Annotated in this window: 47 protein-coding genes and 1 other RNA gene (1 of these 48 cut by a window edge); 31 read left to right on the forward strand and 17 right to left on the reverse strand. The window is 62.6% G+C overall.

Annotated elements, in window-relative coordinates:
* Nucleotides 1-122: 122 nt before the first annotated feature.
* Nucleotides 123-467: a hypothetical protein gene (locus tag GHT07_RS18495; RefSeq protein ID WP_153586586.1), complete on the reverse strand. Its 345-nt coding sequence runs from the start codon at nt 465-467 to the stop codon at nt 123-125.
* On the opposite strand from GHT07_RS18495, the gene GHT07_RS18500 reads away from it, so the two are divergent.
* The 4 genes from GHT07_RS18500 (at nt 466) to GHT07_RS18510 (ending at nt 3885) form a co-directional block, all read left to right on the forward strand.
* Entirely contained in the window at nt 466-762 is a 297-nt protein-coding gene (locus GHT07_RS18500; RefSeq protein ID WP_153586587.1) for a hypothetical protein, read from the forward strand. The genes GHT07_RS18495 and GHT07_RS18500 overlap by 2 nt on opposite strands.
* 67 nt (nt 763-829) lie before the next feature.
* The gene (locus tag GHT07_RS21340) at nt 830-1147 is read left to right on the forward strand and encodes a hypothetical protein (protein WP_194792987.1); all 318 of its coding nucleotides are present in this window, start codon (nt 830-832) and stop codon (nt 1145-1147) included.
* Entirely contained in the window at nt 1144-2088 is a 945-nt protein-coding gene (locus GHT07_RS18505; protein ID WP_194792988.1) for a PD-(D/E)XK nuclease-like domain-containing protein, read from the forward strand. The genes GHT07_RS21340 and GHT07_RS18505 overlap by 4 nt, the downstream gene beginning before the upstream one ends.
* Nucleotides 2089-2676: 588 nt before the next feature.
* Nucleotides 2677-3885 (forward strand): site-specific integrase, encoded by a 1209-nt coding sequence (locus GHT07_RS18510; protein ID WP_153586589.1) that lies wholly within the window; start codon nt 2677-2679, stop codon nt 3883-3885.
* 130 nt (nt 3886-4015) lie between these two features.
* On the opposite strand, the gene GHT07_RS18515 is transcribed toward GHT07_RS18510, so the two are convergent.
* Together GHT07_RS18515 and GHT07_RS18520 are read right to left on the reverse strand one after the other, a co-directional pair.
* Nucleotides 4016-4843 carry an RNase H family protein gene (locus tag GHT07_RS18515; RefSeq protein WP_153586590.1) on the reverse strand — a complete coding sequence of 276 codons (828 nt, stop codon included), beginning with the start codon at nt 4841-4843 and terminating at the stop codon, nt 4016-4018.
* Between the two features lie 63 nt (nt 4844-4906).
* Nucleotides 4907-5584 (reverse strand): ImmA/IrrE family metallo-endopeptidase, encoded by a 678-nt coding sequence (locus GHT07_RS18520; RefSeq protein ID WP_194792989.1) that lies wholly within the window; start codon nt 5582-5584, stop codon nt 4907-4909.
* 297 nt (nt 5585-5881) lie between these two features.
* Between GHT07_RS18520 and GHT07_RS18525 the strand changes: the two genes are divergently transcribed.
* Entirely contained in the window at nt 5882-6064 is a 183-nt protein-coding gene (locus tag GHT07_RS18525) for a hypothetical protein (protein WP_153586592.1), read from the forward strand.
* Between the two features lie 142 nt (nt 6065-6206).
* Here the strand turns inward: GHT07_RS18525 and ssrA are convergent.
* From ssrA to ompA, 4 genes are all read right to left on the reverse strand, one after another.
* Nucleotides 6207-6619: a transfer-messenger RNA gene (ssrA, locus tag GHT07_RS18530) on the reverse strand.
* Nucleotides 6620-6648: 29 nt separating this feature from the next.
* Nucleotides 6649-7308: an HAD family hydrolase gene (locus GHT07_RS18535; RefSeq protein WP_153586593.1), complete on the reverse strand. Its 660-nt coding sequence runs from the start codon at nt 7306-7308 to the stop codon at nt 6649-6651.
* On the reverse strand, nt 7308-8018 hold the full coding sequence (gene ubiG / locus GHT07_RS18540; RefSeq protein ID WP_153586594.1) for a bifunctional 2-polyprenyl-6-hydroxyphenol methylase/3-demethylubiquinol 3-O-methyltransferase UbiG: 711 nt from the start codon (nt 8016-8018) through the stop codon (nt 7308-7310). Before ubiG ends, GHT07_RS18535 begins: the two co-directional genes overlap by 1 nt.
* 83 nt (nt 8019-8101) lie before the next feature.
* A complete protein-coding gene (gene ompA / locus GHT07_RS18545; protein WP_153586595.1) occupies nt 8102-8776 on the reverse strand; it encodes an outer membrane protein OmpA in 675 nt (224 codons plus the stop codon).
* A gap of 234 nt (nt 8777-9010) precedes the next feature.
* Here ompA and gyrA point away from each other — a divergent pair, with 234 nt between their 5' ends.
* The 11 genes from gyrA (at nt 9011) to GHT07_RS21765 (ending at nt 22085) form a co-directional block, all read left to right on the forward strand.
* The gene (gene gyrA, locus GHT07_RS18550; protein ID WP_153586596.1) at nt 9011-11638 is read left to right on the forward strand and encodes a DNA gyrase subunit A; all 2628 of its coding nucleotides are present in this window, start codon (nt 9011-9013) and stop codon (nt 11636-11638) included.
* Complete coding sequence (gene pheA / locus GHT07_RS18555) at nt 11635-12717, forward strand: prephenate dehydratase (RefSeq protein WP_153586597.1); 1083 nt, start codon at nt 11635-11637, stop codon at nt 12715-12717. The genes gyrA and pheA overlap by 4 nt, the downstream gene beginning before the upstream one ends.
* A gap of 7 nt (nt 12718-12724) precedes the next feature.
* Entirely contained in the window at nt 12725-13600 is an 876-nt protein-coding gene (locus GHT07_RS18560; protein ID WP_153586598.1) for a prephenate dehydrogenase, read from the forward strand.
* A gap of 23 nt (nt 13601-13623) precedes the next feature.
* Nucleotides 13624-15621: a bifunctional 3-phosphoshikimate 1-carboxyvinyltransferase/cytidylate kinase gene (locus tag GHT07_RS18565; RefSeq protein WP_153586599.1), complete on the forward strand. Its 1998-nt coding sequence runs from the start codon at nt 13624-13626 to the stop codon at nt 15619-15621.
* Nucleotides 15622-15726: 105 nt separating this feature from the next.
* Entirely contained in the window at nt 15727-17418 is a 1692-nt protein-coding gene (rpsA, locus tag GHT07_RS18570; RefSeq protein ID WP_153586600.1) for a 30S ribosomal protein S1, read from the forward strand.
* Between the two features lie 109 nt (nt 17419-17527).
* Nucleotides 17528-17827, forward strand: a complete 300-nt coding sequence (locus GHT07_RS18575) for an integration host factor subunit beta (protein WP_153586601.1) — start codon at nt 17528-17530, stop codon at nt 17825-17827.
* 123 nt (nt 17828-17950) lie between these two features.
* Nucleotides 17951-18241 carry a LapA family protein gene (locus GHT07_RS18580; protein ID WP_153586602.1) on the forward strand — a complete coding sequence of 97 codons (291 nt, stop codon included), beginning with the start codon at nt 17951-17953 and terminating at the stop codon, nt 18239-18241.
* The gene (gene lapB, locus GHT07_RS18585) at nt 18231-19364 is read left to right on the forward strand and encodes a lipopolysaccharide assembly protein LapB (RefSeq protein WP_153586603.1); all 1134 of its coding nucleotides are present in this window, start codon (nt 18231-18233) and stop codon (nt 19362-19364) included. The genes GHT07_RS18580 and lapB overlap by 11 nt, the downstream gene beginning before the upstream one ends.
* A complete protein-coding gene (gene rfaE1, locus GHT07_RS18590; RefSeq protein ID WP_153586604.1) occupies nt 19361-20293 on the forward strand; it encodes a D-glycero-beta-D-manno-heptose-7-phosphate kinase in 933 nt (310 codons plus the stop codon). The genes lapB and rfaE1 overlap by 4 nt, the downstream gene beginning before the upstream one ends.
* Complete coding sequence (rfaD, locus tag GHT07_RS18595; RefSeq protein ID WP_153586605.1) at nt 20290-21294, forward strand: ADP-glyceromanno-heptose 6-epimerase; 1005 nt, start codon at nt 20290-20292, stop codon at nt 21292-21294. Before rfaE1 ends, rfaD begins: the two co-directional genes overlap by 4 nt.
* A gap of 95 nt (nt 21295-21389) precedes the next feature.
* Entirely contained in the window at nt 21390-22085 is a 696-nt protein-coding gene (locus GHT07_RS21765; protein ID WP_153586606.1) for a ComEA family DNA-binding protein, read from the forward strand.
* Nucleotides 22086-22164: 79 nt separating this feature from the next.
* Here GHT07_RS21765 and GHT07_RS18605 read toward each other — a convergent pair whose 3' ends face one another.
* Complete coding sequence (locus GHT07_RS18605) at nt 22165-25827, reverse strand: hydantoinase B/oxoprolinase family protein (RefSeq protein WP_153586607.1); 3663 nt, start codon at nt 25825-25827, stop codon at nt 22165-22167.
* A gap of 35 nt (nt 25828-25862) precedes the next feature.
* Nucleotides 25863-26630, reverse strand: coding sequence for an aspartate/glutamate racemase family protein (locus GHT07_RS18610; protein ID WP_228488437.1), 768 nt, complete (start codon nt 26628-26630; stop codon nt 25863-25865).
* Nucleotides 26631-26655: 25 nt separating this feature from the next.
* Here GHT07_RS18610 and GHT07_RS18615 point away from each other — a divergent pair, with 25 nt between their 5' ends.
* From GHT07_RS18615 to GHT07_RS18625, 3 genes are read left to right on the forward strand one after another with little or no spacing between them, the layout of a single operon-like run.
* Nucleotides 26656-27633 carry a TRAP transporter substrate-binding protein gene (locus GHT07_RS18615; RefSeq protein ID WP_153586608.1) on the forward strand — a complete coding sequence of 326 codons (978 nt, stop codon included), beginning with the start codon at nt 26656-26658 and terminating at the stop codon, nt 27631-27633.
* A gap of 59 nt (nt 27634-27692) precedes the next feature.
* Nucleotides 27693-28202: a TRAP transporter small permease gene (locus GHT07_RS18620; RefSeq protein ID WP_153586609.1), complete on the forward strand. Its 510-nt coding sequence runs from the start codon at nt 27693-27695 to the stop codon at nt 28200-28202.
* Entirely contained in the window at nt 28195-29490 is a 1296-nt protein-coding gene (locus GHT07_RS18625; RefSeq protein ID WP_153586610.1) for a TRAP transporter large permease, read from the forward strand. Before GHT07_RS18620 ends, GHT07_RS18625 begins: the two co-directional genes overlap by 8 nt.
* 777 nt (nt 29491-30267) lie before the next feature.
* On the opposite strand, the gene GHT07_RS18630 is transcribed toward GHT07_RS18625, so the two are convergent.
* The 3 genes from GHT07_RS18630 to GHT07_RS18640 are packed head-to-tail and all read right to left on the reverse strand — an operon-like array spanning nt 30268 to nt 36071.
* Complete coding sequence (locus GHT07_RS18630) at nt 30268-31641, reverse strand: efflux transporter outer membrane subunit (RefSeq protein ID WP_228488438.1); 1374 nt, start codon at nt 31639-31641, stop codon at nt 30268-30270.
* An 8-nt stretch (nt 31642-31649) separates the two neighbouring features.
* Nucleotides 31650-34817 carry an efflux RND transporter permease subunit gene (locus GHT07_RS18635; protein WP_153586612.1) on the reverse strand — a complete coding sequence of 1056 codons (3168 nt, stop codon included), beginning with the start codon at nt 34815-34817 and terminating at the stop codon, nt 31650-31652.
* A 9-nt stretch (nt 34818-34826) separates the two neighbouring features.
* Nucleotides 34827-36071, reverse strand: a complete 1245-nt coding sequence (locus GHT07_RS18640) for an efflux RND transporter periplasmic adaptor subunit (protein WP_228488439.1) — start codon at nt 36069-36071, stop codon at nt 34827-34829.
* Between the two features lie 181 nt (nt 36072-36252).
* Between GHT07_RS18640 and modA the strand changes: the two genes are divergently transcribed.
* Genes modA through modC form a run of 3 tightly spaced genes read left to right on the forward strand, consistent with a single transcriptional unit; the run spans nt 36253 to nt 38847 of the window.
* Nucleotides 36253-37029: a molybdate ABC transporter substrate-binding protein gene (gene modA, locus GHT07_RS18645; protein WP_153586638.1), complete on the forward strand. Its 777-nt coding sequence runs from the start codon at nt 36253-36255 to the stop codon at nt 37027-37029.
* A 13-nt stretch (nt 37030-37042) separates the two neighbouring features.
* Nucleotides 37043-37759 carry a molybdate ABC transporter permease subunit gene (gene modB, locus GHT07_RS18650; RefSeq protein ID WP_323741009.1) on the forward strand — a complete coding sequence of 239 codons (717 nt, stop codon included), beginning with the start codon at nt 37043-37045 and terminating at the stop codon, nt 37757-37759.
* Nucleotides 37756-38847 (forward strand): molybdenum ABC transporter ATP-binding protein, encoded by a 1092-nt coding sequence (gene modC / locus GHT07_RS18655; protein WP_153586614.1) that lies wholly within the window; start codon nt 37756-37758, stop codon nt 38845-38847. Before modB ends, modC begins: the two co-directional genes overlap by 4 nt.
* Nucleotides 38848-38865: 18 nt before the next feature.
* Here the strand turns inward: modC and GHT07_RS18660 are convergent, their stop codons facing one another.
* Nucleotides 38866-40131 carry an SUMF1/EgtB/PvdO family nonheme iron enzyme gene (locus GHT07_RS18660; RefSeq protein WP_153586615.1) on the reverse strand — a complete coding sequence of 422 codons (1266 nt, stop codon included), beginning with the start codon at nt 40129-40131 and terminating at the stop codon, nt 38866-38868.
* A 150-nt stretch (nt 40132-40281) separates the two neighbouring features.
* Between GHT07_RS18660 and GHT07_RS18665 the strand changes: the two genes are divergently transcribed.
* From GHT07_RS18665 to GHT07_RS18695, 7 genes are all read left to right on the forward strand, one after another.
* The gene (locus GHT07_RS18665) at nt 40282-40821 is read left to right on the forward strand and encodes a TRAP transporter small permease subunit (RefSeq protein ID WP_323741010.1); all 540 of its coding nucleotides are present in this window, start codon (nt 40282-40284) and stop codon (nt 40819-40821) included.
* 52 nt (nt 40822-40873) lie between these two features.
* A complete protein-coding gene (locus tag GHT07_RS18670; protein WP_153586616.1) occupies nt 40874-42454 on the forward strand; it encodes a TRAP transporter large permease in 1581 nt (526 codons plus the stop codon).
* A gap of 19 nt (nt 42455-42473) precedes the next feature.
* Nucleotides 42474-42968, forward strand: coding sequence for a hypothetical protein (locus GHT07_RS18675; protein ID WP_228488441.1), 495 nt, complete (start codon nt 42474-42476; stop codon nt 42966-42968).
* A 344-nt stretch (nt 42969-43312) separates the two neighbouring features.
* Nucleotides 43313-44206, forward strand: a complete 894-nt coding sequence (locus tag GHT07_RS18680) for a hypothetical protein (protein ID WP_153586618.1) — start codon at nt 43313-43315, stop codon at nt 44204-44206.
* Nucleotides 44207-44950: 744 nt separating this feature from the next.
* Complete coding sequence (locus tag GHT07_RS18685; protein ID WP_153586619.1) at nt 44951-45691, forward strand: carbonic anhydrase family protein; 741 nt, start codon at nt 44951-44953, stop codon at nt 45689-45691.
* Between the two features lie 30 nt (nt 45692-45721).
* Nucleotides 45722-46945 (forward strand): cytochrome-c peroxidase, encoded by a 1224-nt coding sequence (locus GHT07_RS18690; protein ID WP_153586620.1) that lies wholly within the window; start codon nt 45722-45724, stop codon nt 46943-46945.
* Nucleotides 46942-47415 carry a hypothetical protein gene (locus GHT07_RS18695; RefSeq protein WP_153586621.1) on the forward strand — a complete coding sequence of 158 codons (474 nt, stop codon included), beginning with the start codon at nt 46942-46944 and terminating at the stop codon, nt 47413-47415. The genes GHT07_RS18690 and GHT07_RS18695 overlap by 4 nt, the downstream gene beginning before the upstream one ends.
* 36 nt (nt 47416-47451) lie before the next feature.
* Here GHT07_RS18695 and GHT07_RS18700 read toward each other — a convergent pair whose 3' ends face one another.
* A complete protein-coding gene (locus GHT07_RS18700) occupies nt 47452-49386 on the reverse strand; it encodes a serine hydrolase domain-containing protein (RefSeq protein ID WP_153586622.1) in 1935 nt (644 codons plus the stop codon).
* Between the two features lie 116 nt (nt 49387-49502).
* Nucleotides 49503-50582: a TRAP transporter substrate-binding protein gene (locus GHT07_RS18705; RefSeq protein WP_153586623.1), complete on the reverse strand. Its 1080-nt coding sequence runs from the start codon at nt 50580-50582 to the stop codon at nt 49503-49505.
* A gap of 493 nt (nt 50583-51075) precedes the next feature.
* On the opposite strand from GHT07_RS18705, the gene GHT07_RS18710 reads away from it, so the two are divergent.
* The gene (locus tag GHT07_RS18710; protein WP_153586624.1) at nt 51076-52866 is read left to right on the forward strand and encodes a hypothetical protein; all 1791 of its coding nucleotides are present in this window, start codon (nt 51076-51078) and stop codon (nt 52864-52866) included.
* A gap of 221 nt (nt 52867-53087) precedes the next feature.
* The gene (locus GHT07_RS18715) at nt 53088-54176 is read left to right on the forward strand and encodes a TRAP transporter substrate-binding protein (protein ID WP_153586625.1); all 1089 of its coding nucleotides are present in this window, start codon (nt 53088-53090) and stop codon (nt 54174-54176) included.
* A 185-nt stretch (nt 54177-54361) separates the two neighbouring features.
* On the opposite strand, the gene GHT07_RS18720 is transcribed toward GHT07_RS18715, so the two are convergent.
* Nucleotides 54362-55441, reverse strand: coding sequence for a TRAP transporter substrate-binding protein (locus GHT07_RS18720; RefSeq protein ID WP_153586626.1), 1080 nt, complete (start codon nt 55439-55441; stop codon nt 54362-54364).
* A gap of 127 nt (nt 55442-55568) precedes the next feature.
* Nucleotides 55569-57319: the 3' portion of a 1-deoxy-D-xylulose-5-phosphate synthase gene (gene dxs / locus GHT07_RS18725; RefSeq protein ID WP_153586627.1), read on the reverse strand. It continues 160 nt past the right edge of the window; the window shows 1751 of its 1911 coding nt (coding positions 161-1911); its start codon lies beyond the right edge, outside the window; it ends in the stop codon at nt 55569-55571.

Raw genomic sequence — 57319 nt, forward strand, 5'->3', positions numbered from 1 at the left:
TTGGTCCTTGGCGTCGAAGACCATGCGTACTGCACGATCCTGCACCTCGGGTGAAAACTTTGACTTCCTCATAATGGCTCAATCTTCTCAAATGAAAGAGCCTCCTCAAATACCGGGGCGGTTCAAACCGCATCGATTGCGCGATCCGCAAGAATCTTCCAACCTTCACCGTACAAGGGCAAGAAATTCCGCTCGCCGAACACCGGTCCGCCGTCACACAAGTGCTCGACGAGGCGCTTGACCAGATGCACGCCACCGTCGGATCGCTGGATGATGTGGACCACATCCTCTTCACCGGCGGCGGCGCATCGGTCTTCCGTGACCACTTCCAGAAGAAGCATCCGCAACTCAAGCGAATCATCCGCATGGATCAGGATCCGATCTATTCCAACGTGCGTGGATTCCAGATCGTCGCGGAGAAGGATCTGGAGAGGGCACGGTGAATCCTTGCCCGTGTAGAAGCCCATGAAGCGCCTTCAGCATCGCATCTCACTGGACCCCGCCATGGGTCCGCTCTACGACTGGCTCTGCACACTTGATTCTGCGACACGCGCGCGCGAAGTCGTCTATCTCGTCAGGCTCGGCGCCGAAGTTCACCTCGGTGCAAGGTCACTGCACCTTGCGGGCGGCGAAGAGCGCATAGGTGAGCCGGCGTCGGCGGGCAACAGGAACGACGAACGTCCTGCGCAAGAGGATGGCCCGGTGGACATGGACCCATGGAATCTACCCGTCATGGTTACGCCGCCGCGACGACTGTCATAACAGTTGATCCAGTCCGCTCTTGACATTGGGGAGTTGCATGCAACTCTGGCTTCATGAAAGGAGCCATATGAACACCACAACTCACGATGCCCGCTTGTCCTCCGTACTGCTTGCCGAAGCCGAAGCAACTTCGACTCATCGGCATTGGCTGCTGGACTCGATCTACGGACGAGGACTGTTGGAACTGCGTCTCTCTCAACTTGTTCCGTCGATACAGCTGTCGATCTGGGGATGCGGAGACGAGTTCACCGAGGTGCTCGAATACTTGGTCGACGATCTTGGCCTGCGTCAATGGAAGAAACCGGCGCGACTGAGGCAGCGACTCGACTATTTGAACAACGTCTTCCGCCTCATATTGCGCGTGCGCCGCGGCGCAGCCGCATGAGCAACCAGATGGATTGGATCTCATTGGACAACGCGCTCGGAGAAATTCACGCGCTCGCTGCATCGGCGATCGAAGCCTTCTCCAGTGCGCCTGGGAAGGATGCCGACAGCGTTCTCTTCCGAGATCTGCCAGCGAATGTGTATCACGCAGACCGAGATGCGTTGAGCTGCTCATTGCTGAAGCCGCTCCTGACTTCGCCAGCGCATTTCCAGGCGGCGCTTGTCGCACAACGGAAATCTTCAGCAGCACAGGACTTCGGCTCTCTGGTCCACCTATTGGTCCTCGAACCGCAGCACCTGTCTCGTGAGGTGGCCGTATATCCCGGCATCGCAAATTCGCGGGACAGAGACTTCAAGGTGTTTGCCTCTGCGAACTCTCACAAGATCGTCGTTGACGAGCCCACGTTCAGCACCGCGCGCCGGATCGCTCACAAAGTCGCCACAACACGATTCCGAGGACGACTGCTCGCCCAGTTCATAGAGGAGTCGATGACTGAGTGCAGTGTCTATTTCACTGAACCAGTGACTGGACTGCGGCTCCGCGTGCGCTTCGACGCATACCACCCGGAGATCAGCTTCGACCTGAAGACCACCCGCCATGCGGCGCCAACGGAATTTGCCCGCGACGCAGTCGTCCTGTCTTACGACATGCAGGCGTACATGTATTCGCTGGCGCGCTCCAAGTTTGAGGGAACCAGCACGCCCGCTCCGTTCGTGTTCATTTCGGCGGAAACATCGGCGCCCTATTCGGTTTGCACACATCTCGCAGGAGCGACGCTCATTGAGAACGGCGAAGCCAAGCTACGTGAGTGCCTCACAACGTTCAAGGCCTGCACTCTGGTGCGGCACTGGCCTGATCTCAGTTGCCACACGACTCTGGATATCCAACCCTGGCAGCAGTATCAGCCGGGAGACCATTGGCGTTCTGCGTTGGCGGAGTAGCAGTGCCGTGCCTCAATCAATTCCTGTGTTCGGCGACCCGTACGCCGTGCAAGTGCTCACGATGCGGACTGGTTCGCATCGTTTGCGGCCTGCTTCCCCGAGCCGTACTATTTGGCTGCGACTCAAATGAGCTCGCGACGGCGCAATGCTGTCAATGAACCGAAGCACCGAAGGCGGCGTGAACCGCCCAGTGCAAGCCACAACGGGCAGCCTCAACTGCCGGCCCACCAAAGCCCCGACCTCCGGGTACGGCTGTCTCCTTCAATTCATACAAATCCCATGTCCAGCACGAACATGATTTCGCACGTCGACCTTCGCCCAGAACAGGGCACGCCGCCGCATGGCGTTGACGAGGCCGCCACGCTATGTGCACACGAATTGCCAGCAACTTCGGGCAGGGACGGTCAAAGTGACTGACAGCAGCACCACCATCTATCGCTGGATTCGGCTTCCAAAGCATTGCGCGGACACCGGTGATACGCCGGACGCGGTACACGCGCGACGACGCAAGGGCGTATGGCAGGACGGTGTGCAGTGCCGCGTCGGTCCGGATGGCAACCTTTACGTAAACCCCGAGGAGTGGAACAAATGGGTGGAAGGAAGCAGCACGACATCGTATGCCCACGCGGCGTCACGGTCCGCGACTTCAAACACGAGCGCCGCATTCAGATAGCCTTCAGCTACCAAGGTGTCGAGTGCCGTGAGTTGCTGCCGCCAAAACCGGTGACGCAGACAAGCGTGAGCCAGGCCGGCGGTCTGCGCGCAGAGATTGTCCGCCGCGTCGCTGAAAAGACGTTCGTCTACACCGAGTATTTTCCCGACAGCCCGCGTGCCGCGCAGTTCGCGCCCACCGGCTTGCGCGTCCTGCTGGATGATCGGCTGAGGCTCACTGAAGAGGCGTACGAACGACAGGTCGCCAACGGCAAGATGTCGCCGTCGACGTTGGCCGGCTACGTGAAGGCGATTCACAGCGAGCGCATGACTGACTTCGTCCGCGGCCGCGCAATCGCGAGCGTGAAACCCAGCGAAGTACGCGCGTTCGCATCCGGTATCGAAGGCACGGCCAAGCACGTGCGCAACCTGATGACGCCACTGCGCGCGACGTTCGCAGACGCGCTGAACGATGACCTGATTCCGTTCGATCCGTTCACGCGCATCGACATGACGTCGCTCCTGAAGAAGACAACAAAGAACAGCGACTATGAAGTCGACCCGTTCACGCAGGAGGAGCGCGAGATCCTGCTGCAAAACGCGCGGCCGGACGAGGCGCCACTGGTGCGCTTCTGGCTGCACGCCGGCCTACGCCCCGGCGAGCTGATCGCGCTCAAGTGGCCGAAGATCGACTGGACGCAGCGCCGCGCGCGCATCGACGTGAACCAGGTGGTGGGCGTGGAGAAGATGCCGAAGACTGCCGCGGGCATCCGCGACGTTGACTTGGATGAAGGGGCGATCGCCGCGTTGATTGCACAGAAGCCCGCAAGCCTCGAGGCCGGCGCGCACGTGTTCCTGAATCCGCGCACAGGCAATGCCTGGACGACGGACGCGCAGCTGCGAAAGACACTCTGGGTGCCTCTGCTTGAGCGCTCCGGCGTCCGTTACCGCAACCCCTATCAGTGCCGCCACACATTCGCCAGCGCCTTGCTGACTGCGGGCGAGAACCCGTGGTATGTGGCGGAGCAACTCGGGCACGTCGACGTGCAGATGGTCTTCCGGACGTACGGGAAGTTCATTACTGCGGACTACCAGAAGCCGAAGGCTGAGCCGACACTACGCGCTGTCGCCGGTCGGTCAACATAGATGATCGCCCGAGCACGCATTTGAGACGATAAAAGCGCAGGAAGGCCAAGTAGATAGCCCGATTGCTTTCACTGTAGTCCAAGCGAAGCCCCCGCTTCAGCGCACGAGGGCGCTGGCCCCCATCGGGGACTCAATATTTGTAGTCATCAGGGTTGAGTTCTTCGAGCACTTCATCAATGGCGGGGTGATTTTGATCAGAGTTGACACGCACTAAAAGGCATTTGTTGCGACTGAGCAAGTGCTTGTACCAAACGAAGTCCAAGTCTTTATAGGACAAGTCCTCTCTGTCTATCACCTCGAATCGATATTCATACTCTTTAACGTACTTGTCGTACTTGGTAGAAATGATCCGAATTTTTACTGTGCGGCCATCGAACGTGACGCAGCCTCGCTGAGTTTTGCGGTCCGACCACTTACGAGTTGTCTGGCTAACTGACAATGGCTTTTGGAACGGCATCGCTGCCGACTTCTTTGCGAGCTTGTCGGCTGCGCGGTTATAGATATTTGACTTGTGCCCTTTCACCCACCGTACGTCAACGCGAATCGGGCAAGTAGTAACTTCCTTCTTGAGGCGTCTCCAAAGGTCAATGTTTTTTACGGGCGTCCCATTCGCGCCTCGCCAAGCCCTCTTCGGCCAAACGTACATCGCACTGACGAAGTTGTCGGTGACGTACTGGGAATCCGAGAACAGCAAAATCCTCTTGAACCTGCCCAAGTCGGGGAAGACGTTCATGGCCTCCTGCAAGCCGACAGTGCAGGCCTGAATTTCCATCTCGTCGATAGTCGCGCTCTGGTAACCGGTCGGCGCGTACTCGCTCGTCTGGGAGTTTCCCGCCTCATCCACCCACATGAGCACTACGCCCACACCAGCCGCTCGTTTTTTTCCGGGGAACGATGAACCGTCCGTGTAGATGTTCAATGCCTCCTCGTCATGAATTCCGCCTTGAGTGATCACCATTCCTCCGTTATAGATTGCAGGTGCTCGGTTGACTAAGGACTCAAGAGTGCAAATCTGACGCGTCTACAGCTGGACCAGGCCGGTCTGCTCGAGCCGAATGGCCATGGTCATGTCCGACACTTTGAAAAGATCGTGGAGCGATCCAAAGTGTCGGCCGCGAAATCGCCTTGCTGTCGCAATCAAACGCGCCAGAGCTCTCGAATGAGGCGGCGAGTTTGTCAATTGCGCGTATTCCTGCCCCAGAAGCTCCCACGCAACCTCGTCTGTAAGCATCAGGGACGTGACATTGAATGCGCTTCGGAAGGCCTTGGTGAGCAAGGCGGATGGCACTAGCAGGCACCCTGCGTAGTGATTCGCTTCCCGTTCCTTCCAATCCGCCGGAACACGAGTCTCGAGCCCTTGCATCGGGAGTTCGCGGTGGTGGTGCATGCCAGGATGATCGAGTTGAAGGTGCGCGACTTCATGCGCGAGGGTAAAGCGCTTCGCTCGTTCACTTTGATGATCCGATATCCCGACAAGATTGAGATCACGGTTCACAAATCCGCCGAAACGATATCCCGGCCGCGTGTCGCCGGAGATAAACCCTTCCTGAACCTCGTAACCTAAATATGCTGCAACGAGCCAAGGATCACAGAGGTCCAGGCGCTGCATCTTCTCACCCGGCCACAAGGAAAACTGCTTGTCCCACATCTCGCGCTGCACCTCTAGTGCACACTCCTCGATGCAAAACGTAGTATTCATTGCGAAAATATAGCGCATTTTGACGCTGTACGCTATAGGTGGGGTCCGAGGGGCGAAGAAACACTACCGGTAGCGCTTTTTCGCGGATGGCCACAGCACGATACCGGAGGTTTCGCGTCACACCTCCGCGTATGTCTACGCACATCACAGCGAAGACCTCGGGATCTAAGCCCTGGCTGCTTACAGCCAGTTCAAGCTCGTGTGGGAGGTCTCGATGGCTCCGCTCGTTCGCGTGCGCACAATGTTCAAGAAGACGTGGAGACGCAATACCGTACATGGTTGTGTGAATGTCCGGAGGTGGCCAACACCGAACCAAGCCGCCCGAGCGATTTCGGACCAGAGAAGCCGCATATCCATCGCGAGCTGGTGGAGTTGCAGACGCTTGATACAGCAACGAAGATCAATAAGCCGCCATACCGCAGCACGCCGGAGGACATCAAGGCGCTACATGGACTGACGTTGACGACCTTGTCGATCTAGCGCCTGGTCGCGCCGCGCGTCTGAGTTTTGCGTGCGAATTTCCGTGCGAAACGCGTGCGAAACGACCGCCAATGAACGGCGGTTTGGGACAGTTTTTAGTCAATCGCCAGTGTTGTCATTCACTGGCGTTGACCGTCATTAATGGTGGAGCTGGCGGGAATTGAACCCGCGTCCGCAAGCCTTCTTCGCACAGTTCTACATGTTTAGCGGTCTGATTTGAGTCTCGCCTCCTGGGTCGCGCAGTCGCACGCTACCCAGGACGCCAGCGTCCTATTTTCTCGTCCCGATCCAAGGCGCCCGGATCAAGACCAGCCGATGTGAATGACTCCGCAGCCTTCAACTTGCGTTGTTAGCCCCAACCCATCGACGAATTGGTGCGGAGCGGTTGCTTAGTGTTTAGTTAAGCAGCCATTGCGAACGAAGATTCGTTCGCAGCGGCCATACCGGAGTAGCTGTTTGTGGCAGTTACTTTAGTTTCCAGCGGTTTTACGAGGAACTGAAACCTCGACATGCCCTGCCGCGCGTCCGAACCCACGTCGAAACCGGTGCAGCCCCAGGAACTCCGTATCTTACGCCTGCAAACGCTATTTCAAGAGCGGGAGCAACTCAAGAGGTGTGCCGATGTGTGCGTGGGCGCCCCACTTGCTCGCGTCGCCCTCACTGCCGAGGTAGCCGTAGGTGGCCGCAACCGTCCCCATACCAGCGGCATGCCCGGCGACAACATCACGCTCATCGTCGCCGACGTAGATGCACCGGGCGGGCTCGATGCCGAGCTGGCGTGCGGCTTCGAACAGCGGCGCTGGGTGGGGCTTGGCGTGGGGGGTGGTGTCGCCACCAATCACCGCTTTTGCTGTGACAAACAGGTCCATGCCCTTGGTCAACGGCCCGGCAAACCGCATGGATTTGTTCGTGACCACGCCCCACGCAAGGCCCCGGCCCATCAATTGGTCGATCAGTTCAGGGATGTCCTGGAAGATCGACGTGCGCTGCGTCATGCAGCTCTCGTAGTTGCTGAAGAATTCTTCACGCATGTCGAGGTAATCCGGGTGATCTGGCGTCATGCCGAATGCGATTCCCAGCATGCCGCGCGCGCCGGCGCCAGCCATCGGGCGATAGCGCTCCAGCGGCAATGAGGGTAGGCCACGATCGACCCGCATCTTGTCGGCGGCAGCGCCGAGATCGGGGGCGCTATCAATCAGCGTGCCGTCCAGGTCGAACAGCACGGCACGCACGTCACTGAACATCAGTGCCGCCTCGCGGCGATCATGTAGTTCACGCTCGTATCGGCCGAGATCCAATAGCGCCGGGTGATTGGGTTGTATTGCATGCCGCGCGTATCGACGAGGTCGAGGCCACTGCTGCGGCAATGCGTTGCCAGCTCGCTCGGTCGCAGGAACTTCAGGTACTCGTGCGTGCCCTTGGGCAAGAGATTGAGCAAGTACTCCGCACCCACGATCGCGAACAGGAACGATTTCGGGTTGCGATTGATCGTCGAGAAAAACACCCAGCCGCCGGGCTTGACCAGCGCACTGCATGCGCGCACCACCGACGAAGGGTCTGGCACGTGCTCAAGCATCTCCATGCACGTGACGACGTCGAAACTCGACGGCGCTTCAAGCGCAAGCGCCTCAATACTCACCTCGCGGTAGTGCACGTTCGGCGTCTCTGCCTCAAGCGCATGGAGCTGGGCCACTTTCAGCGCCTTGGTGGCGAGGTCGATCCCGAGCACGTCGGCGCCTTTGCGCGCCATGGCGTCCGACAGGATGCCGCCGCCGCAACCCACATCGAGCACACGCTTGTCTTTGAACGGCACGTGCGACTGGATCCAGTCGAGGCGCAACGGATTGATCTGGTGCAGCGGGCGGAATTCGCTCTCGGTGTCCCACCAGCGATGGGCCAGGTCCGAAAATTTGGCAAGCTCCGCCGGATCGGCGTTGACGGTTGTTTCACTCATGGACACATTGTCGCGGTTCAGGAAAAGCCCGACATGAAAAAGGCCCCGCAAGCGGGGCCTTTTTCGTTGCCTCGGGAGAGGTCTTATTTGGCGCGCGTGCCGACCACTTCGATTTCCACGCGACGATTCTTCGCACGGCCTTCGCTGGTCTTGTTGTCGGCGACAGGCTGCTTCTCGCCCTTGCCTTCGGTGTAGACGCGGTTCTTTTCGATGCCCTTGGTCACCAGGTAAGCCTTGACGGCTTCAGCGCGACGCACGGACAGGCTCTGGTTGTAGGCATCGGTGCCGACGGAGTCAGTGTGACCCACAGCGATGATGACTTCCAGGTTGATGCCCTTGACCTTGCCGACGAGGTCGTCAAGCTTGGCCTTGCCTTCCGGCTTCAGGACCGACTTGTCGAAGTCGAAGAAGGCGTCAGCAGCGTACGTCACCTTAGTAGCGGCGACGGGCGGGGCCGGCGGAGGTGCAGGGGGCTTCGGTGCGACGACCGGAGGTGCCGGGGGCTTCGGCGCGACGGCCGGCGGTGCGGGCGGCACCAGGGCGCCATCGCAACCCTTGGCGGCGGTAGCCGGGGTCCAGAATGCATCGCGCCAGCAATATTCGTTGGTGCCGTTCTTCCAGACCAGCTCGCCAGAGCCGTTTTGCCAGTTGTCAATCCGGTTGCCGCCATCGGCTGCGGTCACGCGTGTCTGCGCGCCTGCAGCGCTTGCCAGGGCAGCAGCGGCGAACATCAGCGCAACTTGGTTCAGTTTCTTCATGGTTCTCCTCTTGGGGGGAAAAAGCCGCAGCCGCGCTGCGTTAAATACTACGATTAAGGTGACCATCACCAAAAGCGTCAAACTTATTGTGCCACACGTCCTTACACACGCAACCTATGCATGGGTTGACGCCGTAGGACAAAACCGCATTACCCCTCGATTGTTGCGATTCAGCTACATGACTCGCGTGCCCGTAAAATTGCCGGTTTAGCGCCAGCTCCGCCCTCTTCACGCATGACCCAATTCGCCAAAGAAACCCTGCCCATCAGTCTTGAAGAGGAAATGCGCCGGAGCTACCTCGATTACGCCATGAGCGTCATCGTCGGTCGCGCCCTCCCCGATGCGCGAGACGGCCTCAAGCCGGTTCACCGCCGCGTGCTCTTTGCGATGCACGAGTTGAACAACGACTGGAACCGGCCCTACAAAAAATCTGCGCGCATCGTGGGCGATGTCATCGGTAAGTACCACCCGCACGGCGACCAGTCGGTGTACGACACAATCGTGCGGCTGGCGCAGGATTTTTCGATGCGCCACATGCTGGTGGACGGCCAGGGCAACTTCGGCTCGGTCGACGGCGACAACGCTGCGGCCATGCGATACACCGAGATCCGCCTTGCCAAGATCGCGCACGAAATGCTCGCGGACATCGACAAGGAAACGGTCAACTTCGGGCCCAACTACGACGGCAGCGAGCAAGAGCCGCTGGTGCTTCCGAGCAAGCTGCCCAACTTGCTGGTCAATGGCTCGGGCGGTATTGCCGTGGGCATGGCGACCAACATCCCGCCACACAACCTGAACGAAGTTGTCGATGCCTGCCTGCATTTGCTGCGCAACCCGGAAGCGACGATTGACGAGCTGATGGAGATCATCCCCGGCCCCGACTTCCCCACGGCCGGCATCATCTACGGCATCAATGGCGTCAAGGAAGGCTATCGCACGGGCCGCGGCCGCGTCGTGATGCGCGCCAAATGCCACTTCGAAGACATCGACCGTGGCCAGCGCCAGTCGATCATCGTTGACGAGCTGCCCTACCAGGTCAACAAGAAGACGCTGCAGGAGCGCATGGCCGAACTGGTCAACGAAAAGAAGATCGAAGGCATCAGCCACATCCAGGACGAGAGCGACAAGTCCGGCATGCGCCTGGTGATCGAGCTCAAGCGCGGCGAAGTGCCCGAGGTGGTCCTGAACAACCTGTACAAGCAGACGCAACTGCAGGACACCTTCGGCATCAACATGGTGGCGCTCATTGATGGCCAGCCACGCCTTTGCAACCTGAAGGACCTGATCAAGGTCTTCCTGGAACACCGGCGCGAAGTGGTCACGCGGCGCACGGTGTTCACCCTTCGCAAATCGCGCGAACGTGGGCACGTGCTCGAAGGCCTTGCCGTTGCATTGGCCAACATCGACGAATTCATCGCGATCATCCGCAACGCGCCGACACCGCCCGTGGCCAAGACCGAGTTGATGAACCGCTCGTGGGACAGCCAGCTGGTGCGCGAAATGCTGACCCGCACCCGAGAAGACGGCGGCGTGGTCAATGCAGACGACTATCGCCCCGACGGGCTCGACCGCGGCTACGGAATGCAGTCCACCGGTCTGTATCGCCTCTCGGACACGCAGGCTCAGGAAATCCTGCAGATGCGCTTGCAGCGCCTCACGGGGCTGGAGCAGGACAAGATCGTCGCCGAGTACAAGGAAGTGATGGCAGAGATCGAAGATCTGCTCGATATCCTGGCCAAGCCCGCGCGAGTCTCGACGATCATCACCGAGGAGCTCACGCTTATCAAACAGGAGTTCGGCCAGGGCAAGCTGGGCGCTCGCCGCAGTCTGATCGAACACAACGCACAAGACCTCGCCACCGAAGACCTGATCACGCCGACCGACATGGTCGTGACGCTCTCGCACTCGGGCTATATCAAGAGCCAGCCGCTGTCCGAATACCGCGCGCAAAAGCGCGGTGGCCGCGGCAAGCAGGCCACGGCGACGAAGGAAGACGACTGGATCGACCAGCTGTTCATCGCCAACACGCATGACTGGATCCTGTGCTTTTCCAACCGTGGGCGCATGTATTGGCTCAAGGTGTGGGAAGTACCGGCAGGTTCGCGCGGCTCGCGTGGCCGCCCGATCGTCAACATGTTCCCGCTGCAGGACGGCGAGAAGATCAACGTCGTGCTGGCTGTGACGGGCGCCAATCGCACGTTCCCGGCCGACCACTTCATCTTCATGGCGACCTCCAAGGGCACCGTGAAGAAGACGGCGCTCGATGAATTCAACAACCCGCGCAAGGGCGGCATCATCGCCGTCAACCTCGACGAGGGCGACTACCTGATCGGTGCCGCGCTGACCGATGGCCAGCACGACGTGATGCTCTTCAGCGACGGCGGCAAGGCCGTGCGTTTCGACGAGAACGACGTGCGCGCGCTGGGCCGCAATACGCGCGGCGTGCGAGGCATGGACTTACCCGAAGGCCAGAGCGTCATCGCCATGCTCGTCGCTGAAGACGAGCAACAAAGCGTGCTGACTGCCACCGAAAACGGCTACGGCAAGCGCACGAGCATTACCGAATACACGCGCCATGGACGGGGTACCAAAGGCATGATCGCCATCCAGCAAAGCGAGCGCAACGGCAAGGTCGTCGCTGCAACGCTGGTGCATGCCGACGACGAGATCATGCTCATCACCGACAAGGGCGTGCTCGTTCGCACCCGCGTCAGCGAGATCCGCGAACTCGGTCGCGCCACGCAGGGCGTCACGCTGATCGGTCTGGACGAAGGCTCCAAGCTCAGTGGACTGCAGCGCATCGTCGAGAACGACGCACAGGCAGCCGAAGGCGAAGACGCACCCGCCGGCGCCGACGAATGAGCAAAGACCTCGCGCAGCTTCGGAGCGAGATCGACGCGGTCGACCGGGAGCTCCTGGCGACGCTGAACAAGCGAGCCGCCCTGGCCAATGAGGTCGGTGAACTCAAGCGTGCAGAAGGCTCCAATGTGTTCCGGCCTGACCGCGAGGCCGCCGTCATCAACGGCTTGCAGTCTGTCAACCCAGGGCCTCTGAAGGCCAGCAATGTCGCGACGATCTGGCGTGAGGTCATGTCCGCCTGCCGCGCCCTTGAAGCGCCGCAACGCGTCGCATATCTCGGACCCGCAGGCACCTTCAGCGAACAGGCAGCACTGAACTTCTTCGGCTCGAGCATCGAGCATGTGCCGTGCATGACATTCGATGAAGTCTTTCACGCGGCGACATCAGGCACTGCTGACTTCGGCGTCGTTCCGGTAGAAAACAACAGCGAGGGCGTCGTCACGCGCTCGCTCGACCTGATGCTGCATTCGCCGCTTCACATCGTCGGCGAGATCAGCCTGCTGGTGCGGCATCACCTGCTGCGCCTGTCGAATTCGCTGGATTCGATTGAAGCAGTCCTTGCGCATCCCCAGGCGCTTGCGCAGTGCCAGGGTTGGCTCACCAAGCACTTGCCCAAGGCCGAGCGCCGGGCCGTGTCGAGCAACGCAGAAGGCGCGCGGCTGGCGGCAACGAACCCAGCGTGGGCGGGCATTGCCAGCGAGCGGGCCGGTAGCGAATTCGGCCTGCATATTGCGGCCCACGCCATCCAGGACGACGCCTTCAACCGGACGCGTTTTGCCATCATCTGCCTGCCGCAAACGCTGCAGGCGCCGCAAGCCTCGGGCAACGACTGTGTGAGCCTTGTCGTGTCGGTGCCCAACAGGCCAGGGGCGGTGCACGACATCCTGGTGCCCCTGAAGCAGCACGGCGTTTCCATGACGCGCTTCGAGTCACGGCCAGCACGCTCGGGCCAGTGGGAATACTATTTCTACATTGATGTGCAGGGCCACCCTTCGCAGCCGCACGTTGCGGCCGCACTCAAGGACCTGCAGTCGCTGTGCGCGTTCTACAAGGTGCTCGGCACCTATCCGGTCGGGGAGTGACAAAAGAATGTTCGAACAACTCGGTCTGATCGGGTGCGGCTTGATGGGCGGCTCGTTCGCGCTGGCGATGAAGCGGGCCGGCCTCGTCAAACGCGTCGTGGGTTACAGCAAGTCGCCCTCGACGACCGAGCGCGCACGCCAGATGGGCGTGATCGACGTCGAGGCCCCTTCCGCCCTGCTCGCTGTCTCGGGTGCAGATATCGTGCTGCTGGCCGTGCCCGTCTCGGCCACTGAAGCAACGCTCAAGGCCATCAAGCATCTGGTCACGCCAGACATGCTGATCATGGATGTTGGCTCCACCAAGCGCGACGTGATCGACGCCGCGCGACGCGTGCTGCGCGATCACGTCACATCATTCGTTCCGTGCCACCCGATCGCCGGCAGCGAAGCCTCAGGCGTCGAGCACGCAGATGCCGACCTGTACTACGGCAGGCAGGTCATCCTCACCCCCATCGACAAGACATCCACCAACCACGTGCAAAGCGCTGCATCGCTGTGGGAGGGCCTGGGGTGCAAAGTTCTGCGCATGACGCCGGAAGCGCACGACTCGGCCTTCGCGGCCGTGAGCCACCTGCCTCACCTGATCGCGTTTGCCCTGATCAACAGCATTTCCGGCCAGCAGAACGGCAAGGATTTCCTGCAGCTCGCCGGCCCGGGTTTCCGTGACTTCACGCGCATTGCGGCAAGCGACCCGAAGGTGTGGCGCGACATCCTGGTGGCCAATCGGCATGAGCTGCTCGACCAGACCAAGCTGTTCCGCCAGTCGCTCCACGCCATGGAACAGCTGATCGAGCACGGCGACACCGATGCGCTCGAGCAGGCGATAGCGCACGCCAGCGACACGCGAGCCAACTGGCGCATGGGCTCGAAGAAGCCTGCCTGACGCAAACGTCCGGCGCGCTTTTCATGTTCTCTACCCAGTTCCTCGACCTGCCGCCGCTGGACAGCGCGTCGGGCACCGTGCGGCTGCCGGGCTCCAAGAGCATCTCCAACCGCGTGCTGTTGCTGGCGGCCCTGTGCGCCGGAACCACCACCGTTTGCGACCTGCTCGACTCTGATGACACGCGCGTGATGCTCGACGCACTGCGAGCGCTCGGCTGCGGCGTCAGGCACCACGACGCTGCGGTCGAAATCACGGGCCTTGGCGGTCACCCACCTGCCTCGCACGCGCGTCTGTTCCTCGGCAATGCCGGCACGGCGATGCGGCCCCTCACGGCAGCCCTCGCACTGATGGGGGGCGAGTTCGAACTGAGTGGCGTTGCACGCATGCACGAGCGGCCCATCGGTGATCTGGTTGATGCGCTGCGCCAGCTCGGCTGCGACATCCAGTACACCGGCGTGCAGGGATATCCGCCACTGCGCGTGGGGCGCCCTGCGCTCAAGCTCGACGCGCCCATTCGCGTTCGCGGCGACGTCTCCAGCCAGTTCCTCACTGCGCTGCTGCTTGCACTGCCGCTGGTGGCCCGCCAGGACATCGTCATCGAAGTGGTGGGCGAACTGATCTCCAAGCCCTATGTGGAAATCACGCTGAACCTGCTCGCGCGATTCGGCATCAACGTCGAACGTGAGGGCTGGTCGAAGTTCACGATACGCGCCGGCGCGGCCTATCGCTCGCCTGGTGAAATCCATGTCGAAGCGGATGCGTCATCGGCAAGCTATTTCATCGCACTCGGCGCGATAGCGTCACCGCCTGGGCAGGGCATGCGGCTGCGCATCGAAGGCGTAGGCGAAGACTCCATCCAGGGCGACATCCGCTTTATCGAGGCGGCGCGGCAGATGGGCGCGACCATCACGGGGTTTGCTAACGCCATCGAAGTCAGGCGTGGCGCGTGGCCGCTGAAAGCGCTGGACCTCGACTGCAACCACATCCCCGATGCGGCCATGACGCTGGCTGTCATGGCGCTCTATGCCGACGGCACGACCACCCTGCGCAACATAGCGAGCTGGCGCGTGAAAGAAACCGACCGGCTCGCCGCCATGTGGAAAGAGCTGCGCAAGCTCGGCGCGAGCGTCGAGATCGGCGCCGATTTCATCCGCGTCACGCCGCCCGTGCAATGGAATGCGGCCAGCATCCACACCTACGACGACCATCGCATTGCGATGTGTTTTTCGCTCGCCGCCTTCAATCCCGCGCGCGTCGCGGTGCGCATCGAAGACCCCAAGTGCGTCGCGAAAACGTTCCCCGACTATTTCGAGACGCTGTTTACCGTCGTGCAGGCTCGCGCACAGGACATCCCGGTGATTTGCCTTGACGGGCCGACGGCATCCGGCAAGGGCACGCTCGCTGCCGAGCTCGCGCATCGGCTCGGCTACCACTACCTGGATTCAGGCGCCTTGTATCGCGTCACCGCATTCGCGGCACTTCGCGCGGGGCTCGAACTCGACGCCAGCAACGAGTCGGCCATCGCCGCGATGGCGCAGACCTTGCCCGTGCGCTTCATCGGCGGGCGCGTGCTGCTCGACGAATTCGACGTGACTGACGCCATCCGCAGTGAAGAAGGCGGGATGAATGCCTCGAAAGTGTCGGTATTGCCCGCCGTGCGCACCGCACTGGTGGCGCTACAGCACAGCTTTGCGCGCCTGCCAGGCCTGGTGGCCGACGGCCGCGACATGGGCACGGTGATCTTCCCCGATGCACCCCTGAAGGTGTACCTCACGGCCAGCGCCGCGCAGCGCGCGCAAAGGCGGCATAAGCAATTGATTTCAAAGGGAATTCCGGCTACAATCGACATCCTTCGCGCTGACCTGGAAGCGCGCGACGCACGAGACATGAATCGCGCGACCGCGCCCTTGAAGCCAGCGCAGGATGCCCTCCTTCTCGATAACTCGGGCCAGTCGGTTGAAGAATCGGTGGCACAAGTCTTCGAGTGGTGGGTAGCACGGCAAGCAATCGGCAAAAGCTGATCGCGTTGCCAAAACCGGTCCACATTGCTCCCCTCGCGCGTCAGCGCTCCGGCAGTGTGGTGAGCAACTTAACCCGTGGCCTCATGCGCCACACAAAGCTAATCAATGTCTGAATCTTTTGCCGCCCTGTTCGAGGAATCCCTGCAACGCTCAGAAATGCGCGCGGGCGAAGTCATCACCGCTGAAGTCGTTCGCATCGAACACAACTTCGTCGTCGTGAATGCCGGCCTCAAGTCCGAAGCCTACGTGCCCGTCGAGGAATTCAAGAACGACAAGGGTGAAGTCGAAGTCCAGGTCGGTGACTTCGTCTCGGTCGCCATCGACGCGATCGAAAACGGCTACGGCGACACCATCCTGTCGCGCGACAAGGCCAAGCGCCTGGCCTCGTGGATGAGCCTGGAAAAGGCCCTCGAGTCCGGCGAATTCGTCACCGGCACCACCTCCGGCAAGGTCAAGGGCGGCCTCACCGTCCTGGTCAACGGCATCCGCGCATTCCTGCCCGGCTCGCTGATCGACACGCGCCCCATCAAGGACCTGTCGCCTTACGAAAACAAGACGCTCGAGTTCAAGGTCATCAAGCTCGACCGCAAGCGCAACAACGTCGTGCTGTCACGCCGTGCCGTGGTCGAAGCCTCGATGGGCGAAGAGCGCGCCAAGCTGATGGAAACGCTGAAGGAAGGCTCCGTGGTTCGCGGTGTCGTCAAGAACATCACCGAATACGGTGCGTTCGTTGACCTGGGCGGTATCGACGGCCTGCTGCACATCACCGACATGGCATGGCGCCGTGTCCGCCACCCGAGCGAAGTCGTTCAGGCCGGCCAGGAAATCACCGCCAAGATCCTCAAGTTCGACACTGAAAAGAACCGCGTTTCGCTCGGCCTCAAGCAAATGGGCGATGACCCGTGGATGGGCGTTTCGCGCCGCTACCCCACCGGCACGCGCATGTTCGGCAAGGTCACGAACATCGCCGACTACGGCGCGTTCGTCGAACTCGAACCCGGCATCGAAGGCCTGGTGCACGTCTCTGAAATGGACTGGACCAACAAGAACGTCGCTCCTTCCAAGATCGTTTCGCTCGGCGACGAAGTCGAAGTCATGGTCCTGGAAATCGACGAAGACAAGCGCCGCATCAGCCTGGGCATGAAGCAGTGCAAGGCCAACCCGTGGCAGGAGTTCGCGCAAAACACCAAGCGCGGCGACCGCGTCAAGGGCCCGATCAAGTCGATCACCGACTTCGGCGTGTTCGTGGGCCTGGCTGCCGGCATCGACGGCCTGGTGCACCTGTCCGACCTGTCCTGGAACGAAGCTGGCGAAGCCGCTGTTCGCAACTACAAGAAGGGCCAGGAAGTCGAAGCGCTCGTGCTGGCCGTTGACGTCGACCGCGAACGCATCAGCCTGGGCATCAAGCAGCTCGACGCTGACCCGTTCACCACGTTCGTGTCGATCAACGACAAGGGCTCGGTCGTCACGGGCAAGGTCAAGACTGTGGACCCCAAGGGTGCAGAAATCGACCTGGGCCAGGAAATCCTCGGCTACCTGCGTGCTTCGGAAATCTCGCGCGACCGCGTCGAAGATGCCCGCAACGTGCTCAAGGAAGGCGACGAAGTCACCACCGTCATCGTCAACATCGACCGCAAGACACGCAACATCCAGCTCTCGATCAAGGCCAAGGACATGGCTGACGAGCAAGGCCAGATGGCCAACCTGAGCCAGCAGTCCTCGCGTGAAAACGCCGGCACGACCAGCCTGGGCGCCTTGCTGCGCGCCAAGCTGGACAACCCGCAGGACAAGCAGTAAGCAGTAGCCTGTCATTGCGGGCTCGTCCCGCAATCCAGTGCGGCGGTGAAATTGCCGCCACACTGGATGCTAGGGCCTCCCTGGCATGACGGCCCCTGACGCACCGTCCATGACAAGAAGCGATCTCGTCGAAGAACTGGCTGCACGATTCAGCCAGCTCACGCACCGCGACGCCGAGTTCGCCGTCAAGACCATTCTTGACGCGATGAGCGAAGCGCTGGTGCGCGGGCACCGCATCGAGATCCGTGGTTTCGGCAGCTTTTCGATCAACCGCCGCCCGCCGCGGATGGGGCGCAATCCCCGCTCCGGAGAAAGCGTCCACATCCCCGAGAAGCGCGTTCCGCACTTCAAGCCGGGCAAGGCGCTGCGCGAAGCGGTCGACAAACGCACGGCCGAGCTTCGCGGTTGAGCGTTGAGCTTCGCCGCTGGCTTCGCGGTTGAGCGTTGGGCGTTGAGCGTTGAGCGCCTTCGGTTTTCACCCCGAACGCCGAACGCTCAACGCCCCACCTAGAATACGAGCACGAGGAGCTCGATGAAATACCTGGTATGGCTGCTCAAGGCAGCCATTTTTTTTACCCTCTTTGCTTTCGCGCTGAACAACCAGCAGGAGGCAGTGGTCAACTTCTTCTTCGGCACCGCCTGGCGCGCGCCGCTGGTGCTCGTTGTGCTGGCCGCTTTCGCCGCAGGTCTCGCAGTAGGCGCCTTGGGCATGGTGCCGCGCTGGTGGAAGCACCGCGCCGAAGCACGCCGGGCGCATGCGGCAGCCGCCGCCCAATCCGCGGAAGTCCGCACCCCACCTTCCTCATCACCTCATGGACTTTGACCTCAGCTGGGTGCTCTGGGGGCTGCCCATCGCATTTGTTCTTGGCTGGCTCGCTTCGCGGCTCGACCTGCGCCAGTTGCGCATCGAAAACCGGCAAGCGCCCAAGGCTTACTTTCGCGGCCTGAACTTCCTGCTCAACGAGCAGCAGGACCAGGCCATCGACGCCTTCATCGAAGCCGTCCAGAAAGACCCCGACACCTCGGAGCTGCACTTCGCACTGGGCAATCTCTTTCGCCGCCGCGGCGAATACGAACGTGCGGTGCGCGTGCACGAACACCTGCTCTCCCGCGCCGACCTGAGCAAGGCTGAACGCCAGCGCGCACAGCACGCACTGGCACTGGACTTCCTCAAGGCCGGCCTGCTCGACCGCGCCGAAGACGCGCTGCGCAAACTCGAAGGCACGCCCTACGAAGGCCAGGCCCTGCTCGCCTTGCTTGCCATCTACGAGCGCACGCGCGACTGGCCCCATGCATCAGAGACAGCCAGCAAGCTCGACGCTTCCGGCCAGGGCAACTTCAGCGGGCGGCAGGCGCACTACCTGTGCGAGCAGGCAGCGAATGCACAACCCGCCGAGGCCGAAGCACTGCTGCGCCGCGCGATGCAGATGGCGCCAGAAGCCGCACGCCCCGGCATCGAGCTCGCCGCACTGCAACGCCGCGCCGGGGACGCGCGCGCGGCCTTCAACACCTTGATCGAGCACGCCGAGGCTGCCCCCGCCGCCATCCCCCTCCTGGCCAAGCCACTCACCGACGCCGCGCAGGCATCCGGCGAGCAGGAGAAGGCGCGCGAAGTGCTGCACCAGAGCTACGAGCTGTCGCCATCGCTCGACGTCCTCGAAGGCATCGTTGCACTCGAGCCAGACCCTGAGCAGGCACGCGCCTGGTACGTCAAGCACCTGGAGCGCGAACCGTCACTGGTCGCCGCTGCCAAGTGGCTGTCCGGCGAGAAGCTGGAGCACGAGCAGTTTCACAAGCAAGTCCAGGGCGCACTCGATCACGCGACCAAGCCGCTCACGCGCTACCGCTGCGCCGCCTGCGGCTTCGAGGCCAAGCAGCATTTCTGGCAATGCCCCGGCTGCCAGGCCTGGGACAGCTACCCCGCACGACGAGTCGAAGAGCTATGACCCATCCAACCAAAGAACAGATCGCCAAGGCACGCGTGCTCGTCGTGGGCGACGCGATGCTCGACCGCTACTGGCACGGCGCTGTCGATCGCATCTCGCCCGAAGCACCCGTGCCGGTCGTGAAGGTCAACCGCGAAGAAGAGCGCATCGGTGCAGCGGCGAACGTTGCGTACAACGTCGTCACGCTCGGTGCGCAAGCCAGCTTCCTGGGTGTCGTCGGCGACGACGAAGCGGGCAAGCGGCTGGAAGCGCTGCTCAAGCAAACCGGCATCTCCACTCACCTCAAGCGCGATGCGGGCCTGAAGACCACCGTCAAGCTGCGCGTCATCGGCCGCCAGCAACAACTGCTGCGCATGGACTTCGAAAGCGAGCCTGACCACGAAGCACTCGGCATGCAGACGGAAACCTTCACGCAGATCGCGCCGCAGCACGATGCAGTCCTGTTCTCTGACTACGGCAAAGGCGGCCTCGCGCACATCGGCGAAATGATTTCCGAGGCGCGCGCCAAGAAGCAGGCCGTGCTGATCGACCCCAAGGGCTCCGACTATTCGCGCTACAGCGGCGCCACGGTCATCACGCCGAATCGCGCGGAATTGCAGCAGGTGGTCGGCCACTGGCGCGACGACGCAGAACTGACGATGCGCGCGCAACGCCTGCGTGACGATCTCCATCTCGACTCACTGCTGGTCACGCTCGGCGAGGACGGCATGACCCTCTTCGACGCAAACGGCCAGCTGCACGTGGGCGCGCAGGCGCGAGAAGTGTTCGACGTCACAGGCGCGGGCGACACCGTCATCGCCACACTCGCAACGCTCGTCGCAGCGGGCGTTTCGTTGCGCGACGCGATGCCGCTTGCCAACAAGGCCGGCGGCATCGTCGTGGGCAAGTTCGGCACGGCCACCGTGTCGTACGAGGAGTTATTCGCATGACACGAATCGTGGTCACTGGCGCGGCCGGGTTCATCGGCGCCAACATCATCAAGGGCCTGAACGCGCGCGGCATCGACGACATCATCGCGGTAGATGACCTCACGCAAGGCGACAAGTTTCGCAACCTCGCTGACCTGAAGATCGCCGACTACATCGATCGCGACGATTTCTACGATGCGTTCGCCGACAACTTCTTCGGCAAGGTCGAGGCCGTGTTCCACGAGGGCGCGTGCAGCGACACGATGGAGACCGACGGCAAGTACATGATGGACAACAACTACACCTTGTCGTGTGGCTTGTTCCAGGCCTGCCAGGAGCGCGGCACAAGGCTCCTGTACGCATCATCTGCAGCAACGTACGGCGGCAGCGACACTTTCCGCGAATCGCCCGAGTTCGAGCGGCCGCTCAACGTGTACGGCTATTCCAAGCTCCTGTTCGACCAGCGCATGCGGCGTCAGTGTGGCAACGACTTCAAGGAAATGAAGAGGCAGGTGGCGGGCTTTCGCTACTTCAACGTGTACGGCCCGCGCGAGCAGCACAAGGGCCGCATGGCCAGCGTGGCGTTCCACCAGTTCAACCAGTTCCGCGCAGAAGGCAAGGTCAAGCTGTTCGGCGAATACGGTGGCTATGGCCCGGGCGAGCAGATGCGCGACTTTGTGTATGTCGATGATGTCGTGGCCGTGAACCTGTGGTTCCTCGACCATCCCGACAAGTCGGGCATCTTCAACCTCGGCTCGGGGCGCGCGCAGCCGTTCAACGATGTTGCCGTGGGCGTGATCAACGCCCTGCACGGCCAACCAGCTGGCCAGCCTTTCAACGCGGCGAGCGCAGCCCAGGCCGGCCTCATCGAATACGTGCACTTCCCTGACGCCCTTCGCGGCAAGTACCAGTGCTACACGCAGGCTGACCTGTCGGCACTGCGGGCAGCCGGTTGCCACCACGTGTTCGACGACGTGCAGACGGGCGTGGCGAAGTACATGGCCGCGCTGTCTGCGGCCTGATTGCGCCGGGCGTCAACCGGCAGATCATCCGGCCCGTTAGGGATGCGGCCCAGCCACCGGCTGGCCTTTCAAAAGAACCTCTGGAGTTTGCTCACATGCTGAAGAAAATCCTGGCCATCGTGGCCATGCTGTACGCCGCCGCGACGTTCGCCGCCGTGGATGTCAACAAAGCCACCGCCGCCGATCTCGACGGCATCAAGGGCATCGGCCCGTCCATCTCCGCCAAGATCGTCGATGAGCGCAAGAAGGGCTCGTTCAAGGACTGGCAAGACTTCATCGACCGCGTCAAGGGCGTGGGCGAAGGCAATGCAGCCAAGTTCTCGGCTGAAGGCCTGACGGTCAACGGCTCCGCCTTCAAGGGCGCCGCTGCTGCCCCGGCTGCACCGGCCAAGAAGGACGAGAAGCCCGCAGCTGCTGCCAAGGAAGAGAAGAAGGACGCCAAGGCAGCCGCTGCTGACGAGAAGAAGGCCGCGAAGGAAACCGCCAAGGAAGAAAAGGCCGCCGCCAAGAAGGAAGCCAAGGAAGAGAAGAAGGCTGCTGAAGCCAAGAAGGACGCCAAGGTCGAGAAGGCTGAAGCCAAGAAGGACGAAAAGACCGCCAAGGCTGATGCGAAGGAAGCAAAGGCTGAAGCCAAGGCCGACGCGAAGGCTGCCTCTGCTGCAAAGCCGGATGCGAAGGCTGACGCGAAGGCCGCCCCCGCTGCCAAGTCAGATACCAAGCCCGCCGCAGCCGCCAAGGCAGACGCCAAGCCGGCAGCCGCAGCTTCTGCTGCCGCCAGCGCCAAGAAGTAAAACTTCTCTCGCGCGAACGCCCTGCAACTTGTGGGGCGCGCAAAAAAAGAGCCCGCTATCTCAGCGGGCTCTTTTCATTTCAGGCCGGCTTGCCGTAACCCCCGCCACCCGGCGTATGAATCTCGAAAATATCGCCCGGCGCCATCTCCGCCTGCCCGATGTGATCGAGCTGTTCCACAGAGCCACCCTGCCGCACAACACGGTTGATCCCTACCTGGCCCGGCAGGCCACCAGCCATCCCGAACGAGCCATGCTTGCGCCCGTTCGACAGGATGCTCGCCGTCATCGCCTCCAGGAAGCGCACGCGCCGCACGCCGCCATCGCCGCCCTTCCACTGGCCTGCGCCGCCTGAGCCCTTGCGAATCTCATAGCTCTCCAGCCGCACCGGAAAGCGGAACTCCAGCACTTCAGGGTCCGTCAGCCGCGAGTTCGTCATGTGCGTCTGCACGACGCTCGTGCCGTTGAAACCCTCGCCGGCACCGCTGCCACCCGAGATGGTCTCGTAGTACTGATGCCGCTTGTTGCCGAAGGTGAAGTTGTTCATCGTGCACTGGCTCGCAGCCATCACCCCCAGCGCGCCGTACAGCGTGTTCGTGATGCAAGTCGACGTCTCCACATTGCCCGCCACCACTGAAGCAGGCGGATTCGGGTTGAGCATCGACGCTTCTGGAATGATCACCTTCAGCGGCTTCAAGCATCCCGCGTTGAGCGGAATGTCATCGTCCACCAGCGTGCGGAAGACATACAGCACCGCCGCCATGCACACCGCCGTCGGCGCGTTGAAGTTGTTCACTTGCTGCGGTGACGTGCCCGTGAAATCAATCTCCGCGCTGCGGTTCTTCGCATCCACGCGAATCGCCACTTTGATCTGCGCGCCGTTGTCCAGCGGCAACGTGAACGCACCGTCTTTCAGTCGCGTGATCACGCGCCGCACCGACTCTTCGGCGTTGTCCTGCACGTGGCGCATGTAGGCCTGCACAACGTCCAGGCTGAACTGGTCCACCATCTTGCGCAGTTCCTGCACGCCCTTCTCGTTAGCCGCGATCTGCGCCTTCAAGTCCGCCATGTTCTGCTCAGGGTTGCGGCTCGGGTACTTGCTGCTTCTCAGCAAATCGAGCATCTCCTGCTCACGCAACACACCGCGATCGACCAGCTTCACATTGTTGATCTGCACGCCCTCTTCCTCGATCAACGTCGAGAACGGCGGCATCGAGCCAGGTGTCGTTCCGCCAATGTCGGCGTGATGCCCGCGAGACCCCACATAGAAGAGAGGTTGAGGGTCGGGCGTTGAGCGTTCAGCGGAACCTCCCTCACGCCCAACGCCGGACGCCGGACGCCCAACGTGCAAATACACAGGCGTGATCACCGTCACGTCGGGCAAGTGCGTGCCGCCGTGATATGGGTCGTTCAGCACATACACATCGCCCGGCGACATGCGGCCCGCGTTCTCGCGCACCACCGTCTTGATGCTCTCGCCCATCGAACCCAGGTGCACCGGCATGTGCGGTGCATTCGCGATGAGGTTGCCTTCCGCGTCGAACAGCGCACACGAAAAATCGAGCCGCTCCTTGATGTTCACCGAGTACGCGGTGTTCTGCAGTTGCAGACCCATCTGCTCGGCGATATTCATGAAAAGGTTGTTGAACACTTCGAGCAGCACGGGGTCGACCGTGGTGCCCGCCGCGTACTTCACCACCCGCGCCACACGACGATCCAGCACGATGTGATCAAGCGCCGTCAGCTGCGCCTCCCAACCCGGCTCTACCACCGTCGTCGCATTCTTCTCCGCGATGATCGCCGGCCCCGCGATGATGTCGCCCGCACGCATGTCCTCGCGCACGACCAGTGCGGCGTCGTGCCACTGCCCGCCCGAGTACATGCGCACCGTCTCACGGCGCGGCACAGCGCGCGCAGGATGCACTTCGTGGCGCGGCTCTCCGGGCGCATCGCCCGACACAACCGCTTCCACCGAAACCGCCTCGACCATCATCGCCTTGCCCGGCATCAGGAAGGCAAATCGCTGGCGATAAGCAGCCTCGAATCCCGCAACGATATGCGCCAGATCGCCAAACGACACGACCAGCGCCGAATCACTGCCTTCATAGCGCACATGCACGCGGTGGTGAATGTGCACCCGCCCGGCATTCACCTGCTGGCGCTCCAACTCGCCCTGCGCCGCCTTGCCCAGCACATCGAGCCGCTGCGCAATCAGCGGCAACGACGCCTGCACCAGCGGCAGCTCGATAGCCTCTTCACGAATTGCGTTCTGGTCCGCCAGGCCCATGCCATACGCCGACAGCACACCCGCCAGCGGATGCACGAACACACGCGTCATGCCGAGCGCGTCGGCCACCAGGCAAGCGTGCTGGCCGCCCGCGCCCCCGAAACACTGCAGCGTGTAGCGCGTCACGTCATAGCCGCGCGCCACTGAAATCTTCTTGATCGCATTCGCCATCTGCTGCACGGCGATGTTGATAAAGCCTTCAGCCACCACTTCGGCGCTGCGGCCTGTCTTGCCCGCGAGTTCATTGAACTTCGCCTGAACCGTCTCGTAGCTCAGCGCTTCATCGGCCTTCGGCCCGAACACTTTCGGAAAGTAGCGCGGCTGGATCTTGCCGACCATGACGTTCGCATCGGTCACTGCGAGCGGCCCGCCACGGCGGTAACTCGCCGGCCCAGGATTGGCGCCCGCACTCTGCGGCCCCACGCGAAAACGCGACCCATCGAACTCAAGAATCGACCCACCACCCGCCGCCACCGTGTGTATGCTCATCATCGGCGCGCGCATGCGCACACCGGCCACTTGCGTTTCGAACTCACGCTCGAACTCACCCGCGAAGTGCGACACGTCAGTGGACGTGCCACCCATGTCAAAGCCAATCACCTTGTCGTGCCCGCCCAGCTGCGCTGTGCGCGCCATGCCCACAATGCCCCCCGCTGGCCCCGACAAAATCGCGTCCTTGCCCTGGAACGCATGCGCATCAGTCAAGCCACCCGACGACTGCATGAAGAACAGCTTCACGCCCGGCATTTCGGAAGCAACCTGCTCCACATAGCGGCGCAAGATAGGCGAGAGATAAGCGTCCACCACTGTCGTGTCGCCACGGCTGACGAACTTCATCATCGGGCTGGTTTCGTGCGACGTGCTGATCTGCGTGAAGCCCGCTTCCTGCGCAATGCGCTTCGCCGCCTTCTCATGCTCCTGGAAGCGATAGCCGTGCATGAACACGATGGCCACAGTGCGCAGCCCCTTTGCGTACGCGGCCAGCAAGTCCTGCCGCAGCTGCGCTTCATCCAGCGCCGCAACTACTTCACCTTGCGCACCAACGCGCTCGTGCGCCTCGACCACATCCGAATAAAGCAACTCCGGCAACATGATGTTGCGATCGAAGATGCGCGGACGGTTCTGGTAGGCGATGCGCAGCGCGTCGCGAAAGCCCTTGGTCGTCACCAGCAGCGTCGGCTCGCCCTTGCGTTCGAGCAGCGCGTTTGTCGCGACGGTCGTGCCCATCTTCACGCATTCGACCTGCGCCGGCGTGACAGGCTCACCGGGCTTGAGCCCCAGCAAGTGGCGAATGCCTGCCACCGCTGCGTCGCGATACTGCTCGGGGTTTTCCGACAGCAGCTTGTGCGTGACGATGCTGCCATCGGGCCGCTTGGCAACCACGTCCGTGAATGTGCCGCCCCGGTCGATCCAGAATTGCCAGCGTGCGCCGGGCGTTGAAGATGCGTTGTCCTGCATGTCTTGCCTGTTTGTTGCCGGCCAATCGTACTTCTTCAGGCCGCCAGCGAATCAGCGGTGAGCGCCTGCTTGAGCGCAGGCGAGTCGGCCAGGCTCAGCACCCGCCAGCCCGTTGCCGCGCGAATCGCCTGTGCATACGGCGGCAGGTTCGTGCATTCGAGCACCAGCGTCGCAAGCGCAGGCGCCCTCGCCTGCAGTCGCGTCGCAGCCTGCACCACTTCCTGCGCGACGCGGTCGAAGTCCATGGTCTCGCTGTTGCCCATGATGGCGCGCGAGAACGCACCGTCCGCAGGCATGCCCTCAATGAAAACATCGCGCAGCCTGGCTGCCGGCACACCGGCGCGAAGCAAGTGCTCATCGCCCAGCCTGTCCGCGCTGATGGTCAACACGCCAACGGCCTGCTCGTGCGCCAGCAGCGCGGGCAGCTGCAGCAGGCTCGAACTCACCAGCGGCACGGACGAAGCACTCGCCAGTTGGTCCTGCAGCAGCACCAGGAAGCCGCAGCTGGTGGTGATCGCCGCGACACCGCGCATCTCCAGCCGCCGGATCCCTGCCTCGAACAGCGGCAGCAGCTCGCTCGCTCGCAAAGCCGCCGCAGTCGTCACCGCATCCTGCGGGCCGACGCCCTCCACCACCAGCAACTGCGTCGGCACGCCCCAGCTCGCAGGGTTGCCCAAGTCGCCCAGCGGACGCGGAAAGCGCGTCTGCAGCATCAGGATGCCGAGGCTGCGCATGCCGCCGGGGGGAAATCCCGGTGTCGCTGGCGCAATACTTGCATTTATGCTGTGACCGTTGTCGTCCATCCATTCGCATTCTCACGGAGAGACCATGAAATTCAAACTTGCCTTGTTCGCCACCGCGCTCACGACTGCGCTCACCTTGGGCACCAGCGCCTTCGCTCAAACCAAGTGGGACCTGCCCGCCGCCTACCCGGCATCGAACTTCCACACCGAAAACCTGGTGCAGTTCGCTGCTGATGTCGACAAGGCCACCGCCGGCAAGCTCAAGATCACCGTGCATGCCAACGCAGCGCTCTTCAAGGCGCCTGAGATCAAGCGCGCCGTGCAGCAAGGCCAGGCCCAGGCCGGTGAAATCCTGCTGGTCAACTTCGAGAATGAAAACCCGCTCTTCGGTCTGGACGGTGTGCCCTTCCTGGCCACGGGTTATGCCGATTCGATGAAGCTGTATCGCGCGTCCAAGCCAGCCCTTGAGAAGATGTTTGCCGCGCAAAACATCCGCCTGCTCTACACCGTGGCATGGCCGCCGCAGGGCATTTACGCCAACCGCACGATCAATTCGGCAGCTGACATGAAGGGCCTGAAGTGGCGCGCGTACAGCCCCGCCACAGCCAAGATCGCCGAGCTCGTAGGTGCGCAGCCTGTGACGGTGCAGGCGGCTGAACTGTCGCAGGCCCTCGCCACAGGCGTTGTCGATTCGTACATGTCGTCGGGCTCCACCGGCTACGACTCCAAGACGTATGAGCACATCAAGAACTGGTACAACACGCAGGCCTGGCTTCCGAAGAACGCGGTGATTGTCAATGCCGCCGCGTTCAACGCACTCGACAAGCCCACGCAAGACGCCGTACTGAAGGCTGCAGCTGATGCCGAGTCGCGCGGCTGGAAGCTGAGCGAAGAAAAGAACGGCTGGTATGTCGACCAGCTCAAGGCCAAGGGCATGAACATCATCCAGCCGAGCGCGCAGCTCAGCGCAGACCTCAAGAAGGTCGGCGACACGATGCTGAACGAGTGGCTCGCCAAGGCTGGTGCCGACGGCAAGGCCGTTGTTGACGCGTACCGCAAGTAACTGTTCACGATGAAAGGCAATCCCGCTGCGACGCAATGGCGCAGCGGGATTTTTTTACGATGAGACGATTCCTCGACATGCTTTATGACGGCGCGGCCTGGCTGGCTGCGCTGGCCATGATCGGCGTGCTGCTGATGGTGCTGCTGTCCATCATCAGCCGCCAGGTCGGCTTTCACGCGCCGGGCACTGATGCCTATGCGGGCTACAGCATGGCAGCAGCGGGCTTTCTCGCGCTCGCCCACACGCTCAAGCGCAACGAGCACATCCGCGTCACGCTGCTGCTCGGCCGGCTCAAAGGCAAGGCGTTGCATGGCCTTGAAATGTGGGCGCTGACGGCTGCGATTTTTCTCTCGGGCCTGTTCGCGTTTTACTCCGTGCGCCTGGCCTGGCAGTCGCGTGTGATCAACGACATTTCAACTGGCAACGACGCCACGCCCTTGTGGATTCCGCAGATCGCCATGGCTGCCGGCACAGTGATCCTGCTGATCGCATTCATCGACGAGTGGTGGCTTGAACTATCGGGCCGCCGCACCACGACTGCCAACGAAGAGGCGCTCCACAATGAATGACGTTGCTGTCACCACGCTGCTGATCGTTGCGTTGTTTGCGCTGCTCGGCAGCAGCGTCTGGATTGGCCTCACGCTCTCGGGCGTTGCATGGATCGGCATGCAGCTGTTCTCGTCGCGACCTGCGGGAGACGCGATGGCGATCACGGTGTGGGGGTCTGCGTCGAGCTGGACGCTCACTGCCCTTCCGCTTTTCGTGTGGATGGGCGAGATTCTCTTTCGAACCAAGCTGAGCGAGAGCATGTTCAAGGGGCTGGCGCCGTGGGTGGACAAGCTGCCGGGCCGCTTGCTGCACACCAACGTGATCGGCTGCACGATCTTCGCGGCGGTGTCGGGTTCGTCCGCTGCCACCTGCGCCACGATCGGCAAGATGACCCTGCCCGAGCTGGGCAAGCGCGGCTACCCGGAGACGATCACGATCGGCTCCCTGGCGGGCGCGGGCACCTTGGGCCTGCTCATTCCGCCGTCGATCATCATGATCGTGTATGGCGTGTCGGCGGATGTGTCGATTGCGCGGCTGTTCGTCGCAGGCATCTTTCCGGGCATCCTGCTTGCCTCGCTCTTTTCCGCCTACATCGCGATCTGGTCGCTGATGCACAAGGACCAGATTCCGCTGCCCGATAGCACGATGACTTTCGCGCAGCGCGTGTACGAGTCGCGGCACCTGATTCCGGTGGTGCTGCTTATTGCATGCGTGCTCGGGTCGATCTACACGGGCATTGCGACGGCCACCGAGGCTGCGGCACTGGGCGTTGTCGGCTCGCTCGTGCTCTCGCTGGTGCAGGGCTCGCTCAACTGGGCGACGTTCCGCGATTCGCTGCTTGGCGCGACGCGCCTGTATTGCATGATCGCGCTGATTCTCTCGGGCGCTGCCTTCCTCACGCTGGCGATGGGCTATATCGGCCTGCCGCGGCACCTGGCGGAGTTCGTGACCGGGCTGGGCTTAAGCCCGTTCATGCTGATCATTGCACTGGCGATTTTTTACGTGATCCTCGGCTGCTTTCTTGATGGCATCTCGATGGTGGTGCTCACGATGGGTGTGATCCTGCCCACGGTGCAAGCCGCGCAGATCGACCTGATCTGGTTCGGCATCTTCATCGTGATCGTGGTCGAGATGGCGCAGATCACGCCGCCCGTCGGCTTCAATCTGTTTGTGCTTCAGGGCATGACGGGCAAGGAGATCACGTGGATTGCGCGCGTCACCATGCCGTTCTTCTTCCTGATGTGCGGCATGGTGCTGCTGCTGTGGTTCTTCCCGCAGATTGCGGTGTGGTTGCCGGGGAAGATGTAGGGCTGCGTCGGTTGCGCGGTTATGTTCAGAGCGCTCTTCTGTTCAGGGCGCTCTATTGTTCAGGGCAGCTCGCGTCAGGCGGACTCTGGCGCGGCCTCCTGCTGTGACGGTTTGCGCTGTCGCGCAAACTTCGCTTTGAAATTTGTCTTCAGGCCGGCGCAAAAGAACTCCCTGCGAGTTTGCAAGCAAACTCTCCGGTCAAACAGCTTTTGCGAGTCAGTTCACGTGTCGCGCAAGCGCGATCCGGCCTGAAGACAAATTTCAAAGCCGCTCACAAAAGTCGGCCGCGCCAGAGTCCGCCTGCCGCGAGCCGACGGCAGCGCTTGATCAACGAGGCACCGACCGCACCGTGTTTTGCGAGCTACTGCGCGCAGCAATTGGCCGCAGATATCGCATCGCTCGACCGCACTGCCCCTCATCCCAGGCAATGCGAAGCGAGCCGAGACCTGGTCACACCCACCCAGTTGGTTAACTCGCGGCAGGTGGACTCTGGTGGGGCCGATATCTTTTGTGGCTTCAAGAATTGGCTCGAAGGCGGATCGCGCTCGACCGCAGGTCGACTCAAGAGCTTTTGCGACACGTCAACTGACTTGCAAAAGCTGTTTGAGCGGAGAGTTTGCTTGCAAACTCGCAGCGAGTTCTTTTGCACCGCCTTCGAGCCAATTCTTGAAGCGACGTTTGCGCGACCAGCGCAAACCACAAAAGCATGAGGCCCCGCCAGAGTCCACCTGACGCGAGCGCCCCGAAAAACCAGACGACCCCAACCAAGCCGCAACACTAAGAGACCAACCACCCCCCACCCAGCGCCCGATACAGCAACACCTGGTTCTGCAACTGCAGCAGCCGCGCCTGAATCAACGCCTGCTGCGCCGCGAACAATGAACGCTGCGCATCGAGCAAATCCAGATAGCTCGACACACCGTTGTCATAGCGCAGCTTCGACAGCTTGTAGCGAGCCGACTCCGCCTCCACCACCGCCTCTTGCGCACGCAATTGATCGACCAGCGTCGCGCGGCCCGCCAGCGCGTCAGCCACCTCGCGGAAGGCCGACTGGATCGCCTTCTCGTACTGCGCAACGGCAATATCACGCGAGACATTCGCCGCCCGCAGGTTGGCCGAATTGCGGCCCGCATCAAAGATCGGCAACGTGAGCCCCGGCGCGGCAGTGAACGCCCAGCTGCCGCTGTTGAACAGGCCCGACAGCTGCGTGCTCGCCGTGCCGAACGCTGCAGTGAGCGAGATGCGCGGGAAGAACGCAGCGCGCGCAGCGCCAATGTTGGCATTGGCCGCCATCAACTGCTGCTCGGCCTGCCGCACATCGGGCCGGCGCACGAGCACATCAGATGGCACACCCGCGGGCAAGTCTGCAAGCCTGATGCTAGCCGTGCCCTTGGCCACCGGCGGGTTGGCCGGCAACGGCTGGCCGACGAGGAGCGTGAGCGCGTTGATATCAATCGCGCGCTGGCGCTGCTGCTGCGCATAGGCGACGCGAGCGCTTTCGAACAACGATTGCGCCTGCCGGAAGTCCAGCTCCGACGCGGCGCCGTTGTCAAAGCGCAGACGCGTCAGGCGCAGCGATTCTTCGCGCGTCGCCAGTGTCTGGCGCGTCAGCTCCATCAGCTCTTCATCGGCAACCAGGCTCAGCCACGTGTTGGCCACCGTGGAGATGAGCGTCATCTGCGCAGCCTTGCGGCCTTCTTCCGTGGCGAGGTATTGCGCGAGCGCTGCCTCGCTCAGCGACGCGATGCGGCCAAAGAAATCGACCTCCCACGCCGTGATGCCCAGGCCGACTGAATAGGTGGTCGATGAGCCGCCGCCACTCTTGGGCGCGCGCGATGCATTCACGGCAGCGCCGATCGTCGGGAAGCGGTCCGCAGTGCGAATGTCGTATTGCGCACGCGTCTGCTCGACGTTCAGGATCGCCACGCGCAGGTCGCGGTTGTTGGCCAGCGCAGCACCGATCAACTCGCGCAGGCGCGCATCGGCGAAGAACGACTGCCATTGCAAGTCGGCCGCAGCCGTGCCGGCCGCCGACGATCCGTACGGAAAGTTCGCTGCGACCGGTGCGGCGGGCCGCTCGTAAGCCGGGATCATCGAGCAGCCGGCAAGCGCGGCCAGCATCACCGCTGTGGCGGGCCAACGAAGAGTCATGCGGTTGCTCATACCTGGTCTCCCGCACGCGCGCCGGGCGGCAAGTCGGCGTCTTCATGTGCGTACATGCGCCGCTGCCGCTCGCTGTCCTTGAAGTAGCTGCGCACCACCACGAAGAACACGGGCACGAACAGCACGGCGAGCGTGGTCGCGGTGATCATGCCGCCCATCACGCCGGTGCCAATCGCGCGCTGGCTGGCCGAGCCCGCGCCCGTGGCAATCACCAGCGGCAGCACGCCCAGGATGAACGCAAGCGACGTCATGATGATCGGGCGGAACCGCAGGTGGCACGCCTGCAGCACGGCTTCAATGATCGGCTTGCCCTGCGCCTGCAGGTCCTTCGCGTATTCAATGATCAGCACCGCGTTCTTGGCAGACAAGCCAATGATCGTGATCAGGCCCACCTTGAAGTACACGTCGTTCGGAAAGCCCCGCAGCGTTGCGCCGAGCAGCGCACCGACGATGCCCAGCGGCACCACCAGAATCACCGCCATAGGAATCGACCAGCTTTCATACAGCGCTGCCAGGCACAGGAACACCGCCAGCAGCGAGAAGCCGAGCAGCACGAACGCCTGCGAGCCCGATAGCTTTTCTTCGCGCGAGACGCCCGTCCATTCGAAGCCGAAGCCCGCGGGCAGTTGCGCTGCGAGCCGCTCCATCTCGTCCATCGCATCGCCCGTGCTCTTGCCTGCAACCGCGTCGCCCGAGATGCGCATGGCGGGGTAGCCGTTGTAGCGCACCGTCTGCATCGCGCCCTTGATCCAGCGCGTTGTCGCAAAGGCCGATAGCGGAACGGCCACACCCTTGTTGTTCAACACCGAGACCTTGAGCAAATCACCCGGCTGCATGCGGTTGGGTGCATCGGCCTGCACCACCACACGCTGCAAACGGCCGCGATTGGGAAAGTCATTCACATACGACGAACCCAGCGATGTGCTGAGCGCTGCGTTGATCGAATCGAACGTCACGCCCAGCGCATTCGCCTTGTCGCGGTCGATGTCGAGCTGCAGCTGCGGTGCGTCTTCAAGACCATCCGGGCGCACGCCCGTGATGATCTTGCTCTGCCCGGCCAGCCCCAGCAGCTGGTTGCGCGCCGCGACCAGTGCTTCATGGCCGGCGCCCGAGCGGTCTTGCAGGCGGAAGTTGAAGCCGGTGGCGTTGCCCAACTCCGGAATGGCAGGCGGGCTCACCGCAAAAATGAACGCATCACGAATGCCCGACAGCGCACCGAAAGCACGGCCCGCAATTGCACCGGCAGCGTGCTCGGCGCCGCTGCGGTCGCTCCAGTCTTTCAGCGTCACAAAGCCCAGGCCCGCGTTCTGCCCCTGGCCTGAGAACGAGAAGCCCAGCACGCTGACCATGCTCTGCACTTCGGGCTGCTTGAGGATGTAGTTCTCGACCTGCGACATCACAGCCGTGGTACGGTCAACCGTTGCACCCGGCGGCAATTGCACATTGACGATGAGGTAGCCCTGGTCTTCACTCGGCAGGAACGACGCCGGCAGGTGCAGGAACAGGATCACCACGCAGCCGATCACCGCGGCATATACCGCCAGCGCACGGCCCGCGCGCCGCAGGATGCGCGACACCAGGCTCTCGTAGCCGCTCGCCGTCTTCTTGAAGCCCCGGTTGAACCGGCCGAAGAAGCCGCGCCGCTCCAGGTTATGCCCGGCATCGACCCGCTGCAGCAGCGTCGCGCACAGCGCCGGCGTGAGCGACAGCGCCATGAACGCCGAGAAGATGATCGACGTGAGCATCACCGCGGAGAACTGCTTGTAGATGTTGCCCACCGCACCACCAAAGAACGCCAGCGGCACGAACACGGAGACGAGCACCACCGTCACGCCGACGATCGCACCCTGGATCTGCCCCATCGCCTTGCGCGTCGCTTCACGCGGCTCCAGGCCTTCTTCGCTCATGATCCGCTCGACGTTCTCGACCACGACGATCGCGTCATCGACCACGATGCCGATCACCAGCACCATGCCGAACATCGTGAGCACGTTGATCGAAAAGCCCAGCGCCAGCAGCACCGCAAAAGTGCCCAGCAGCGACACAGGCACGACGATCGCGGGGATCGCCGTGTAGCGCAGGTTTTGCAGGAACAGGTACATCACCAGGAACACCAGCACCATCGCCTCGACGAGTGTCTCCACCACCTGCGAGATCGAGATCGAGACGAAGCGCGAGCTGTCGTACGGAATCGCCCACTTCATGCCGGGCGGGAAGTACTTCGACAGCTCTTCCATCCGTGCGCGAATCGCCTTCGCGGTCGCCAGCGCATTGCCGCTGGGCGACAGCTGCACGCCGATGCCGGTAGAAGGCTTGCCGTTCAGCCGTGCCGACACGGCGTAGCTCTGTCCGCCCAGCTCGATGCGCGCCACATCACGCAGCCGCACCGACGAGCCATCCGTGTTCGCACGCAGCACAATGTTGCCGAACTGCTCGACGGAGGTGAGCTGGCCGTTGACAACGACCGTGGCAGAGATGCCCTGGCCCTTGACGTTGGGCAGGTCGCCAATGGTGCCGGACGACACCTGTGCGTTCTGCGCGCGGATCGCGCTCGTCACGTCGGCAGCGGCGAGGTTGAATGAGACAAGCTTGGCCGGGTCGATCCAGATGCGCATCGAGCGCTCGGTGCCGAACAGCTGCGCCTGGCCCACGCCGGGGATGCGCTGGATTTCCGGCAGCACGGAGCGCGATGCGTAGTCGCCCAGCGCAACCGGGTCCCATGCCGGGTCGTCGCTCGACAAAATCGTGAAGAGCAGGAAGTTGGCGCGCGCCTTGTCCACACGCACGCCCTGCTGCGTCACAGCGGCAGGCAGGCGCGGCGATGCGCGGCTGAGGCGGTTTTGCACATCGACCTGTGCAAGGTCAGGATTGGTGCCGGTTTCGAACGACAGCGTGATCTGCCCGCCGCCGTTGGCCTGCGCGACTGACTCCATGTAGATCAGGCCGGGCGAGCCATTCATTTCCTGCTCGATGATCGACAGCACACTGTCTTCGAGCGTCTGCGCCGAAGCGCCGGGGTACGTTGCCGAGACAACGATGGACGGCGGCGCAACGGAGGGGTATTGCGCAACCGGCAGCTTGGTGATGGCCACGCCGCCGAGCACGAGCACGAACAGCGCGATCACCCACGCAAAGACCGGCCGGTCGATGAAGAACTTCGACATGCGCGGCCCTTACGACTTTGCCGGTGCGGCGGAGGATGCAGGCGCGGCACCCGAAGCGGTGGCAGAAGGTGCGCCCGGTGCACCCGATGCGCCCGCCTTGGGCGCCGTGCCCGGGGGTGACCACGGCACCGCCTTCACGGGCGCGTTGGGCCGCAGCTTCTGGAAGCCATCGACCATCACCTGCTCACCCGGCTTGAGGCCGTCGGTCACAACCCACTGACCGTTCTGCTCGTTGCTGATCTTGACGGGGCGCGGCGCCACCTTGCCCTCTTTGTCCACCACCATCACGCTGTCGCCTTGCGGCGAACGCGTCACGGCCTGTTGCGGCAGCAGCACCGCATTGCCCGCGACGGCTTGCTCGATGAGCACGCGCACATACAGGCCCGGTAGCAGCACGCCGTTGGCATTCGGGATTTCTGCGCGCAATGTGATCTGGCCGCTGGTCGGGTCCACCGACAAGTCGGAGAAGAGCAGCTTGCCCGGTTGCGGGTATTGCGTGCCGTCTTCGAGCATCACTTTCACCTGCGCGCCTTCAAGGCCTGCAGAGCGCTTCAACTTGCCCTGCGCAAGCGCGTTGCGCATCTTCATGACTTCAGCGGCGGACTGCGTGAAGTTGACGTACATGGGGTTGATCTGCTGGATCACGGCGAGTGGCGTTGCCTCGCCCTGCCCAACCAGCGCGCCTTCGGTCACCAGCGCGCGGCCGATGCGGCCGGAGATCGGCGCCGTCACCGTCGCGTAGCCCAGGTTGATGCTTGCCGTTTGCACAGCGGCGCGGCTCACGGCAACCTCAGCCTCGGCGGCCTTCTCTGCCGCCACGGCGTTCGCGTAGTCCTGCTTGCTGATCGCATTGGCTTCGACAAGCGGCTTGTACCGCTCGGCCAGCGCCTTTGCGTTGGCGAGGTTGGCCTGTGCACGCGCGAGCGTGGCCTGTGCGCTGGCTTGCGCCGCTGCATAGGTGGCACCGTCAATCGTGAAAAGCGGCTGGCCCTGTCGCACGTCAGAGCCTTCGCGGAACACACGCTTGAGCACGATGCCTGCTGCCCGCGCCCGCACTTGCGCCACACGAGACGCTTCAAGGCGGCCCGGCAATTCGGTGACCAGGCCCACCTCACCGGTAGCAACTGTGATGACACCCACTTCAGGTGGCGGCATACCGCCTGGGCCACCAGGCCCACCGGGGCCAGAGCCCTGGCCGCAGGCGGCAATGAGTGCAAGGGGAAGCGAGAGGGTGAGGAGAAGATAGGTACGCATCGGCAAAGGAGTATGCCGCGTGATCATGTCTTTCGCTGTCAGCAGGGCAAACCGCGCGCCTGCACGCTGACACGACGATCACGGATGAGCTGTGCGTGCGCACCAGCACGGGGCCAGCCGGTGGCAACCCGACGTTGGCATACTCGCGCTATTGCACCCTTTTTGAATGGCGAGTCCTGTCATGCCGCTGTCGATTCCGCTCCTGTTGCGCCAGTTCGCCCGCGCCCTCTCCGGTGCCCTGCTGGTCTTGGCCGCCCTCGCCGCCCACGCGGGTGAAGTGCAAGTCGCCGTCGCATCCAACTTCACCGCGCCCATGCAAAAAATCGCGGCGATGTTCGAGCAGGACACGGGGCACAAAGCCCAGGTGGCATACGGCTCCACAGGGCGCTTCTATGCACAGGTCAAAAACGGCGCGCCCTTTGATGTGCTGCTCGCTGCCGACAACGAAACACCGCAGCGCCTGATGGAAGACTCGCTGGCCGTCAAAGGCATGGCCTTCACCTACGCCAAAGGCAAGCTCGTGCTGTGGAGCGCGAAGCCGGGTGTTGTGGATGAGAGTGGCAGCGTGCTGCGCAATGGCCGTTTCGACAAACTCGCCATTGCAGACCCGAAGCTCGCACCGTATGGCCTGGCCGCAATGGAAGTGCTGTCCACACTGAAGATCGCGCAGGTGGTCGAGCCCAAGCTGGTGCGCGGCGAAAACATTTCGCAGGCCTATCAATTCGTGGCCACTGGCAACGCGCAGATTGGGCTCGTTGCGCTCTCGCAAGTGAGCCTGGACGGCAAGATCACGCAAGGCTCCGCCTGGGTGATGCCGGGCGGCTACTACACGGCCATCCTGCAAGACGCCGTGCTGCTCAACAAAGGCCTGGGCAACCCGGCCGCGCTGGCGTTGATGGACTACCTGCGCACCGACAAAGTCCGCGCGCTGATCCGCACCTACGGCTACGACAACTGAGCCGGCAGCCACCGTGTTCAGCCCGGACGACCTCGCGGCCATCGCGCTCACGCTACGGCTCGCGTGCGTCACCACCGTCGTCTTGCTGCTGCTGTCCACGCCGCTCGCGTGGTGGCTCGCCACAACCCACTCGCGCTGGCGTGCCGTGGTCGAGGGCGCCGTGGCGCTGCCACTGGTGCTGCCGCCCACGGTGCTTGGCTTTTACCTGCTCGTCGCGCTCGGCCCGAACGGCCCGGTGGGCCAGCTGACGCAGTCGATGGGCCTGGGGCTGCTTTCATTCACCTTCACGGGGCTGGTGATCGGCTCGGTGCTGTATTCGCTGCCGTTTGCCGTGCAGCCCATCCAGCAGGCGTTTGAGGCGATTGGCCCGCGGCCGATGGAAGTCGCGGCCACGTTACGCGCAACGCCGCTTGACGCATTCCTCACCGTTGCGCTGCCGCTGGCACGGCCGGGCTTCTACACAGCGGCCATCGTCACGTTCGCCCACACGCTCGGCGAGTTCGGCGTGGTGCTGATGATCGGCGGCAACATCCCTGGCCAGACGCGCGTCGTCTCCATGCAGATCTACGGCTACACCGAAGCGATGGAGTTCGCGCGTGCGCATGTGCTCTCCGGCGCGATGGTGCTGTTTTCAATGGCGGTGCTGGTGGCGCTGTCGGTGCTCAATCGCAGACGCCCACGCACATCGCTCGGTGGCTCGGTGGGCGCATCGCTTCGCGCAACGCCATGACCAGCGCCGGCAACGTCATCCGCGTCACGCTGCGGCGGCCTGAATTCACGCTCGATGCATCGCTGGCGCTGGCGCCGCGCGGCATCACCGCGCTGTTCGGCGCGTCGGGCTCGGGCAAGACGACGCTGCTGCGTTGCGTGGCGGGGCTGGAGCGGCCCCACGATGCGCTGGTGCGCATCCACGATGAAGTCTGGCAAGACGACGCAGCCCAGGTCTTCAAGCCCGCGTGGCAGCGACCCATCGGCTACGTCTTCCAGGAGGCGAGCCTGTTCGAGCATCTGGACGTGCGCGGCAACCTGGGCTACGCCAGCAAGCGCGTGCCCGCTGGTGGCAGCACACGCGTCGGCATCGACGAAGCCGTCGAGCTACTAGGCATTGGCGCGCTGCTCAACCGGCGCGCGAGCGAGCTGTCCGGCGGCGAGCGGCAGCGTGTGGCGATTGCACGCGCGCTCGCGTCGCAGCCCACGCTGCTGTTGCTCGACGAGCCGCTCGCCGCGCTGGACCACGCGCGCCGCCAGGAGATCCTGCCGTGGCTCGAACGGCTGCGCGACGAGCTGGCCATGCCGATGCTCTACGTGACGCATTCCGCCGACGAAGTCGCCCGCCTCGCTGACACGCTGGTGGTGCTCGACCACGGCAAGGTGGTGGCCGCCGGCCCCACCGCTACCACGCTCACGAACACCAGCGTGCCCATCACGCTCGGCGACGACGCAGCGGCCCTGCTGGCCGGCACGGTGCAAGAGCGCGACGCGCAATGGCACCTGGTGCGTGTCGGCTTCGATGGCGGCGAGCTGTGGCTGCCCGATGCGGGCGTCGAGCCGGGCCGGCGTGCGCGCGTGCGGGTACTGGCGCGCGACGTGAGCATCGCGATGCATGCCGCGCAGTCCAGCAGCATCCAGAACGCCATCGCCTGCACGGTGGACAGCATCGCGCCTGCCGCGCATGCGTCGCAGGTCATGGTGCGGCTTCGCTGCGGCGACTCCACGGTGCTGCTGGCGCGCATCACGGCACGCGCCGCAGACGCACTCGCGCTCGCGCCCGGCATGGCCGTGTGCGCGCAGGTCAAGTCCGCCGGGCTCGTTCTTTGACGCCGGGCGAGGCAACTCCTACAGCGAACAGGTGCGAAAGCCGACGAAGCCTTCGTCCCGCTCGGGCAGCGCGAAGCCGCGCGCCTTGGGGTACTTCAGCCGTGCGCGTGTGGCAAACGAGGCGCCCCGCTGCACCCGCGCGCGGCCAAACAGCAGCTGCGACTCGAAAGGCGTGTTCTCGCTCCAGGCGTCCGGCGTGTAGCCTGCCCAGGGTCGTAGCGTGCTCGCCGTCCATTCGCGCACATCACCCCAGCGAAAACCGCGCCGCTCGGTGGCATGCACCGCCAGTTCCCACTCGACTTCGGTGGGCAGGCGCCGGCCTGCCCATCGCGCGAAAGCATCGGCCTCCCACCATGACACGTGCATGGCGCTGAGCGAGGGCGGCATGCGCGCCACCTTGCCGAACTTCATCTGCATCACAGCGCCGCTGGCCGAGCCGATCTGCTCGACGTAGCGCGGGCCGCGGCGTCCCTCGGCACCCGCTTCATGCTGCAACCATTGCCAGCCCTCGGGCTGCCAGTGCACGGGGTCGTCATAGCCGCCGTCATCGACGAATTCGCTGTACTGCCCCCAGGTGACGGGCTGCGCGTCGATCTCGAATTCCGGCACATCGACGCTGTGCGCCCACTTTTCCACGTCAAACACAAAGCCGCCCGGGCGCGCGCCGAGCGACCACCGCTGCGCGGGCACCAGCATCGGCTCGCGCGGCTGCAGGCCGCCAGGCAAAGTGATCTGCAGCGGCAGGCCCACCGCCTGCGCAATGGTCATCAGGTGCTCGCAGCGCATGTCCTCGTGGAACAGCGCCGCGCGGAAGAAATGCAGCGCCTCGTCTTCGTCGGGCGTGCGCTCCAGCAACTCCAGCGTGGTTTCCAGCGTGTCGAGCAGGTAGGCGCGAACGGTGTCATAGCCGGGCAGCTCGAGCGACCAGCGCGCCGCGTGCGGCACGAGCGCCGGGTCGAACAGCTGGTCGGCCGTGGGGTCGATGGAGGCGAGCCGCACGCAGCCGGGCGGGCAGGAGGTGCCCTGGTAGCGGTTGGGGTTGCGGCCTATCCAGTACTCGCCCAGCCAGGCGATGTTGCCCGCGATCCACAGCGGCAGCTCCAGCGCGGGCAGCCGCGGCACCACGAGCTTCTGGCCAGCCTCTGCCTGCTCGAAGCGGGCAAGCAAGCCCAGCGTGTGGTTGCGGGCATCGATAAATGCCAGCGACAGCACCTCCCGGCCGGCACGGCGAATGTCGGCAGCGCCTGTCGAAGCAGGTGCACTCTCAGGGGTCAGAGACGCCATGTCGCAATTATGGGCACAGGCTTGCTCGGGTAAACCCTTGGCTAACTAGTCAGCGAAACCACAGCGGTACTCATCTAGTATTCTGGGCGTGAATCACGGCTGCCTTTCGGCAGCCGGGTAGATCGCTGAGACCAACGAAAGACTCAAGAAGTGAAAGCCCTGCTCAAACTCTCCCTCGGGATCGACTGGATCAACGAACGGATCGGCTGGCTGGCCTCCGTTGCAGTGCTGCTCACAGCCCTGATCTCCGCTGGCAATGCATTCGTGCGGTACATCTTCGACATCAGCTCCAACGGCTGGCTCGAAATCCAGTGGTACCTGTTTGCCGGCATCGTGATGCTGGGTGCGTCCGTGGTGCTCAAGCTCAATGAGCACGTGCGGGTCGACCTGATCTACGGCAAGCTCAAAGGCAATGCGCCGGTGTATGTCGACCTGTTCGGGCTGATCTTCTTCCTGCTGCCCGTGATGCTGCTGATGGTGTACCTGTCGTGGCCGCTGCTGGTCAAGATGTACGTCATGAACGAAATGTCGAACAACGCCGGCGGCCTCGTGCGCTGGCCTGCCATGCTGATGCTGCCGCTCGGCTTCGGGCTGATGTGCCTGCAGGGCTTCTCGGAAATCGTCAAACGCATCTGCTACCTGATGGGCATCCACCAGATGGACACCCACTACGAGAAGCCGGTGCAATAAGCACCACGGCACCCCAGACCAACAACACACAAGCAATACCGGGATTCTCACCATGCAGATGGAAAACTTTGCGCCCTTCATGTTCGGCGCGCTTGTCTTTGTGATGCTGATCGGATTTCCGGTCGCGTTCTCACTGGCAGCGCTCGGGCTGGCCTCGGGCTTCTTCGCGATTGAAATGGGCTGGTTTCCTGCCAGCTTCATGGCCAACCTGCCGCTCAACGTGTTCGGCATCCTGTCCAACGACTTGCTGCTGGCCATTCCGTTCTTCACGTTCATGGGCGCGATTCTCGAGAAGTGCGGCCTGGCTGAAGACATGCTCGACTCGATGGGCCAGCTCTTTGGCACCGTGCGCGGTGGCCTCGGCTACTCGGTGATCATCGTGGGCTTCATCCTGGGCGCCATCACCGGCACCGTGGCGGGCCAGGTGATCGCCATGGCGCTGATCTCCATGCCCGTGATGATCAAGTACGGCTACAACATGCGCTACACGACGGGCGTGCTGGCAGCCTCCGGAACGATCACCCAGCTTGTGCCGCCTTCGCTGGTGCTCGTCGTGATGGCCGACCAGCTTGGCCGCTCGGTGGGCGACATGTACAAGGGCGCGTGGGGCCCCTCGATTTTGCAAGTGCTGATCTTCGCGATCTACACCTTTGCGCTCGGCATTGTGAAGCCGCATCACGTACCGGGCATTCCCAAGACGGCGCGCACCAAATCCGGTTTCCAGCTGTGGATGCAGTGCCTGCGCGGCATCATTCCTTCGGCGGTGCTGATCTTCGCGGTGCTGGGCTCGATGGGCGGCCTGCCCTGGATGGATTCAGCGATTGCCACGCCGACGGAAGCCGGCGCCATGGGTTGTGTCGGTGCGCTGGTGCTTGCTGCCATTCACCGCCGCCTCACATGGGACCTGTGCTGGCAGGCAATGGTCGGCACGATGCGCCTGACGGCCATGGTGGTTTTCATCCTGATCGGCTCGCGCGTGTTCTCGATGGTGTTCCAGGGTGTGGACGGCGCCAAGTGGGTCGAGCACATGCTCACCGGCCTGCCCGGCGGCCAGATCGGCTTCCTGATCGTCGTCAACATCTTCATCTTCTTCCTGGCGTTCTTCCTCGACTTCTTCGAGATCGCCTTCATCATCTTGCCGATGCTCGGCCCCGTGGCTGACAAGATGGGCATCGACCTGGTCTGGTTCGGCGTGCTGCTGTGCGTGAACATGCAGACGTCGTTCATGCACCCGCCCTTCGGCTTTGCGCTGTTCTACCTGCGCGGCATCTCCGACACGCTGTTCAAGGAAAAGCGCATCGAGAAACCTGTGCTGTCGAACGACATCTACATGGGTGCCATTCCGTGGGTGCTGATGCAGGTGCTGCTGGTCGCCATCGTGATCTTCGTGCCGCAAACCGTCACCGTGTTCCTCGACAAGGAAGTCGCGGTTGATATCGACAAGGTCAAGATCGAGATGCCGGTTGATGAAAGCGCGCCGCCGTCAGAGGCAGTGTCTCCTGCAACGCCCGCCAGCGGCGCATCGAGCGGCAACGTTGAGGCTGAACTGCTCAAGCAAGCCGCTGAGGCCGACAAGGCAGCGGTGGACGAGCAGAAGAAGGTTGACGACCTGTTTGCCCCGAAGAAGCCGTGATGGCGTTGGGCACTGCAACGTGAATGAAACACCGGTTGAAGCGTTAGGGCCGCCGCCCTTTCGCTTCACTCCCTCCTACGGCCCCTCCATCGAGGGGCCTGCTTTTTCGTGGTCATTCAAGGCGCTGGTGACGGCGCTCGTCTTCGGCATGGTCATCTGGTTTATCCAGCTCTGGTTGACTGGCAAAGTCAGCGGCGGCCTCGTGTCGATCCTGTCGTGGTTTCTCGCGGCATTGGCGATGATCATCTACACGTGGTGGTGCATGGTGCGCAGCGTGACCACGCTCAACACGCAGGAGCTGCGCCAGACGTGGATGTGGCAAAAGAAGATGGAACTGCGCGAGCTTGCTTACGGCAAGCTCATTCGTGTACCGGGGCTTGAGTGGCTCATTGCACCGCGCCTGTATGTGCGCACGCTCATGGGCAAGTTCGCCGTGTTCCATTGCGCTGATCCGCGCATGCTCGCGGAGTTTGAGAGACTCGTTGCTGAGTTGAAGGCGTTTCGGGCGATGTGAACGGTTTGCCCGCGTCGACTGTTCAGGGCGGTGCCACGGACGCTGGGCGGCCAATTCCCTCCGTGTCATTCCGCCGGCCACGAGGCCGGGCTCCCTTCTTTACCTGCGGGAATTGGCCGCCCAGCGTCCGTGGCACTGGATGGCAAAGCTGGGAATTCGGCGAAGACAATGGCCGCGAACGGGACTTCCAAAAGTGACTCTCACGCACTGATTTAGCGCCTCGCCACTGGGCTCGAACCTGGGGCCTGCAGATTGACAGGCCCGATCAAGACTCCGCCATGCGCGCGGATACACTCAACGTCACATTCGGACACAGGCGGCCCATGGCTCTGAGCGGAGGCGATATGCAAGAAGGCGAAGCAATCGTGGCGACCGGGACCGCGCAGGACTTTTTTGAGTTGGCGCCTCCTGGGAAACTGATGCTCTTTCCAGTGGACTTGGACACGAACTATGTCGGTGACGGGTTCCGAACTGTCACGATGACCTTTCCTGCCATACAGCTGCACTGTTCTTCAGAGTCGTGCAACGGGCGCAGATTCTTCGATCCCACCAGCGCGCCAAAGTTTGGTTTGCCCGGACCAGTCCATCTGCATGCGAAGTTCGTCTGCAGAAACTGCGGCGAGTCTTCAAAGATGTATTCGATCAGACTGTATGCAATCTCGGGCGACAAATCTGATTCAGAACTCACATTCCTGAAGCTTGGCGAATTCCCGGCCTTTGGACCGTTAACTCCCGCGCGTCTGCTGTCCCTTTTCGGACCCGATCGCGAGTATTTCCTAAAGGGCCGTCGCGCCGAAGCGCAAAACATGGGTATCGCAGCCTTCGCCTACTACCGCCGCGTTATTGAGAACCAAAAAGATCGAATCTTTGACGCTGTTATTAAGGTGGCCGAGAAGGTTGGAAGCCCAGCAGAAATGATCTCGGATTTGAAACTCGCGAAATCCGAAGTCCAGTTTACAAAGGGAGTTGAAAAGATCCGGCATGGAATTCCACCGGGTCTTTTGGTGAACGGCCACAATCCGCTCACACTGGTTCACGGGGCACTTAGTGAGGGCATTCACGCGCTGTCAGACGAGGAATGCCTTGAGCTTGCTACAAGTATTCGCTTGGTGATGGCCGATCTCGCTGAGCGCATGGCACAAGCAGTAAAGGACGAAGCCGAGTTGACCGCAGCCTTGTCACGCCTGTTCAAGCCCACAAAAGGGACCACAACCCACGACACGGAAAGAAAGAGCTAAATGAGTAATAGAAGCGCTCGCTAGGAGGCACACAATGATCGACTTGGAACTTGTATGGAAGGTCGCCGGGCCTATCGTCGGGATTTTTGTCGGAGCGTATGTAAAGGAGTGGTTTGAGCGACGTCCTAAGTTGGTTGGATTTCTGCAGCACGCTACTGCTGTACCGCTGCCCAACACGAACCCTCCAATCGCGATCAATACTCACAGCGTAGTACTACGAAACAACGGGCGTGCGCCAGCAAAGAACGTTCGGCTCGGTCACAGTGTTTTGCCAGCGTACAGCATCGCACCGAACATTGATCACTCTGTAGTAGACATACAAGGCGGGGGGCGCGAGATTCGTATACCACTGCTCGTCCACAGTCGGCAGGTTGTTATTTCCTACGTTTACCAGTCGCCGCTCTTGTGGAATCAGATAAATACTCATCTCGAATCCGATGAGGGGCCAGTCCAAGTGATCCACACGCTTCCTATGGTCCCTCCGACTCGTGTGCAAATCCGAATTCTTACGGCGTTCGTTGCAGTTGGAGCTGCGACCGTCGCTTACATTGCAATTACAGTCGGGCGAGTTTTTCTGAACTTGTAGCAGGCTCTCTGAAGGAATAGCACTGCGAATTCCTTTGTGTGTTTTTACCTTCGTATAGCTGGTGAAAACCACGCCTCTTTTTGAAGCGTGAAGCTCCAAAGCGCTCGCTACGATGGGCCACAGCCCAGCACCTGACCACTATCCGCCAAGGAGCCCGCTTGATCGAACGTCGCCGCTTTGTTGCATCCGCCGGATGCCTTGCAGCCGCCACTGTGTGCGGCTGTGCCAGCCAGGGCACCACGCCCGCAGCCACTGTCGCAGGTGCATCGCCTGCGTGCCAGACTTTCAACAAGAGCCGGCAGGCGGCCATCACGCCCGAAGAGGCGCTCGCCATGCTCAAGCAGGGCAACCAGCGCTTCACAAGCGGCACGCCGGTCAACTGCGACTTGATGGCACAGGTCAGGGCCACTTCCGAAGGTCAGGCACCGTTTGCTGCAGTGATCGGCTGCATCGACAGTCGCGTTGCGCCCGAACTCGTGTTCGACCAGCGCATCGGCGACATGTTCGTCGCGCGCGTCGCTGGCAACTTCGTCAACACGGACATCATCGGCAGCCTCGAATTCGCGACGGCGCTCGCGGGCGCGAAACTGATCGTCGTGCTGGGTCACTCGGAGTGCGGCGCGATCAAGGGCGCGGTGGACAACGCGCAGTTCGGCAATCTCACGGCGATGCTCGCCAACATCCGCCCTTCAGTGCTCAAGGTGCGCGACATCCCCGGCTCGCAGGACTCGAAGAACAAAAGGCTGGTGCAGGCCGTTGCTGAACAGAACGCCGTCGATGCTGTGGCTGCATTGCTGGCCCGCAGCGACGTGCTGCGCACACTGGTGGCGCAGGGCAAGCTCAAAGTGGTGTCGGCCATGCACGACGTGGGCACGGGCAAGGTCAGCTGGGCAGCTTGATGCACACCGTGCGCGGGTAGACTTCCGCGCATGAAATTCAAAGGCGACGGGCGGCGAATCTCTTTCGCAGCAATGCTGGTGGCGCTGGCGTGCAGCCTCTGCGCCTGCGGGGGTGGCAGCGGTGTTCAATTACCACCGCCCATCTCGCAGCCACCGCCACCGCCCGACCCCAACCTGAGCCCCGCAGCGCGGCTGGGCGAAAAGATCTTCCGCGACACCGGCCTGTCCGCCTCCGGCAAGCAAGCCTGCATCTCGTGCCACGAGCCGGCCAATGGCCACGCTGCACCTTTCAACACACCCGTGGCGTTCGGCGGGCCGCAGATGGACCAGGCGGGCACACGCAGCTCGCCATCGCTGCGCTACCTGCGCTTCAACACCAAGTTCACCGTCGATCCGTCCGGCAAACCATCGGGCGGCTTTTTCTGGGACGGCCGCTCCGACAGCCTGGCTGCGCAGGCGCGTGACCCGTTCCTGAATGCTGTTGAACTCGCTAACCCCGATGTGCAGTCCGTCATCGACAAGCTGATGCGCGCGCCGTATGCCGACGAGTTCCGCTCCGTGTTCGGCGCGGGCATTTTTGCCGATGCGGACGCAGCGTTCGATCGCCTCGCGTTTGCGCTGGAGCGCTACCAGGTCGAAGACGTGGACTTCGCGCCGTTCACCAGCAAGTTCGATGCGTTCATGGGCTTTGCCGTCAACTTCACGCCGCAAGAAATGAATGGCTATGTGCTGTTCGACCGTGCAGACAAAGGCAACTGTGCCTCGTGCCACACGAGCACGCGGCCTGAGAATGCGCCGCTCGCCCTCTTCACCAATTTTGGCTACGCCAGCCTCGGCGCGCCGCGCAATGCGCAAATCCCTGCAAATGCCGACGCATCGTTTCGCGACAGTGGCCTGTGCAACGCGCGCGCCGGGTTTGCGACACACACTGAGTGGTGCGGCAGCTTCCGCGTGCCGTCGCTGCGCAATGTGGCGGTGCGCCAGCGCTTCTTTCACAACGGCAGCTTCTCGGTGCTTGAAGACGCGATCCGCTTCCACGTGCGCCGCGATACCGATCCGCAGCTTTGGTACCCGGTGGACGCCATGGGCAACCTGCAACCCTACGACGACCTGCTTGCCAGCGAGCGCGCCAACGTCACGCGGCAAGCGCCGTTCGATCGCAAGGCTGGCGATGCGCCTGCCCTCACGGAGCAGGAGATCAGCGACATCGCAGCCTTCTTGCGCACGCTCACCGACGGAGCATCGCGCTCATGAGCGCAGCGCGCCTTCTGCTGCCTGTGGTGCGTGTGCTGCGCGTGCTGCATGTGGTGGCCTTACTGGCCGTACTGGCGCTGCCGGCGATGGCCGAGCCGCAGGACGAACTGCTCGGCTGCTGGCGGGCAACGCGGATCACGCAGGTGTTCGCTGATGGATCAAAGAGCGTGAGTGCGGGCAGCCAGTGCACCCTGCAGTTCAAGCGCGACGAGTTCGTGTCAACTTGCGCTTTTTCGCAAAGGCCGACTGTTACCACCTACCGCTACAACATCACGCGCGATGGCGTTTATTCTGCAACCATGCTCACCAGCACAGCGAGCACGCAGTTGATAGGAACCACCCGCGACTACGAATTCAAGATCAGCGGCGACACGCTCGCAATCACCTCAAGGCCCAAGGTCACCACGCCTGCGCCCGCCAACGCCACCGTGCACGTGGATTCGGAATCGAGCAAGGTTGCGTGCGACTGACTGGCGCTCACTGCCAGGTGCGGGCAACGACAAGCGTCACTGCGCCACGAACCGGTATTCGTGCTGCGCATCGCGCAAAACCAGCGTGGGCTTTGCTGCCTTGGCGTCGCGCAGGAAGTCGATGCCCGGCCCCGGATCGATCGTGAAGTAGCTCTGCGTGCCATCCACGTTGTTGCGCAGCGCGACCTCGCTCTTCCAGCGGTCGAAAACAAACACTACTTTGCCTGCGCGCTTGCTCACCCTGATCGAGCCAATCGTGGCGTTTCGGTAGCGTGAGGCGAGCAAAGCTGCTGCCGCGGGCGGCACGGGCAGCGTCAGCAACTCGCGCTGCTTCGCCAACTCGGCCCGCCGGTTGGCTGCGGCCACCTTAAGGCGCTCATCCGCCTCTGGCCTGGCGTCGAAAAGCAGTTCCATGAGCTTGCGCTGGAAAGGGCCGCGCAGCTGCTGCCCTGCGTCTGAATTGGTCAGTATCGTCACGCCAACGCCGTAGTCGGGCAGCCAGATCATGTTGGAGTGAAAGCCCAGCAGGTCGCCGCCATGCGTGACCACCGTGATGCCCAGCTGCCTGTCGACAAACAAGCCCATGCCATAGGTGACGTCTTCGCTCACGCCCACCTGCGGCTGGTAGCGCTCGCGCCAGTTGGCTTCGCTGATCAGCGGCTGGCCCTCGGGCGTGTTGCCCTTGCCCAGTTCCATCAACACCCAGCGGCTCAAGTCGCGCGGCGTGGTCCAGACTGCACCTGAAGGGCGGGCCGGGATGATGGTGTAGTTCAAGTCCATGCGGGCCAGCTGGGTCGTGCCATCGAGCCGGTCACCGTGCGGGCTCGCGTGATTGCCTGCGAGCGCTTGCGCAAAATCGAATGTGGTTTTGCTCATGCCCAGCGGCTTGAACAGCATCTCGCGCATCGCTTCGTCGTAGGCAGCGCCGAGCTCCTTGCCGGGGCGCAGTGCGTCCGCCGCGATGTAGCCACCCGCAGCGGCCATCAGGTTGCTGTACTGGAAGACCTCGCCGAAGCGGCTGGTCGGCTGCATCACGGCAAGCTGGTCGAACACGGATCGCGCCGGCGCTTTGCCACTCGCGAAGATCCATTCCATGTCCTGGCGCGGCATGCCGGTGCAGGCGCAGAACAGGTGGCGTATCTGCACGCTGCGGCCGGCCTGCGCATCGCCCAGGCGGAACCGCGGGTAGGCCTGCGCGGCGGGTTGGTCCCAGCGCAGCTTGCCTGCATCAACGGCGCGCGCTGCCAGCGCCGATGTCATCGCCTTGGTGTTCGACGCCGCCATGAAGAGCGTGTCGGCATCGATGCGTTCGGGCTTGCCCAGTTCACGCACGCCCAGCCCGCCTGCCCACACCACCTTGCCACCGCTCACAAACCCCAGGCCCACGCCGGGGATGTCGAGCTGCTTCATGCCTTCGGCCACGAATGCCTTCAGCTGCTCGACCATCTCGGGGTCAAGCGCGTGGGGCGCCTTGCCGGCCAGGTTTTCACGGTCGTAACCGCGTGGCCGCAGGCTTGCGAAGAAGGTGCCGATGGGCGCGCCGCGCTTTTCAAGCGTTGCATCGGCGGCATCGAGCAGCAGCACGACCCACGCTTTGCCGTCGCCGGTGCTCGCACGCATGGCGATGGCCTGCACAGTGCGTTTTTCGTTGGGCGCGGTGTGGTAGCTGAAGGCGATCTGGTCAACCCAGCCGCTTCGGCTTGGGCGCTCGGAAGCCAGACGCAGTTCACGATTGAATGCAGGCTGCGCTGTCTTCCAGGCCTGCGCGGCTGCGTCTTTGGCGTCGCTGGCACCAGCGATGTCAACCAGGGTGACCGTCGAGTCGCCTTCCGGTGCCGTGAGCACCACCTGCTGGCCTGCACCACTTTTTGTGAAGCCCTGCGGCGGCGTGAATGTATGGCCACCGGCCGTGGTGTCTGCGAATACACACAGCGGCAAAAGTAAAAGCGTAGCGAGCAGCAAGCGGCGCATCGTGGCTCCAGAATTTGACGCACATATTTGACGCACATCCTAGAGCATGCGTGCCGGCCGCTAGAGGACTGCACGCATGCGGCAGCGCACTTGAGCGCTGCCGCTGTGGCACCCGCTTACAGCTTCTGTGCCTGCATGAACCTGTCGAACGTCGCTTCAGTGAAGCGGAACCACAGGTTCTGGTCGGAGCGGAACTTGGAGTAGTCGGCGTAAACCTTGCGCCAGTTCTCGTTGCGCGCACTCAGCTCGTCATACAGGGCCATCGACTGCTTGAACGCTTCGTTCATCACATCGGCCGGGAACGGGCGCAGCTTGGCACCGCTGCCAACGAGCTGCTTGAGCGCCGTCGGGTTCTTCACGTCGTACCTGGCCTGCATTTCGATGTGGGCGTAGGCACTGGCTGCTTCGACGATGGCTTTGTACTCAGGCGACAGCGCGTCATACGCCTTCTGGTTGATGTACAGGTCGAGCTGCAAGCCGCCTTCCCACCAGCCGGGGTAGTAGTAGTAAGGCGCGACCTTGTTCAGGCCGAGCTTCTGGTCGTCGTACGGGCCGATCCACTCAGCGGCGTCGATGGTGCCCTTTTCAAGCGCGGGATAGATGTCGCCGCCGGGAATGCTTTGCGGCACGCCGCCCATGCGCTCAAGCACCTTGCCCGCGAAGCCGCCGATGCGGAACTTCAAGCCCTTGATGTCCTTGACGGTCTTGATTTCCTTGCGCATCCAGCCGCCCATTTGCGCGCCGGTGTTGCCGCACGGAAAGCTGATCATGTTGTACTTGGCGTAGAACTCACGCATGAGCTTCAGGCCGTTGCCTTCGAACGTCCATGCACTCATCTGGCGGCTGTTCAGGCCAAACGGAATCGCACCGCCGATCGCAAAGGTTTCGTCCTTGCCAAAGAAGTAGTACGGCGCCGTGTGCGCGCACTCGATGGAGTTCTGCTGCACGGCGTCAACCACGCCGAAGGCCGGCGTGATTTCACCGGCTGCGTGCACCGAGATCTCGAATTTGCCGCCTGAGAGCGTGCGCACTTTTTGTGCGAACACTTCGGCCGCGCCGAAGATCGTGTCGAGCGACTTCGGGAAGCTGGAGCCCAGGCGCCAGCGCACTGCTTGCTGGGCGTGAACGGCAGGCGCAACGCCTGCGGCGAGGACGCCGGCAATGCCAGCGTGCTTGATAAGGGAGCGACGATCCATGGGATAGGTGTGCTGTGAGAGTGAAGACGGCGCGATCATGCGCGCATGCGCCATGCTGAAGCTTGCAGCACACTTTCGGCGCGAAACGGGACTTTCCCCAATGGCGCCTTGGAGCGCACCGTGACGTGCGGGCCATTTGCGGATCGTTTTCGGGCCGTTTGCGGGCCATTGGTCTGTACGAACTTTCCAGCAGCTGATGTGACGAACTGGTGGGGAGTATTCGAGTCATCCGGGCCGGCGCACACACGCGCCGCGCAACGGGTCACCGCCACCTGTTCACATCATGTCCGCCTCCTCTACGCAGCCGGCCCTGCCTGTCGGCGCTGCATTGCGCCCCACCGTGCCTGCTGAAACCCCATCTTCAACGCACGGGGCCAGCGCGCCCGAGCAGCAGCTATCGATTGCGCAACCACAACCCGCGCAGATTTCAGCGCCACTCGCGGCACTGCGCGAAGTCACCCTGGATGCGGCAGCGCGTTTCCATCCCCTCGACATGGAAGGCCTGAAGGACACGGAGCAACTGCTGACTCGCCTCGGCCGGTTTGAAGACGCCGCGCGAGTGCTGGAGTGGCGGCTTCAGCATGAGAGCGTGAGCGCCCAAACCATCAAGGACTATCAGTTGCTTGCGATACGGTGGCTTCAGGCGCAGCAGTTCGCAAAGGCCGATGCACCACTTGATATTGCAGTCGCGATGTGCGCAGCAACATCGGGTGATCGAGAGCGAGCCAACAGGGATGCCGCCATCGACAAAGCGGCAACGCGGCTGTTCCTGGGCAATTTAGCTGGCGCGCAGGAGGCACTTGCGCAAGCTGATCCTGGCGATGCGACGACTGCAATGGTTGCCGCAATGATCAGCCACTCGAGTGGCACCGCGCAGACTCTCGATCAGGAACTTGCGGCGTTGGAGCGGCTGGCTGGCTGCTCGCCCGTGCATCTGATCACCCTCGCCGCATGGCACAACGCGCCCGGTGTGGCTTTGCAAGTTCTTGGCAAGTACATTGGGCAAGAGCCTCCTGCGGCTGAACCGGTGAGCGCGACCGAGGCGCGATCCGTCATTGGTGCGCTCTTGTCGAGTCCGTTCATCCTGGCTTCGCCGGCCCGCGCAGCGCTTGAGGACAGCCAAGCCTGGCAAACGCTGCGCGAGCGGTGCGGGCTTGTGCCCGGAACTGAAGACATCCGGGTCCCCTTCGACGTGCCGGACATGCGCGCTCACGTCGCGCAAGTTCTGCAGGACATGGAACGCCAAGACCTCATGCCCATAGCTGCAACGCTGAATCCGCGCGTCGGTGGCGCATTCAAGTCCTGGGCGCCCTTCTACCCAGACCGGACGGCACCCGCAGTACACGTCGGCGTGCAGCTCGAGGCGACCGGCAGGCAACTGCTAGCGGCCTACTTCAACCGCAAGTACGGATGCTCCATCACCGTTCTAAATACCGGCGACCCCATGCGTGTGGCCACCGAGCTCGTAGGCCTGATCGAGCAAGCCCGGAGCGTGCGCGGCGACACCCGCAGAGCACTCTGCTTCGGCGACATCCACGGAGCTTCAGTGGTCTATATCCGAGAGGGCGACGAGGAAGCGATCCTGCTCGCGGACTCCGTGCCGCGTGTCGCTGCGCCGCCTGAGCTGCACGCAACGCACTTGCCGTCCGCTCTGCTGAAGGCAATCACCGCCTTGCCAGCCCCGCCCGAGGTGTATGTGCAGTCGCAGGGCCTGCAGTCGGATAGCCACTCGTGCTTCACATTTGCGATGAAGGCGGCCGTGACGCTCACCCGCCGAACGCCTGAGCAATTTGGCGAGCCCCGCGAATATCTCATTGCTGAGCTGATCGATGAACTCCGCCGCGACTTCGATCCAAAGGTGTTTAGCTCGTCGACTCCAGTGCGGATGCTGCCTGTACCGTCTGTACCCGAGATCGCAAAAATGTTTCAAGGCCCAGCTGATCGGCAGGTCGGACGCGCAAAGCCGGTGCGTGACTCAAAAGGACAGCCAACTGTTGGCAACTTCATCACAGCGCACTCCGCAGAGATACCGGTCAGGCGACGGCTATTTCAGCCCAGATCTGCCGCCCCTCCGACGGTGCATGTTGCCGACTACACGCGTCAAAAAGGCAACGCCTACGCCGCGATCATCGACGCGGAGAGCTGGAACCAGGCAATCCTCGCGGCAGCTCCCGCCGGCAGGTGGAACGAGGACTATCAGATCGAGTTCACCCGGGAGCTCAAGCAAAGGATTCATGCATTCACTGAGCGAGCAGAGGGCAAGCATCGCGCCCGGTCAACGTAGCGACGATGGGTGGGTGAGCTGCGCAGTGTGAGTGCAGACGCGGCGACTGTGCGCATGCGCGCCATGTTGAAGCCTGCAGCACACTTTCGGCGCGAAACGGGTGTTTGCCCAATGCCACAGTGGTGCATGCGGTGTCGCGTGCGGGGTGATGCAACTGGCATCCGGATTGCTACTGTTAGCTTGCTAACTATCACACCCCACCTCACTACCGGAGACTTCTCATGGACAAGCGCCGCTTCATCCGTGCCGGGCTGGCCACGGCCGCCGCAGGTATCGCAGCACCCGCACTTGCGCAGGCAAGCCCGAATATCCGCTGGCGCATCGCATCGAGCTTTCCGAAGTCGCTCGACACGATTTATGGCGGCGCGGAAGTGCTGTCCAAACGCATCGCCCAGATCACCGGCGGCAAGTTCAAGATCTCGGTGCATGCCGCGGGCGAGCTGATGCCCGCCTTCGGCGTGGTCGATGCGCTGCAGCAAGGCAGCATCGAATGTGCGCATACGGCCAGCTACTACTTCGTTGGCAAGAACAAAGCCTTCGGCTTCGAGACGACGATTCCCTTCGGCATGAACCAGCGCCAGCAAAACGTCTGGATGTACTACGGCGGCGGCCTCTCACTGGTGCGCGACTTTCTGCGCGACTTCAACATCGTGAGCTTTCCTGGCGGCAACACCGGCGTGCAGATGGGCGGCTGGTTCAAGAAAGAAATCCGCAGCGTGGCAGACCTCAAAGGCCTGAAGATGCGCATTCCCGGCATTGGCGGCGAAGTGATGGCCCGGCTGGGCGCGGTGCCGCAGAACATTCCGGGCGGCGACATCTACCCCGCGCTTGAAAAAGGCACCATCGACGCGGCCGAATGGGTCGGCCCGCACGACGATGAAAAGCTCGGCTTCTACAAGATCGCGCCGCATTACTACTACCCTGGCTGGTGGGAGAGCAATTCGATGTATTCGTTCTATGTCAACACCAAGGCATGGGACGCGCTGCCCAAGGACTACCAGGCCGCTTTCGAGGCCGCTGCCGCCGAAGCCAACATTGACATGATGGCAGAGTACGACTTCAAGAACCCGCAGGCGCTGCGCCGGCTTGTGGGCAATGGCGTGAAGCTGCACGCGTATTCGACGGAGCTGATGAAAGCCGCGCAAGACGCCGCGTTCGATCTCTACGCCGAAGAGTCGGAGAAGAACCCCGCGTTCAAGAAGCTCTTCGAATCGTGGAACAAGTTCCGCGCCGACGTGACGCTGTGGCACAGGTTTGCGGAACACACGCTGGCCACGTTCCAGTATGCGAATCCGCCGAAGCAGAGGTGAGATCAACCGCCGCGCGCCCCCACCCTAGCCCTCCCCCGGAGGGGAGGGGAAAAGGCAAGAAAACCCACGCAGTGGCAAAGTCGCCGCGCAACAACGTGCAGCGCCGACACACCATGAAAAAACCGGGCTTCGCCCGGTTTTTTTATCTAGCTAGACAACTTTAAAAACGCGCAGCGTTTTTAAAGTTAAAGTTTTTGCGACTGCATGAACCGGTCGAAGCTCATTTCCGTGAAGCGGAACCACAGGTTCTGGTCAGCGCGGAACTTGTTGTAGTCAGCGTAGATCTTCTTCCAGCTTTCGTTCTTGGCGTTGAGCTCTTCGTAAAGGCCCATGGCTTCCTTGAACGCGGCGGACATCATGTCTTGCGGGAACGGACGCAGCTTCGTGCCGGCACCCACCAGCTGCTTGAGGGCAGCGGGGTTGAGCGCGTCGTAGCGCGATTGCATGAACACGTGGGCCGTGTGCGTGGCCGAGGTCACGATGGCCTTGTTCTCTGCCGACAGCGCTTCGTATGCCTTGGTGTTGAAGAAGAAGTCCAGCTCGGGGCCGCCTTCCCACCAGCCGGGGTAGTAGTAGTACGGGGCGACCTTGTTGAAGCCAAGCTTCTGGTCGTCATACGGGCCCACCCATTCGGCTGCGTCGATCGTGCCTTTTTCAAGCGCCGGATAGATTTCGCCGCCGGGGATGTTCTGCGGCACGCCGCCGATACGCTCGAGCACCTTGCCGCCGAAGCCGCCGATGCGCATCTTCAGGCCCTTGATGTCCTTGACCGACTTGATTTCCTTGCGGAACCAGCCGCCCATCTGGGCACCGGTGTTGCCACCCATGAAGTTGATGATGTTGTAGCCGGCGTAGAACTCGCGCATCAGCTTCATGCCGTTGCCCTGCTCCATCCAGGCGGTCATCTGCCGGCTGTTCAGGCCGAACGGAATTGCGCAGCCGAGCGCGAAGCACTCGTTCTTGCCGAAGAAGTAATAGGGCGCCGTGTGCGCACCTTCCACGGAGCCTTGCTGCACGCCGTCCACCACGCCGAATGCGGGCATCAGTTCACCGGCCGCATGCACGGACACGTCGAACTTGCCGCCCGACATGGCCTTGACCTGCGCGGCAAACACTTCAGCAGCGCCGTAAATCGTGTCGAGCGACTTCGGGAAGCTGGAGGCAATGCGCCAGCGGATGGCGGCCTGTGCATGCACGGCCGGTGCAACGCCCGCTGCCAGCACGCCAGCCAGGCCTGCATTCTTGATGACTGATCTACGATCCATGGAAGCGCTCCTCATAGGAATAAAAAACTGCGGTGCCAAACGACAATCGTCTGGCAACGAGCGTCATTCTAGGAACGCATCCACTTTGGTATTCAGGGGTTTTCCCTTGCGGCGCAGGCCTTGGGGCCTATCCCACCACTTTGAGTGTGGGTGCAACCCGCGCGGCGAGATCGCCAAACCTCGCGCGTATTGATGCTTCGATGCCGCCCGCATCCAGCCCCTGCATCGACAGCAGTTTTGCAGGGTCGCCGTGCTCGATGAATTCGTCGCGCAGGCCCAGTTGCAACACCGGCTTGACGAGGCCTGCAGCGTTCAGCGCTTCAGCCGCAGCACTGCCCGCACCGCCCATGACAGCGCCCTCTTCGAGCGTCACGAGTGCTTCATGTGTGGCGGCAACTTGCAGCAGCAGTTCAGTGTCGATCGGCTTGGCCCAGCGCATGTTCACGACGGTGGCGTTCAGGCGTTCGGCCGCCGCGAGCGCGGGGTACAGCAGCGTGCCAAAGGCAAGGATCGCGATGCCTTGCGGCCCGCTCTCGCCAGCTGCCGCTATGCGTGTGCGGCGCACTTCGCCCTTGCCGAACGGCAACGGCTGCAGGCCTTCTTCCATCGGCACACCCGCACCCGACCCACGCGGGTAGCGCACGGCCACGGGAGTGTCTTGCTCGAACGCGGTGGTGAGCAGTTTGCGGCATTCGTTTTCATCGGCGGGGCAGGCCACGCTCATGTTCGGGATGCACCGCAGATACGCAATGTCGTAGGCGCCTGCATGTGTGGGGCCATCAGCGCCGACGAGGCCCGCGCGATCGAGCGCAAACACCACGGGCAGGTTCTGGATCGCGACGTCGTGGATGAGCTGGTCGTAGCCGCGCTGCAGGAACGTGGAGTAGATCGCCACCACGGGCTTCAGGCCCTCGCATGCCAGCCCCGCTGCAAACGTCACCGAGTGCTGCTCGGCGATGCCCACGTCGTAATAACGCTTGGGATACCGCCGTTCGAATTCGACCATGCCCGAGCCTTCGCGCATGGCAGGCGTGATGCCGACCAGGCGCGAGTCTTTCTCGGCCATGTCGCACAGCCACTGGCCAAACACCTGTGTGAACGTGAGCTTGGGCGGTGTGGCGGGCTTGGTCAGGCCCACAGCGGGGTCGAACTTGCCCGGGCCGTGATAGGCCACCGGGTCGGCCTCCGCCATCTTGTAGCCCTGCCCTTTTTTCGTGACGACGTGCAGGAACTGCGGCCCCTTCAGGTGCTTGATATTTTCAAGCGTGGGGATCAGCGAATCCAGGTCGTGGCCGTCGATCGGGCCGATGTAGTTGAAACCGAATTTCTCGAACAGCGTGGCCGGCACGACCATGCCCTTGGCGTGTTCCTCGATGCGTTTGGCCAGCTCGAACAGGGGCGGCGCAACCTTGAGGACGTTCTTGCCGACGTTCTTGGCGTTGGTGTAGAACTGCCCGCTCATCAGCTGCGCGAGGTAGCGGTTGAGCGCACCCACCGGCGGGCTGATCGACATGTCGTTGTCGTTCAGGATCACCAGCAGGTCGCACTCGGCAACGCCGCCGTTGTTCAGCGCCTCGAACGCCATGCCCGCGCTCATCGCGCCGTCGCCGATCACGGCAATCACTTCACGGTCTTCGCCCTTGGTCTTGGCGGCCACGGCCATGCCGAGTGCCGCCGAAATGCTGGTGGACGAATGCGCGGTGCCAAACGTGTCGTACTCGCTCTCGGTGCGCTGCGGAAAGCCCGACAGGCCGCCCAGCTGGCGCAGCGAGGGCATGCGGTCGCGCCGGCCCGTGAGGATCTTGTGCGGGTAGGTCTGGTGGCCCACATCCCACACGATGCGGTCGTATGGCGTGTTGAAGACGTAGTGCAGCGCGA

It is taken from the genome of Caenimonas koreensis DSM 17982 (genome assembly GCF_009646335.1).
Classification (GTDB): Bacteria; Pseudomonadota; Gammaproteobacteria; order Burkholderiales; family Burkholderiaceae_C; genus Ramlibacter; species Ramlibacter koreensis.

What these genes read in the sequence shown, in the direction of transcription:
- modA (WP_153586638.1), top strand. Translation starts at nt 36,253, where the DNA reads ATGCCGCTGTCGATTCCGCTCCTGTTGCGCCAGTTCGCCCGCGCCCTC.
- gyrA (WP_153586596.1), top strand. Translation starts at nt 9,011, where the DNA reads ATGACCCAATTCGCCAAAGAAACCCTGCCCATCAGTCTTGAAGAGGAA.
- GHT07_RS18495 (WP_153586586.1), bottom strand. Translation starts at nt 467, where the DNA reads ATGGGCTTCTACACGGGCAAGGATTCACCGTGCCCTCTCCAGATCCTT.
- GHT07_RS18690 (WP_153586620.1), top strand. Translation starts at nt 45,722, where the DNA reads ATGAAATTCAAAGGCGACGGGCGGCGAATCTCTTTCGCAGCAATGCTG.
- GHT07_RS18715 (WP_153586625.1), top strand. Translation starts at nt 53,088, where the DNA reads ATGGACAAGCGCCGCTTCATCCGTGCCGGGCTGGCCACGGCCGCCGCA.
- GHT07_RS18575 (WP_153586601.1), top strand. Translation starts at nt 17,528, where the DNA reads ATGACAAGAAGCGATCTCGTCGAAGAACTGGCTGCACGATTCAGCCAG.
- GHT07_RS18640 (WP_228488439.1), bottom strand. Translation starts at nt 36,071, where the DNA reads ATGCGTACCTATCTTCTCCTCACCCTCTCGCTTCCCCTTGCACTCATT.
- GHT07_RS18535 (WP_153586593.1), bottom strand. Translation starts at nt 7,308, where the DNA reads ATGTTCAGTGACGTGCGTGCCGTGCTGTTCGACCTGGACGGCACGCTG.
- GHT07_RS18505 (WP_194792988.1), top strand. Translation starts at nt 1,144, where the DNA reads ATGAGCAACCAGATGGATTGGATCTCATTGGACAACGCGCTCGGAGAA.
- ubiG (WP_153586594.1), bottom strand. Translation starts at nt 8,018, where the DNA reads ATGAGTGAAACAACCGTCAACGCCGATCCGGCGGAGCTTGCCAAATTT.
- ompA (WP_153586595.1), bottom strand. Translation starts at nt 8,776, where the DNA reads ATGAAGAAACTGAACCAAGTTGCGCTGATGTTCGCCGCTGCTGCCCTG.
- GHT07_RS18670 (WP_153586616.1), top strand. Translation starts at nt 40,874, where the DNA reads ATGCAGATGGAAAACTTTGCGCCCTTCATGTTCGGCGCGCTTGTCTTT.
- GHT07_RS18565 (WP_153586599.1), top strand. Translation starts at nt 13,624, where the DNA reads ATGTTCTCTACCCAGTTCCTCGACCTGCCGCCGCTGGACAGCGCGTCG.
- GHT07_RS18705 (WP_153586623.1), bottom strand. Translation starts at nt 50,582, where the DNA reads ATGGATCGTCGCTCCCTTATCAAGCACGCTGGCATTGCCGGCGTCCTC.
- GHT07_RS18615 (WP_153586608.1), top strand. Translation starts at nt 26,656, where the DNA reads ATGAAATTCAAACTTGCCTTGTTCGCCACCGCGCTCACGACTGCGCTC.
- GHT07_RS18710 (WP_153586624.1), top strand. Translation starts at nt 51,076, where the DNA reads ATGGAAGGCCTGAAGGACACGGAGCAACTGCTGACTCGCCTCGGCCGG.
- GHT07_RS18720 (WP_153586626.1), bottom strand. Translation starts at nt 55,441, where the DNA reads ATGGATCGTAGATCAGTCATCAAGAATGCAGGCCTGGCTGGCGTGCTG.
- GHT07_RS18700 (WP_153586622.1), bottom strand. Translation starts at nt 49,386, where the DNA reads ATGCGCCGCTTGCTGCTCGCTACGCTTTTACTTTTGCCGCTGTGTGTA.
- GHT07_RS18610 (WP_228488437.1), bottom strand. Translation starts at nt 26,630, where the DNA reads ATGGACGACAACGGTCACAGCATAAATGCAAGTATTGCGCCAGCGACA.
- GHT07_RS18620 (WP_153586609.1), top strand. Translation starts at nt 27,693, where the DNA reads ATGAGACGATTCCTCGACATGCTTTATGACGGCGCGGCCTGGCTGGCT.
- GHT07_RS18510 (WP_153586589.1), top strand. Translation starts at nt 2,677, where the DNA reads ATGGGTGGAAGGAAGCAGCACGACATCGTATGCCCACGCGGCGTCACG.
- GHT07_RS18635 (WP_153586612.1), bottom strand. Translation starts at nt 34,817, where the DNA reads ATGTCGAAGTTCTTCATCGACCGGCCGGTCTTTGCGTGGGTGATCGCG.
- pheA (WP_153586597.1), top strand. Translation starts at nt 11,635, where the DNA reads ATGAGCAAAGACCTCGCGCAGCTTCGGAGCGAGATCGACGCGGTCGAC.
- GHT07_RS18500 (WP_153586587.1), top strand. Translation starts at nt 466, where the DNA reads ATGAAGCGCCTTCAGCATCGCATCTCACTGGACCCCGCCATGGGTCCG.
- GHT07_RS18630 (WP_228488438.1), bottom strand. Translation starts at nt 31,641, where the DNA reads ATGACTCTTCGTTGGCCCGCCACAGCGGTGATGCTGGCCGCGCTTGCC.
- modC (WP_153586614.1), top strand. Translation starts at nt 37,756, where the DNA reads ATGACCAGCGCCGGCAACGTCATCCGCGTCACGCTGCGGCGGCCTGAA.
- GHT07_RS18660 (WP_153586615.1), bottom strand. Translation starts at nt 40,131, where the DNA reads ATGGCGTCTCTGACCCCTGAGAGTGCACCTGCTTCGACAGGCGCTGCC.
- GHT07_RS18515 (WP_153586590.1), bottom strand. Translation starts at nt 4,843, where the DNA reads ATGGTGATCACTCAAGGCGGAATTCATGACGAGGAGGCATTGAACATC.
- GHT07_RS18680 (WP_153586618.1), top strand. Translation starts at nt 43,313, where the DNA reads ATGCAAGAAGGCGAAGCAATCGTGGCGACCGGGACCGCGCAGGACTTT.
- GHT07_RS18695 (WP_153586621.1), top strand. Translation starts at nt 46,942, where the DNA reads ATGAGCGCAGCGCGCCTTCTGCTGCCTGTGGTGCGTGTGCTGCGCGTG.
- rfaE1 (WP_153586604.1), top strand. Translation starts at nt 19,361, where the DNA reads ATGACCCATCCAACCAAAGAACAGATCGCCAAGGCACGCGTGCTCGTC.
- GHT07_RS18580 (WP_153586602.1), top strand. Translation starts at nt 17,951, where the DNA reads ATGAAATACCTGGTATGGCTGCTCAAGGCAGCCATTTTTTTTACCCTC.
- lapB (WP_153586603.1), top strand. Translation starts at nt 18,231, where the DNA reads ATGGACTTTGACCTCAGCTGGGTGCTCTGGGGGCTGCCCATCGCATTT.
- GHT07_RS21340 (WP_194792987.1), top strand. Translation starts at nt 830, where the DNA reads ATGAACACCACAACTCACGATGCCCGCTTGTCCTCCGTACTGCTTGCC.
- GHT07_RS21765 (WP_153586606.1), top strand. Translation starts at nt 21,390, where the DNA reads ATGCTGAAGAAAATCCTGGCCATCGTGGCCATGCTGTACGCCGCCGCG.
- rfaD (WP_153586605.1), top strand. Translation starts at nt 20,290, where the DNA reads ATGACACGAATCGTGGTCACTGGCGCGGCCGGGTTCATCGGCGCCAAC.
- GHT07_RS18560 (WP_153586598.1), top strand. Translation starts at nt 12,725, where the DNA reads ATGTTCGAACAACTCGGTCTGATCGGGTGCGGCTTGATGGGCGGCTCG.
- GHT07_RS18625 (WP_153586610.1), top strand. Translation starts at nt 28,195, where the DNA reads ATGAATGACGTTGCTGTCACCACGCTGCTGATCGTTGCGTTGTTTGCG.
- rpsA (WP_153586600.1), top strand. Translation starts at nt 15,727, where the DNA reads ATGTCTGAATCTTTTGCCGCCCTGTTCGAGGAATCCCTGCAACGCTCA.
- GHT07_RS18520 (WP_194792989.1), bottom strand. Translation starts at nt 5,584, where the DNA reads ATGAATACTACGTTTTGCATCGAGGAGTGTGCACTAGAGGTGCAGCGC.
- GHT07_RS18605 (WP_153586607.1), bottom strand. Translation starts at nt 25,827, where the DNA reads ATGCAGGACAACGCATCTTCAACGCCCGGCGCACGCTGGCAATTCTGG.